The 56,322-nt window shown below is 70.4% G+C and carries 54 protein-coding genes (2 of these 54 running past the window's edge); 27 read left to right on the top strand and 27 right to left on the bottom strand.

Annotated features, from left to right (window positions below; genetic code table 11):
- The 5 genes from AB0H88_RS21775 to AB0H88_RS21755 form a co-directional block, all read right to left on the bottom strand.
- On the bottom strand, positions 1–595 hold the 5' portion of the coding sequence (locus tag AB0H88_RS21775; RefSeq protein WP_357647062.1) for an aminotransferase class IV. 203 nt of this gene lie to the left of the window's left edge; only the first 595 of its 798 coding nucleotides appear in the window; its start codon is at positions 593–595; its stop codon lies off the left edge, out of view.
- 13 nt (positions 596–608) lie between these two features.
- Positions 609–1,052 carry a MarR family transcriptional regulator gene (locus tag AB0H88_RS21770; RefSeq protein ID WP_357647060.1) on the bottom strand — a complete coding sequence of 148 codons (444 nt, stop codon included), beginning with the start codon at positions 1,050–1,052 and terminating at the stop codon, positions 609–611.
- Positions 1,053–1,395: 343 nt separating this feature from the next.
- Entirely contained in the window at positions 1,396–2,934 is a 1,539-nt protein-coding gene (locus tag AB0H88_RS21765) for a hypothetical protein (protein WP_357647058.1), read from the bottom strand.
- Positions 2,935–2,968: 34 nt separating this feature from the next.
- Entirely contained in the window at positions 2,969–3,802 is an 834-nt protein-coding gene (locus AB0H88_RS21760) for a carbohydrate ABC transporter permease (protein ID WP_357647056.1), read from the bottom strand.
- Positions 3,799–4,686, bottom strand: a complete 888-nt coding sequence (locus AB0H88_RS21755; protein WP_357647054.1) for a sugar ABC transporter permease — start codon at positions 4,684–4,686, stop codon at positions 3,799–3,801. The genes AB0H88_RS21760 and AB0H88_RS21755 overlap by 4 nt, the downstream gene beginning before the upstream one ends.
- Before the next feature lie 202 nt (positions 4,687–4,888).
- Here AB0H88_RS21755 and AB0H88_RS21750 point away from each other — a divergent pair, with 202 nt between their 5' ends.
- From AB0H88_RS21750 to AB0H88_RS21725, 6 genes are read left to right on the top strand one after another with little or no spacing between them, the layout of a single operon-like run.
- Entirely contained in the window at positions 4,889–6,178 is a 1,290-nt protein-coding gene (locus AB0H88_RS21750) for a sugar ABC transporter substrate-binding protein (RefSeq protein ID WP_357647052.1), read from the top strand.
- Positions 6,162–7,160, top strand: coding sequence for a Gfo/Idh/MocA family oxidoreductase (locus AB0H88_RS21745; protein WP_357647050.1), 999 nt, complete (start codon positions 6,162–6,164; stop codon positions 7,158–7,160). Before AB0H88_RS21750 ends, AB0H88_RS21745 begins: the two co-directional genes overlap by 17 nt.
- Positions 7,160–8,767 carry a heparinase II/III family protein gene (locus tag AB0H88_RS21740; protein WP_357647048.1) on the top strand — a complete coding sequence of 536 codons (1,608 nt, stop codon included), beginning with the start codon at positions 7,160–7,162 and terminating at the stop codon, positions 8,765–8,767. The genes AB0H88_RS21745 and AB0H88_RS21740 overlap by 1 nt, the downstream gene beginning before the upstream one ends.
- A complete protein-coding gene (locus AB0H88_RS21735) occupies positions 8,751–9,488 on the top strand; it encodes an amidohydrolase family protein (RefSeq protein ID WP_357647046.1) in 738 nt (245 codons plus the stop codon). Before AB0H88_RS21740 ends, AB0H88_RS21735 begins: the two co-directional genes overlap by 17 nt.
- 8 nt (positions 9,489–9,496) lie before the next feature.
- Positions 9,497–10,345: an amidohydrolase family protein gene (locus AB0H88_RS21730; RefSeq protein ID WP_357647044.1), complete on the top strand. Its 849-nt coding sequence runs from the start codon at positions 9,497–9,499 to the stop codon at positions 10,343–10,345.
- Complete coding sequence (locus AB0H88_RS21725; protein WP_357647042.1) at positions 10,324–11,670, top strand: transcriptional regulator; 1,347 nt, start codon at positions 10,324–10,326, stop codon at positions 11,668–11,670. Before AB0H88_RS21730 ends, AB0H88_RS21725 begins: the two co-directional genes overlap by 22 nt.
- 60 nt (positions 11,671–11,730) lie before the next feature.
- Here the strand turns inward: AB0H88_RS21725 and AB0H88_RS21720 are convergent, their stop codons facing one another.
- Positions 11,731–12,444, bottom strand: coding sequence for a GntR family transcriptional regulator (locus AB0H88_RS21720; RefSeq protein ID WP_357647040.1), 714 nt, complete (start codon positions 12,442–12,444; stop codon positions 11,731–11,733).
- Positions 12,445–12,641: 197 nt separating this feature from the next.
- On the opposite strand from AB0H88_RS21720, the gene AB0H88_RS21715 reads away from it, so the two are divergent.
- The 6 genes from AB0H88_RS21715 to AB0H88_RS21690 are packed head-to-tail and all read left to right on the top strand — an operon-like array spanning position 12,642 to position 19,136.
- A complete protein-coding gene (locus AB0H88_RS21715; RefSeq protein WP_357647038.1) occupies positions 12,642–13,670 on the top strand; it encodes an autoinducer 2 ABC transporter substrate-binding protein in 1,029 nt (342 codons plus the stop codon).
- Positions 13,671–13,677: 7 nt separating this feature from the next.
- The gene (locus AB0H88_RS21710) at positions 13,678–15,174 is read left to right on the top strand and encodes a sugar ABC transporter ATP-binding protein (protein ID WP_357647036.1); all 1,497 of its coding nucleotides are present in this window, start codon (positions 13,678–13,680) and stop codon (positions 15,172–15,174) included.
- On the top strand, positions 15,171–16,163 hold the full coding sequence (locus AB0H88_RS21705; protein ID WP_357647034.1) for an ABC transporter permease: 993 nt from the start codon (positions 15,171–15,173) through the stop codon (positions 16,161–16,163). The genes AB0H88_RS21710 and AB0H88_RS21705 overlap by 4 nt, the downstream gene beginning before the upstream one ends.
- Entirely contained in the window at positions 16,160–17,143 is a 984-nt protein-coding gene (locus tag AB0H88_RS21700) for an ABC transporter permease (protein ID WP_357647032.1), read from the top strand. The genes AB0H88_RS21705 and AB0H88_RS21700 overlap by 4 nt, the downstream gene beginning before the upstream one ends.
- Complete coding sequence (locus AB0H88_RS21695) at positions 17,140–18,099, top strand: carbohydrate kinase family protein (RefSeq protein WP_357647031.1); 960 nt, start codon at positions 17,140–17,142, stop codon at positions 18,097–18,099. Before AB0H88_RS21700 ends, AB0H88_RS21695 begins: the two co-directional genes overlap by 4 nt.
- Positions 18,099–19,136 carry an ADP-ribosylglycohydrolase family protein gene (locus tag AB0H88_RS21690; protein WP_357647030.1) on the top strand — a complete coding sequence of 346 codons (1,038 nt, stop codon included), beginning with the start codon at positions 18,099–18,101 and terminating at the stop codon, positions 19,134–19,136. The genes AB0H88_RS21695 and AB0H88_RS21690 overlap by 1 nt, the downstream gene beginning before the upstream one ends.
- A gap of 94 nt (positions 19,137–19,230) precedes the next feature.
- Here AB0H88_RS21690 and AB0H88_RS21685 read toward each other — a convergent pair whose 3' ends face one another.
- From AB0H88_RS21685 to AB0H88_RS21665, 5 genes are read right to left on the bottom strand one after another with little or no spacing between them, the layout of a single operon-like run.
- On the bottom strand, positions 19,231–19,971 hold the full coding sequence (locus AB0H88_RS21685) for an SIS domain-containing protein (protein ID WP_357647028.1): 741 nt from the start codon (positions 19,969–19,971) through the stop codon (positions 19,231–19,233).
- Positions 19,968–21,356, bottom strand: a complete 1,389-nt coding sequence (locus AB0H88_RS21680; protein WP_357647026.1) for a hypothetical protein — start codon at positions 21,354–21,356, stop codon at positions 19,968–19,970. The genes AB0H88_RS21685 and AB0H88_RS21680 overlap by 4 nt, the downstream gene beginning before the upstream one ends.
- Complete coding sequence (locus tag AB0H88_RS21675; protein ID WP_357647025.1) at positions 21,353–22,450, bottom strand: BadF/BadG/BcrA/BcrD ATPase family protein; 1,098 nt, start codon at positions 22,448–22,450, stop codon at positions 21,353–21,355. Before AB0H88_RS21675 ends, AB0H88_RS21680 begins: the two co-directional genes overlap by 4 nt.
- Before the next feature lie 19 nt (positions 22,451–22,469).
- Complete coding sequence (locus AB0H88_RS21670) at positions 22,470–23,546, bottom strand: AraC family transcriptional regulator (protein WP_357647023.1); 1,077 nt, start codon at positions 23,544–23,546, stop codon at positions 22,470–22,472.
- A gap of 9 nt (positions 23,547–23,555) precedes the next feature.
- Complete coding sequence (locus AB0H88_RS21665; protein ID WP_357647021.1) at positions 23,556–24,380, bottom strand: fumarylacetoacetate hydrolase family protein; 825 nt, start codon at positions 24,378–24,380, stop codon at positions 23,556–23,558.
- A 163-nt stretch (positions 24,381–24,543) separates the two neighbouring features.
- Between AB0H88_RS21665 and AB0H88_RS21660 the strand changes: the two genes are divergently transcribed.
- Entirely contained in the window at positions 24,544–25,845 is a 1,302-nt protein-coding gene (locus AB0H88_RS21660) for a glutamate-1-semialdehyde 2,1-aminomutase (RefSeq protein ID WP_357647019.1), read from the top strand.
- 39 nt (positions 25,846–25,884) lie between these two features.
- On the opposite strand, the gene AB0H88_RS21655 is transcribed toward AB0H88_RS21660, so the two are convergent.
- Positions 25,885–27,063 carry an alpha/beta hydrolase gene (locus tag AB0H88_RS21655; protein WP_357647017.1) on the bottom strand — a complete coding sequence of 393 codons (1,179 nt, stop codon included), beginning with the start codon at positions 27,061–27,063 and terminating at the stop codon, positions 25,885–25,887.
- Between the two features lie 133 nt (positions 27,064–27,196).
- Here AB0H88_RS21655 and AB0H88_RS21650 point away from each other — a divergent pair, with 133 nt between their 5' ends.
- Positions 27,197–28,420, top strand: a complete 1,224-nt coding sequence (locus tag AB0H88_RS21650) for a histidine kinase (RefSeq protein WP_357647015.1) — start codon at positions 27,197–27,199, stop codon at positions 28,418–28,420.
- Positions 28,417–29,061 (top strand): response regulator transcription factor, encoded by a 645-nt coding sequence (locus AB0H88_RS21645; protein ID WP_357647013.1) that lies wholly within the window; start codon positions 28,417–28,419, stop codon positions 29,059–29,061. Before AB0H88_RS21650 ends, AB0H88_RS21645 begins: the two co-directional genes overlap by 4 nt.
- Positions 29,062–29,440: 379 nt before the next feature.
- On the opposite strand, the gene AB0H88_RS21640 is transcribed toward AB0H88_RS21645, so the two are convergent.
- Entirely contained in the window at positions 29,441–30,370 is a 930-nt protein-coding gene (locus tag AB0H88_RS21640; protein ID WP_357647012.1) for a zinc-binding dehydrogenase, read from the bottom strand.
- Between the two features lie 171 nt (positions 30,371–30,541).
- Between AB0H88_RS21640 and AB0H88_RS21635 the strand changes: the two genes are divergently transcribed.
- A complete protein-coding gene (locus AB0H88_RS21635; RefSeq protein WP_357647010.1) occupies positions 30,542–30,892 on the top strand; it encodes a metalloregulator ArsR/SmtB family transcription factor in 351 nt (116 codons plus the stop codon).
- On the opposite strand, the gene AB0H88_RS21630 is transcribed toward AB0H88_RS21635, so the two are convergent.
- Positions 30,889–31,452: a helix-turn-helix domain-containing protein gene (locus AB0H88_RS21630; protein WP_357647008.1), complete on the bottom strand. Its 564-nt coding sequence runs from the start codon at positions 31,450–31,452 to the stop codon at positions 30,889–30,891. The genes AB0H88_RS21635 and AB0H88_RS21630 overlap by 4 nt on opposite strands.
- Positions 31,453–31,524: 72 nt before the next feature.
- Between AB0H88_RS21630 and AB0H88_RS21625 the strand changes: the two genes are divergently transcribed.
- Positions 31,525–32,445 (top strand): alpha/beta hydrolase, encoded by a 921-nt coding sequence (locus AB0H88_RS21625; protein ID WP_357647006.1) that lies wholly within the window; start codon positions 31,525–31,527, stop codon positions 32,443–32,445.
- A gap of 11 nt (positions 32,446–32,456) precedes the next feature.
- Positions 32,457–32,825 carry a nucleotide pyrophosphohydrolase gene (locus AB0H88_RS21620; RefSeq protein ID WP_225290173.1) on the top strand — a complete coding sequence of 123 codons (369 nt, stop codon included), beginning with the start codon at positions 32,457–32,459 and terminating at the stop codon, positions 32,823–32,825.
- Between the two features lie 16 nt (positions 32,826–32,841).
- Here the strand turns inward: AB0H88_RS21620 and AB0H88_RS21615 are convergent, their stop codons facing one another.
- A complete protein-coding gene (locus AB0H88_RS21615; protein ID WP_357647004.1) occupies positions 32,842–33,252 on the bottom strand; it encodes an FAD-dependent monooxygenase in 411 nt (136 codons plus the stop codon).
- Here AB0H88_RS21615 and AB0H88_RS21610 point away from each other — a divergent pair, their 5' ends adjacent.
- The gene (locus AB0H88_RS21610; protein ID WP_357647002.1) at positions 33,253–33,396 is read left to right on the top strand and encodes a hypothetical protein; all 144 of its coding nucleotides are present in this window, start codon (positions 33,253–33,255) and stop codon (positions 33,394–33,396) included.
- A gap of 90 nt (positions 33,397–33,486) precedes the next feature.
- On the opposite strand, the gene AB0H88_RS21605 is transcribed toward AB0H88_RS21610, so the two are convergent.
- Positions 33,487–35,010 carry an MFS transporter gene (locus tag AB0H88_RS21605; protein ID WP_357647001.1) on the bottom strand — a complete coding sequence of 508 codons (1,524 nt, stop codon included), beginning with the start codon at positions 35,008–35,010 and terminating at the stop codon, positions 33,487–33,489.
- A 59-nt stretch (positions 35,011–35,069) separates the two neighbouring features.
- On the opposite strand from AB0H88_RS21605, the gene AB0H88_RS21600 reads away from it, so the two are divergent.
- Positions 35,070–38,321 carry a BTAD domain-containing putative transcriptional regulator gene (locus tag AB0H88_RS21600; RefSeq protein ID WP_357647000.1) on the top strand — a complete coding sequence of 1,084 codons (3,252 nt, stop codon included), beginning with the start codon at positions 35,070–35,072 and terminating at the stop codon, positions 38,319–38,321.
- 123 nt (positions 38,322–38,444) lie between these two features.
- On the opposite strand, the gene AB0H88_RS21595 is transcribed toward AB0H88_RS21600, so the two are convergent.
- The gene (locus AB0H88_RS21595) at positions 38,445–39,644 is read right to left on the bottom strand and encodes a histidine kinase (protein ID WP_357646999.1); all 1,200 of its coding nucleotides are present in this window, start codon (positions 39,642–39,644) and stop codon (positions 38,445–38,447) included.
- Between the two features lie 154 nt (positions 39,645–39,798).
- Positions 39,799–40,833 (bottom strand): alpha/beta hydrolase-fold protein, encoded by a 1,035-nt coding sequence (locus AB0H88_RS21590; protein ID WP_357646998.1) that lies wholly within the window; start codon positions 40,831–40,833, stop codon positions 39,799–39,801.
- 133 nt (positions 40,834–40,966) lie between these two features.
- Between AB0H88_RS21590 and AB0H88_RS21585 the strand changes: the two genes are divergently transcribed.
- The gene (locus tag AB0H88_RS21585) at positions 40,967–41,659 is read left to right on the top strand and encodes a helix-turn-helix domain-containing protein (protein ID WP_357646997.1); all 693 of its coding nucleotides are present in this window, start codon (positions 40,967–40,969) and stop codon (positions 41,657–41,659) included.
- A gap of 270 nt (positions 41,660–41,929) precedes the next feature.
- Here AB0H88_RS21585 and AB0H88_RS21580 read toward each other — a convergent pair whose 3' ends face one another.
- Positions 41,930–43,726, bottom strand: coding sequence for an RICIN domain-containing protein (locus AB0H88_RS21580; RefSeq protein WP_357646995.1), 1,797 nt, complete (start codon positions 43,724–43,726; stop codon positions 41,930–41,932).
- A gap of 150 nt (positions 43,727–43,876) precedes the next feature.
- Positions 43,877–45,214: a PHB depolymerase family esterase gene (locus AB0H88_RS21575; protein WP_357646992.1), complete on the bottom strand. Its 1,338-nt coding sequence runs from the start codon at positions 45,212–45,214 to the stop codon at positions 43,877–43,879.
- Between the two features lie 1,396 nt (positions 45,215–46,610).
- Here AB0H88_RS21575 and AB0H88_RS21570 point away from each other — a divergent pair.
- Positions 46,611–47,597: an aldo/keto reductase gene (locus AB0H88_RS21570; protein ID WP_357646991.1), complete on the top strand. Its 987-nt coding sequence runs from the start codon at positions 46,611–46,613 to the stop codon at positions 47,595–47,597.
- 229 nt (positions 47,598–47,826) lie between these two features.
- Here AB0H88_RS21570 and AB0H88_RS21565 read toward each other — a convergent pair whose 3' ends face one another.
- From AB0H88_RS21565 to AB0H88_RS21550, 4 genes are read right to left on the bottom strand one after another with little or no spacing between them, the layout of a single operon-like run.
- On the bottom strand, positions 47,827–48,450 hold the full coding sequence (locus AB0H88_RS21565) for an alpha-ketoglutarate-dependent dioxygenase AlkB (protein ID WP_357646989.1): 624 nt from the start codon (positions 48,448–48,450) through the stop codon (positions 47,827–47,829).
- 11 nt (positions 48,451–48,461) lie between these two features.
- A complete protein-coding gene (locus tag AB0H88_RS21560; protein WP_357646987.1) occupies positions 48,462–49,262 on the bottom strand; it encodes a hypothetical protein in 801 nt (266 codons plus the stop codon).
- Complete coding sequence (locus AB0H88_RS21555; RefSeq protein WP_357646986.1) at positions 49,259–49,945, bottom strand: 2OG-Fe(II) oxygenase; 687 nt, start codon at positions 49,943–49,945, stop codon at positions 49,259–49,261. The genes AB0H88_RS21560 and AB0H88_RS21555 overlap by 4 nt, the downstream gene beginning before the upstream one ends.
- Positions 49,946–49,974: 29 nt before the next feature.
- Positions 49,975–50,454, bottom strand: coding sequence for a methylated-DNA--[protein]-cysteine S-methyltransferase (locus tag AB0H88_RS21550; RefSeq protein ID WP_357646984.1), 480 nt, complete (start codon positions 50,452–50,454; stop codon positions 49,975–49,977).
- A 110-nt stretch (positions 50,455–50,564) separates the two neighbouring features.
- Here AB0H88_RS21550 and AB0H88_RS21545 point away from each other — a divergent pair, with 110 nt between their 5' ends.
- Complete coding sequence (locus AB0H88_RS21545; RefSeq protein ID WP_357646982.1) at positions 50,565–50,930, top strand: hypothetical protein; 366 nt, start codon at positions 50,565–50,567, stop codon at positions 50,928–50,930.
- Here AB0H88_RS21545 and AB0H88_RS21540 read toward each other — a convergent pair.
- Positions 50,919–51,524 (bottom strand): TetR/AcrR family transcriptional regulator, encoded by a 606-nt coding sequence (locus AB0H88_RS21540; protein ID WP_357646980.1) that lies wholly within the window; start codon positions 51,522–51,524, stop codon positions 50,919–50,921. The genes AB0H88_RS21545 and AB0H88_RS21540 overlap by 12 nt on opposite strands.
- A 69-nt stretch (positions 51,525–51,593) precedes the next feature.
- On the opposite strand from AB0H88_RS21540, the gene AB0H88_RS21535 reads away from it, so the two are divergent.
- Positions 51,594–52,763: an FAD-dependent monooxygenase gene (locus AB0H88_RS21535; RefSeq protein ID WP_357646978.1), complete on the top strand. Its 1,170-nt coding sequence runs from the start codon at positions 51,594–51,596 to the stop codon at positions 52,761–52,763.
- A 65-nt stretch (positions 52,764–52,828) separates the two neighbouring features.
- Here AB0H88_RS21535 and AB0H88_RS21530 read toward each other — a convergent pair whose 3' ends face one another.
- Both AB0H88_RS21530 and AB0H88_RS21525 read right to left on the bottom strand, forming a co-directional pair.
- The gene (locus tag AB0H88_RS21530; protein ID WP_357646976.1) at positions 52,829–53,041 is read right to left on the bottom strand and encodes a DUF397 domain-containing protein; all 213 of its coding nucleotides are present in this window, start codon (positions 53,039–53,041) and stop codon (positions 52,829–52,831) included.
- A 12-nt stretch (positions 53,042–53,053) separates the two neighbouring features.
- The gene (locus tag AB0H88_RS21525; protein ID WP_357646974.1) at positions 53,054–53,905 is read right to left on the bottom strand and encodes a helix-turn-helix transcriptional regulator; all 852 of its coding nucleotides are present in this window, start codon (positions 53,903–53,905) and stop codon (positions 53,054–53,056) included.
- A gap of 156 nt (positions 53,906–54,061) precedes the next feature.
- Here AB0H88_RS21525 and AB0H88_RS21520 point away from each other — a divergent pair, with 156 nt between their 5' ends.
- The 3 genes from AB0H88_RS21520 to AB0H88_RS21510 all read left to right on the top strand — a co-directional run.
- Complete coding sequence (locus AB0H88_RS21520; protein WP_357646972.1) at positions 54,062–54,523, top strand: ATP-binding protein; 462 nt, start codon at positions 54,062–54,064, stop codon at positions 54,521–54,523.
- A gap of 174 nt (positions 54,524–54,697) precedes the next feature.
- The gene (locus AB0H88_RS21515) at positions 54,698–55,651 is read left to right on the top strand and encodes a thiamine pyrophosphate-dependent dehydrogenase E1 component subunit alpha (RefSeq protein ID WP_357646970.1); all 954 of its coding nucleotides are present in this window, start codon (positions 54,698–54,700) and stop codon (positions 55,649–55,651) included.
- Positions 55,648–56,322, top strand: the 5' portion of a protein-coding gene (locus tag AB0H88_RS21510) for a transketolase C-terminal domain-containing protein (protein ID WP_357646968.1). 306 nt of this gene lie beyond the right edge of the window; the window shows 675 of its 981 coding nt (coding positions 1–675); its start codon is at positions 55,648–55,650; its stop codon lies beyond the right edge, outside the window. Before AB0H88_RS21515 ends, AB0H88_RS21510 begins: the two co-directional genes overlap by 4 nt.

Below are 56,322 nucleotides of genomic sequence, written 5' to 3'. Positions count from 1 at the left end.
TCAGCCCCGCCTCCATGAGCTGCATCGTGATGCCGTGCAGCATGGGCGCGTCCGGCCAGATCACCCGGGTGCCGTCGAAACAGCCCAGATTGGTGATCGAACCCTCGGAGATCACCCCGTCGTCCGCGGTGAGCAGGGCCTCGTCGAAGCCCTCGGCCTGCACCCGCCGCCCCAGGTAGCCCTGGGGGAAGCCGCCCGTGTGCTTGACGTGCGGCAGAAAGCGCTGGTAGCGGACCGATCTGAGGCTCCGCGGGGTGGTGGCGACGTCGGTGGGAGGGTTTGCGGTCACCAGCACGTGCAGGCGGGCGACCTCGCACACATAGACCCGTACGGACGCGTCGGGCGCGGCCGCCTGCCGCCGGTCCAAACCCAGGGCCGACCTGATGGAGTCGACCACGAGCCCGCGGTCGAGCGGGCGGCCGAACAGCTCCTCGGTGGCCCGGTCGAGCCGGTCGAGGTGGCGGTCGAGGCCGCGTACCCGGCCCTGCCTGACCTGCATCGCGGTGAAGTGCCCGTATCTCGCCGAGACGGCCAGCGTCACCTCCGGCGCCTCGACGGGCCTGCCGTCGATCACGGTGCGTTCGATGTCGATCAACTCCCTCGTACGGCTAACGGCTGAGCGTCCCGGGGATGAGGCGCCGGGCCAGCTCCTCCAGCATCTCGACCGTCTCGGCGATGTCCTGCCGGTCGTCGGTGTCGAGGGCCGCGGCCACGGCGTCGTCCACCGGCGCGGCACGTACCTCCGACACCCGATCCGAAACCTGCGGCGACTCCCTGATCAGGGAGCGCCGCCGGTCGCGGGGGTCGGTCATGGTCTCCAGGGCGCCCACGGACTTCAGCCGCGCGACGGCGGCGGAGACGGCGCTCTGCGGCAGGCCGGTGCGGGCCGCCACCTCGCCCACGGAGGTGCCGGGATGCTCCCGGACGTCGCTCACCACGATGAGGACGGTCCGGACGCTGGTGGAGTGCTCGCCGATGCCCTCGGTGGGCATGGCCTCCTCGCCGATCTTCATCAGCGTCCGCCCGAGCAGGAACAACTCGACCCCGTTCACCTCAGGCACGATACAGCTGAACGGAGGCGGGCTCGATCAAGGGCCGGAGACCCTGGTTTCGTCACGCGACCGTATCGGTCTCTGTGACGGTTCGTGGTGGCTGGTGTCCCTTGGGAGGGACCCCTCCGGGGGAGAAGAAGGCAGCGGTCTGTCGTGGTGGGTGTCCTTTAGGGGGGATGCCCGCTTCGGGGGAGAAGAAGACAGCGGTCTGTCGTGGTGGGTGTCCTTTAGGAGGGATGCCCGCTTCGGGGGCGAGGGGAAAGGCGGGCTGTCGGGGGAGAGGTCCCTTGGAAGGACCCCCGTTCGGGGAGAGGGGGAACGGAGGTCCCGTGGGTGTTCGTGGTCAGCGGCCGCCGCGGGCGTACCAGTTGAGGTAGGCGACGCAGAGCAGCGTCGAGCCCTGCGGTGTCTCGACGGCGTGGTCGACGTACACCGCCCGCGCGTGCGGGAAGAGGGCGCTGTCCCCGCGGGCCACCGGCATGTAGCGCGGCGCCTGGAGGTACTGGCCGGCCGGTGCCAGGCCGCCGCCGCCGTCCACCGAGACGAAGGTGGTGGCGACGCCGTTGTCGGTGGTCGCCATGTTCTTGGTGTACGTGCGGGCGAAGCGGGCCAGGTCCCGGTCGTGGAAGCCGAAGCCCCAGCGGTGGGCGACGGCGGCGAACTCGACGTCGATCCCGCCGTGGCTCAGGTCCTCCATCTGCTGCGCGCCCTTGGGCGGCGTGCCGTACGACGGGGTCCACTCGGAGACGTTGTCGGCCTTGGTGTAGCCGCTGTAGAGCTTGCCGAAGGTCGGCCAGTACGGCCAGACGTAGGCGTCGTCGGCGTCGGTACGCAGGTCACCGGCGAAGCCGCGGGCGAGGCGGCGGGTGCGGTCACGGAAGGTGGGGTCCCCGGTCGCGGCGGCCAGTTCGGCGTAGGTCTGGCCCAGGCCGAGGCTCTGGTTGGTGGGCTGCTCGACGCCGTCGTACGGGACGGGCATGCCCTTGAGCCAGATGAAGTAGCCGAGCCCGGCGTCGGTCTGCACCCACTCGGGCTCGTGCACCGCCGCCGCGGCCTTGACCGCGGTGAGGTACTCGGCCGCCTTGCTCCGGTAGCGGGGGTTCGCGCGCAGGCGCGGGTTCTGGAGGACGAGCCGCACGAACGAGGCGAGCGGATAGGTGATCATGCCGGTGTGCACGGTGAAGATCGCCGGCGCGGCGGCCAGCTTGGCCGTGCCCGGCACGGGCATCGCGTTCCCGGACGGGGACGGGCGCAGGTCCTTGGCCGTGACCATGTTCGGCGACGGGTAGGCGTCGAAGATCCGGCGCACCGCGTAGTCGGGGCTGGTCGGGTCCATCGACAGCTCGGCGAAGGTGGACACCCGGTTCTTCTTGGGGTTGGCCACCTCAAGGGTGAAGCGGCCCTCGCCGGTGCCCGCCCGTACGGTGGCCACCGCGTCGTTCACGTTCGTCAGGGCGCTGCGCACCTCGAGCAGCGGTTGCCCGGCCGCGTCCAGGAGGCTCACGCCGCCCGCGGTGTAGCTGAGGTTGCGCCAGGCGGGCAGCGACAGACCTCGGTAGTCGGTCACGCCGCGCTCGGAGTCGCGCTGGGCGAGCACCAGATCGGCGTTGTGGATGAGCCGGTCCAGGTAGTAGGGGTCGCGGTAGGCCTCGTACATCCTGATGTAGGCGGCGAGCACGTAGGACGCGCCCCAGCCCAGGCCGCCGAGCTCGTTGGTGTCGGTCGGCTGGCCGGCGGCGCCGCTCTCGTGGAAGGTCTTGTCGAACAGGTCGAACGTCGCGCGGGACGTGTAGTCGTGGCCCGCCGCGCGTGCCGTGCCCGGCATCGCGCTCAGGGCTCCTGCGGCCAGCGCGCCGAGCGTCAACTGCCTGCGTGTCAACATCGGTCGAACACCTCCGGGGGGGTGGTACGCGGTGTCAGCCCTTTACCGCACCGCTCATGCCTTCGAGTACGTGACGTTGCATGATCATGAAGAAGACGACGACCGGCACGATCGAGATCACGGTGCCGGCCGCGAGGCTGCGGACGTCGGTGCCGGTGATGCCGGCTAGGTAGGCGATCCCCAGCGCGATGGGGTAGAGCGCGGAGTCCTTCAGCACGACCATCGGCCAGATGAAGCTGTTCCAGACCGAGATGAAGCCGAAGACGCCGAGGATGGCCAGGGTGGGACGGGCGGCGGGGAGCATGACGTGCCAGAAGATGCGCAGCTCGTGGCAGCCGTCCGTCCTGGCGGCGTCCACCACCTCGCGGGGCACGCCGGCGAACGTCTGGCGCAACAGGAAGATCCCGAAGGCCGACAGCAGCCCCGGCAGGATCACCCCCAGGTAGCTGTCGGCCATCCCGATCTGGGAGACCACCAGGAACCTGGGCAGCAGCATGACCTCGCCGGGCATGAACATGGTGGCCAGGATCGCGAAGAAGATCACGCTCCGGCCGCGGAAGTTCATCAGCGCCAGCGGGTAGGCGCACAGCGCCGACACGAGGATGTAGGCCGGCACCATCACGACGACCAGGAGCGTCGAGTTGAGCAGGTAGCGCGGGAACGGGATGGCCGTCCACGCCTCCTTGGCCCAGGTGAGGACCGGAGGGCGGGGGATGATGTCGGGCGGGAAGGAGAAGACGGCCTGGCCGGACGGCTTCAGCGCCGCCGACAGCAGGATCAGGAAGGGGCCGACGAACACCAGGGCGATCGCGGTGAGCAGGACGTACATGCCTGCCCGGCGCAGCCACCAGCCGAGTCTGGGGGTCAATGCCCGACCTGCTTTCCCCTGGTGAGCCGGTAGTTGAGCAGAGCCATGACGATCAGCAGGGCCCACAGGACGAGCCCGACGGCGCTGGCGTAGCCCATGTCGTACTTCTCGAACGCCTCGGACCAGATGTAGTAGCCGAGCATGAGCGTGGCGTCCTGCGGGCCGCCCTTGGTCATGACGAAGACGGTGGTGAAGGCCTGCATCGCGTCCAGCATGGTCATCGTGATCGTGACCGCGATGTAGGGCATCATGAGCGGCACGGTGATGTCCCGCATCCGGCGCCAGGCGCTCGCGCCGTCCACCCTGGCGGCCTCGTACAGATTCGCCGGGATCGTCTGGAGGCCCGCGAGGTAGATCATCATGTAGACGCCCATGCTCTTCCAGCCCTCCACGAGGATCAGCGCCGGCAGCGCCCAGGCGGGATCGAGCAGATACTGGATCGGCTCGTCGAGGACGCCGAAGCCGGTGAGCAGCCAGTTGAGCACGCCCTGCTGGTGGAAGACGTAGTTCCAGGCCACCGCCACCGCGACCATCGAGGTCACGACCGGCAGGTAGTAGAGCATCCGGAACGTCCTGATGCCGGGCAGCTTCTGGTTGACCAGTACGGCCAGCGGCAGCGGCAGCACCACGAGCAGCGGGAACAGCCCCGCCAGGAACACCAGCGAGTTGCGCAGGGCCGTCCAGAACCGGGCATCGTCGATGATCTTGACGAAGTTGTCCACCCCGGCGAAGACGGGCGGGGTCACCCCGTCGTAGTCGGTGAACGAGAGCTGCAGCGCGGTGATCGCCGGCCATGCGAAGAAGACACCGAACAGCACCAGGGCCGGGATCGGGAAGAGGTACGGCGTGTACCAGCGCTGCCCTGGGATCCGGCTGGTGGTCATCGGCGTCACATCCCTTGGATTGCCAATAGTGCCGACCTAAGCACCGATAAGGGCTGGCCAGAATTTGGCCGCAGCTTATAGACGGTCCCTTGAGACCGTCAAGGTGCACATAATCCCGAGTCTTGACGGTCCGCGCCCCGGACTGGCATGGTGCCGAAAGAAGGTATTAAGGACGGCCATATTCTGGCGGAGGTACGCGGTGATGAAGAGAAGTGCCTTAACGGCAGGCGCGCTCGCGCTGGCCCTCGTGACGTCCGGCTGCGTCGCCGGCACGTCGGACGGCTCCGCCGCGGTGGCCGACGACCAGCCCTTCGAGGGAGAGGTCGAGTTCTGGACCATCAACCTCAAGAAGAACTACAGCGCCTACATCGACGGGCTGATCGCCCAGTACCAGAAGGACCACCCCAAGGTCCGGATCAACTGGGTCGACGTGCCGGGCCAGGACATCGCGACCAAGATGCTCGCGGCGGTCGCCAGCGGTGACGTCCCGGACGCGGTCAACCTCGCCTCCAGCGACATCGGCAGGTTCGTCCCGTCGCTGAGCCCGCTCGACGACGCGTTCAAGGCCGCCGACCTCGCCGACTTCCAGCCCAACCTGGTCGAGCCGCTGCGCGTGTCGGGCAAGCTGTACGCCGTGCCCTGGTACAACGGCGGCACGCCGGTGGGCATCTACCGCAAGTCCGTCGTCGCCAAGGCCGGCTTCGACGGGACGACCCCGCCGAAGACCTACGACGAGGCGCTCGCCCTGGCCGACAAGGTCTACGAGAAGACCAAGGTCTACGGCACCAACGACATCCCCGGCATCAACACCCCCCTCGTGCTGCGCTACTACGGCGTCGAGCTGCTGTCGGCCGACAAGAAGAAGGCCGCGTTCAACACCCCGGAGGTCGCCGCCCTCCTCGACCGGTTCAAGCAGAGCTACGACAAGCACGGCATCGCGCCGGGAGCAGTCTCCAAGGACGTACGCAACTTCCCGCAGAGCCTGGACAACGGCCAGCTCGCCCTGTCCGCGGGCACGTTCGCGGCGACGCTGCTCAACATCCAGAAGAACGCCCCGGACATCTACAAGGACCTGCTCATCACCGAGCCCGTCCAGACGAAGACCGGCGGTTACCTGCTCCTGGCCCAGCAGACCTTCGCCATCCCCAAGGCGTCCAAGCACCAGCGGGCCGCGGCCGAGTTCATCAAGTTCTTCACCAACGGGGCCAACCAGCTCGCCTTCTGCAAGCTCGTCCCCATCTATCCCTCGACGATCTCCTCGACGAAGGACGCCTTCTTCGCCGGCGGTGGCGGTGACGACCCCATGGACCTGGCCCGCCAGGTGATCGTCAAGGGGCTGCCGAAGCTCGAGTACACCCCGCTCGGCACACCCAAGGACACCGAGCTGGGGGAGTCGCTGGCCGAAGAGGTCAGGGCCTTCCTCCAGGGCTCCAAGAGCGCCAAGGAGGCGCTCGACGCCGCCGAGAAGGAATGGAATGACGCGCTTGCCTAGGCTCAGAATCGGGATCGTCGGAGCGGGGATCATGGGCCGGGGCCATGCCGAGGTCCTGTCCGCCCATCCCGAGGTCAAGATCACGGCGGTCGCCCGGCGCGCCCTGGAACACGCCCAGGACGCGACCGTCTACCCCGGCTACCGGGAGCTGCTCGCCTCGGGCACGGTGGACGCCGTGTCGATCACCACGCCCGACCACCTGCACGCGGACGTGATGGTGGCCGCCGCGGAGGCGGGCGTGCACATCCTGGTGGAGAAGCCGTTCACGACGACCGTCGAGGACGCCGACCGCTCCGTCGCCGCGATCCGGCGGGCGGGCGTGATCGCGATGTGCCTGTTCAACCATCGCTGGGTGCCCGCGTACGCGCAGGCCAAGCAGCAGATGGAGCTGATCGGCGAGCCGGTCGTGGGCTACGCCCGCAAGGACGACACGATCCACGTGCCCACCGAGATGATCGGCTGGGCGGACCAGACGACCTGCGCCTGGTTCCTGTCCAGCCACGACATCGACCTGCTCACCTGGCTCTACGACGACCAGGTGGCCGAGGTGTACGCCACCGCCCGCCATGGCAGGTTGCGCGGACTGGGCATCGACACCCCCGACGCGATGCAGATCCAGGCCCGCTTCTCCCGTGGCGCGGTCGCCACCTTCGAGTCGGCCTGGATCTACCCCAACACCTTCCCGACCATGGTGGACAGCTACGTCACCGTGGTCGGCGAGTCGGGCGTCATCCAGCTCGACCGGCAGAAGGAGAACATCCAGCTCGCCACCGAGAAGTCCTACACCTACCCGCGCAACATGCTCCAGCGGGTGGTCCACGGCGTACCGGCCGGCGCCTACCGCGACGCGATCCACCACTTCGTCGACTGCGCCCGCACCGGCGCGGAGCCGCTGATCAGCGTGGAGAGCTCGCGGCACGTGACCGCCGTGCTCGCCGCCGCGCACGAGTCCGCCCGCACGGGATCGCCGGTGAAGCTCTGATGCCCGTCGAGAATGCGCCGGTGGAGAAGGCGCGGCACGTCGATCCCGTGCGGATGCTGCACATCACCGACGAGGCCCTGCTCGAAGCGCTCGGGGCGTCGAGCGTCGCCGCGGCCAGGCCCTGGCGCCGGCCGCGGCCGGTACCGGCGGCCCTCGGCTCGGCGGGCGCGGGCGATCTGCACGGGATCGAGGTCGACTTCCTGGACAAGGGGCACGGCCGTTCCCAGCTGTACGGCTTCCACTACCTGAGGTGGATGACCCCGCTGATCACGGCCTACGCCGAGACCGGCGACCCGCGCCACGCCGCCGAGTGGGACCGGTTGTTCCGCCAGTGGTACGCCGCCCGCGACCTGGTCCAGGGCGACTGGCCGGGCCTCGACGTGGTCTGGTACTCCCTCGGCGTCCGCGCCCGCGCCATGTACGTCACCGAGGCGCTGGCCGTCTTCGCCGACGAGCCCGCGCTGAGCGACGACTGCTGGCTGGAGATGATGAAGACGGTGCTCGGCGGGGCCCGATGGTCGGCCGAGGAACACGACGCGTTCCGGCACGGCAACTGGCAGTTCGTGACCGCCTGCGAGCTGCTCCACACCTCCAGGGTGTTCGCCGACCTGCCCGAGGCGGCGCGATGGGCCGAGGTCGCCATGGCGCGGGTCCTGGAGCACCTGGAGCACGACGTACGCGCCGACGGCGGGCACCATGAGCGATCTCCCGGTTACCACGACATGTGCCTGGGGAGCGTCGACAGGGCCGCGGCGGTCGAGCCTGAGCTGTCCCGGCATCCCCGCTACCTGGCCATGCGGCACTGGCTGGCGGTCCTGGCGACGCCGGGCGGCTGGGTGCCGCACCTACAGGACAGCGGCGTGGTCTGGCCCGAGATCGGCCGGCCGGTCGAGGAGTCGCACAACCTGGAAGCCAGCGGGTACGCGACCTTCCGCGCGGGCGGCTTCCACACCGTGGTCAACTACGGCCCGTACGTGGGGCACGAACTGGAGCCGCACAGCCACCACGCGGCGCTCGACTTCGTGCTGTCCGGCTGGGGCGTGCCGCTGGCATGGGAGGCCGGCGGCCCGCCGTCCTACGACGACCCCCTTTACTACGACTGGTACCAGGCGACCAGGGCGCACAACACGCTGCTGGTCCCCGGCGAGGAGTACACCGAGGACCGCCGCGCGGCCTGCGACGTGTTCTCCGTCTCGCCCGAGGCGGACGTCTTCGCCGGGCACCACCACGGCTACGGCAGGCGGCATGACCGCCGGATCGTCTTCGTCAAGGGCGAGTCGCCGTACTGGGTGATCACCGACCGGATCGACACGGAGGCGATCTGGCAGCTGCACGGCCTGTCACCGTGGGTGGAGCAGGGCGGCGGGTACGCCGGCACGCGCGGGCCGGGCATCCTCGTGGTGCCGCTGGAACCACCGGACGAGGTCCTGTACGGCAGCGGCCCCGCCCGGATCCCGGACCCCGCCACCAGGACCGCGGCCTACGGCGAGATCCACTCGCTCGGCCTGCGCCGCCAGGACGGCAGGTTCACCGTCGGGATCTTCCCCTACCGCGACCAACTCCCCACTGTCCCCGAGGATTGGATGGTTCATGCTGATCGACGCTGACGCGATGCTCGGCCGCTACCCGCGCAGGGATGTCGGCACGGGCTCGATCACGGAGGCGATGGCCAGGATGGACCGGTTCGGCATCGCCGAGGCCATGGTCAGCCACACCCTGTCGTGGCTGCACGATCCGGCGACGGGCAACCGGGAGCTGCTCGAGCTGGTCGCGGGCGAGCCCCGGCTGCATCCGTGCTGGGTGATGCTCCCCGACACCTGCGGCGAGACGGGCACGGCCGCCGAGTTCGTGACCGCCGCGCTGGACGGCGGCGTACGCGCCGTCCGCGCCTATCCCGCCGACCACGGCTACGACCTCGCGGGCCGGGACGCCGCCGCGATGCTCGGCGCGATCGCCGAGGCCGGGCTGCCGCTGTTCGTGGACGCGCCGCAACTCGGCTGGGCCGCCCTGGAGTCGATCGCCGCCCGGCATCCCGGCCTGCCCGTCGTCGTCGGCGGGCTCGGCTACCGCCTGCTCAGGCAGGCCGCCGGGGTGCTCGCTCGGACGGACAACGTCTACATCGGGCTGGCCAACCTCTCCTCGCACTGCGGGCTCGAATGGCTCGTCGAGCGGTACGGGGCGGGCCGCGTGGTGTTCGGCACCGGGGCGCCGCTGAGGGACCCGGCGGAGGCGGTCACCCGGCTGATGTGGGCCGAACTGGACAACGACGCCGTGGCCACCATCGGCTCCGGCACCCTGCTCGGCCTGCTGCCGCTGGCCGCCCGGTGAACGCGCCCATGTCCGCTGCCGACGGCTCGGCGTCCGCTGCCGATGGCTCGGTGAACGCGCTCACGTCCGCATTGTGGGAGCGGCGCCCACAGACCAGCGTGCGGATCGTCGACGCGCACGCCCACGTCGGCCCGTACAGCCTCTTCTTCATCCCCGACGCGGGATCCGACGGCATGGTGCGGGTGATGGACAGGTGCGGGGTGTCGCACGCGGTCATCTCCAGCCACCTGGCGATCCAGCTGGACGCCGCGGCGGGGAACGCGGCGACCGCCGAGGTGGTCGGCCGCGCGCCAGACCGCTTCACCGGGTACCTCACCGTGAACCCCTGGCAGGACCCCGCCCGAGAGCTTGGGATGTGGGGCTCCGACCACCGGTTCGGCGGCATCAAGCTCCACCCCGACCTGCACGATTATCCGCTCACCGGCGGCCGTTACGCTCCGGTGTGGGAGTTCGCGCAGCGCACGGGCTGCCCGGTGCTCACGCACACCTACGACGGCTCGCCGTACAACGACCTGCCCATGGTGGACGAGGTCGCGGCCCGCTACCCCGATGTGGCGATCCTCGCCGGGCACGCCGGCGCCACGCCGAACGGGTTCGACGCGGCGATCGAGGTGGCACGGCGACGTCCCGGCGTGGTGCTCGAGGTGTGCGGGTCCTTCAACAGCGGCTCCGACATAGCCAGAATGGTGAGAGAGGTGGGAGCGGACCGGGTGGTCTACGGGTCCGACTTCCCGTTCATCGATCTACGGATGTCGCTGGGACGGGTAATCTTCAGTGGCCTCACTGAGGAGGACCGAGCCGCCGTGCTCGGCGGCACGATGACCCGCCTGCTTCAGTGGAGATCCGGACGGGAGTGATCAAGATCATGGATCGGCTGCGTTCCGAGACGCGGTCCAGGGTGGCGATCGGGATCGTGGGGCCGAACGATCTCGTCCAGCAGATCATGATGATCGGGGCCGAGCTCCCCGCCGCCGCCGACTGGCGACTGGTCGGCGCGTCACACGCGGAGGAGCACGAGACCTACGAGAAGTTCGCCAAGATCTCCGACAGCATCGACGTGGTGCTCTTCACCGGGCCGCTTCAGCACGATCTGGCCAGGCAGGCGGGTGAGCTGCCCGTTCCGGCGACGTTCGTGCCGATGAGCGGGGCCAGCCTGTACGCGAGCCTGCTGCGCGGGGTGCTCACCCATGGCCTCGACCCGGCTCGGGTCAGCATCGACTCGCTGCTCGCGGCCGACGTCGAGGAGGCCTACGGTGAGATCGGGGTCAGCACGGCGGAGGTCCATCTGTCGGAGTACGACCAGCCGGAGTCGGCCCGCGGCTTCATCGAGTTCCACGAACGGCTCTACCGGCAGGGCGCCACCACCGCGGCGCTGACCACGATCAGGAGCGTGGCCACGAAGCTGACCGCCGCCGGGGTGCCGGTGCTGCGCATGCTGCCCACGTCCCACACGCTGCGCCTGGCGCTCAACACCGCCGCCCTGCTCGGCACGGGCAGCCGGCTGGAGGACGCGCAGATCGCCATCGTGGTGGTCGAACTGGCCGCCTCGGCCCGGCCCAGCTACTCGGGGCCGGGCAACTACTGGCAGCAGGAGCTCAAGCTGTCGCTGCACCAGTCATTGCTGGCCGACGCCCGGCTGATGGGCGCGACCGTGGTGCCGCGCGACGAGAACAGCTACGTGGTGACCACCACGCTCGGCGCGCTGCGCCAGGCGACCGAGGGGTTCAGGGTGGCGCCGTTCATGGACCGGATCCTCGCCGACATCGGCGTCGCGGCCGAGGTCGGCATCGGCCTGGGCGGCACGGCCCGGGACGCCGACGCCAACGCGCTGGTCGCCGTGGAGAAGGCACGCAACGCCGGCGCCGCGGCGGCCTACCTGGTCGGCGGGGACGGCACCGCGCTCTCGCTGCCGGTACGCCGGCGCCGCCAGCCCGAGAGCGGGCCGGTGGCCACCACCAAGGCGGCCAAGCTGCTGGACCGGCTGGTCGAAGGGCTCGGCGACGGTCCCGACGCGATGGTGGTCGACGCCGAGATCGTGGCCGACGTGCTGGCCATCGCGCCGCGCAGTGCCCGCCGGGTGCTGCAGAGTTTGGCGGAGGAGGGGCTGGCCTGGCCGATGCCACCCGTCAAGGGCACACAGGCGGGGCGGCCGCGCCAGCCGTACCGGCTCGTCAAGGCTTAGCGGTCGGACGCGCCAGCCGTACCGGCCCGTCAAGGCTTAGCGGTCGGACGCGTCATTTAGTCACGCGCGCAGTTTGACCACGTAGCGGTAGCGGTCGCCGCGGGCCGCCGAGCGGGTGTACTCCACCGGCCGCCCTGCCCGGTCGTAGGTCCACCGTCTGATGACGATGAGCGGGCTGCCGACCGGGACGCCGAGCACGCCCGCCTCCCGCTCGTCGGCGGCCTCGGCGTGGATGCTCTCGGTGGCCTCGGCGACCCTGGTGTCGAGGTCCTCGGCGAGCGAGGCGTACAGCGACTGACGCCGCGACAGGACCTCGGGGTCGATGCGGGAGCCGATCCGGTCGGGGAGCCACGAGTCCAGCAGCGCGAAGGGGGAGCCAGAACCCGTCCGCACCCTGCGGACCAGCCACACGGCCTCGGAAGGGAGGAAACCGAGTATCTCCAGCGGGGGGTTCGGGTCGCGGCGGATCTCGACCCCGCTGATGCCCGGCTCCAACCCCAGGTCGCGCAGCAGCGTGGTGAAGCTGCGCAGGCTGCCGAGCGAGTGGCTGATGCCGATCTCCACGTTGACGTAGCTGCCCGAGCCGCGGCGCCGGGTGATGAGGTTGGCCGCGGCCAGGCGGTCGAGCGCCACCCTGACGGTGTTCCTGCTGACGCCGTACTCGTCGGTGAGCGCTTCCTCGGACGGCAGACGCTCGCCGGGTTTGTAGCGGCCATCCAGGATCTGCGTACGCAAAGAATCGGCGACGATCTCGTGCGCGTGGCGCTTGGTCATGCGGGCATCTCCCTCGCTCACAAAGCCTGGCGCAGACCGAAATATCAGCAACAGTCGACCAACACAACCTATACCAACAGAAACAAGATTAGTACCTACAACTCTTGACATTATTAGGTACTGATTCCTAGCCTGAGCCACACAGACGGCACGGGGCGCGCCTTCGTGACCAGTCAGTCGTCTCGTGAGGATGCGATATGCGAAACATCAGAGCCGGGATCGTGGCCACCCTGACAGCGGTCGCGCTGACGGCCTGCTCGACGGTGGGCGGATCGGCAAGCCCGAGCGCCGTTCCGGACGGCAGCGGCGGCGGCGGAGGCCAGAAAGTGGCCTTCGTCTCCCAGGTGGAAGGGGTCCCGTACTTCTCCGCCTTCAAGCAGGGCGCCGCGGAGACGGCACGCTCACTCGGCATGTCCTACACCCAGGCAGGGCCGGCCACCGCCGACGCGACCGAGCAGGTCCGCATCTTCAACAGCCTGGTCCAGCAGGGCTACGCCGCGATCGCGGTGTCCCCGCTCGACCCTCGCTCCATGAACCCCGCCATCGCGGCGGCGCGGCAGAAGGGCATCGTCGTGATCACCTCCGACGCCGACGCGCCCGACAGCCAGCGCCAGCTCTTCGCGCAGCAGGCCACCGACGACGCGCTCGGCGCGACGGTCATGGACCAGATCGCCAAGACGATGGGCGGCAAGGGCAAGTACGGCATCGTGTCCGGCGCGGCCGACACGCAGACCTTCAACAGCTGGGTAGCGCAGGCGCGCAAGCGGCAGGAGTCCGCGTACCCGGGGATGCAGCTCGTGGGCGGGGTGCGCTACACCACCGATACCGCGCAGGCGCTGAAGGAGGCACAGGACCTCATGACCGCGAACCCCGACCTCAAGGGGCTCATCGCGGTGCCGTCGACGGCCGTGCCCGGCGTGGCCCAGGCCGTCCAGAACGCCGGCAAGGCCGGCCAGATCGCCGTCTCCGGCTTCGGCTCGCCCAAGACCGCGCGGACGTACGTCGAGTCCGGCGCGATGACCTCCACGGTCCTGTGGGACGTGCCGCAGCTCGGCATCCTGACGGTCTGGGCGATGAAGCAGCTCCTGGACGGCAAGCAGATCGCCGCGGAGTCCACTGTGCCAGGGCTCAAGCAGCCGGTGAAGTACGACGCCGGCCACAAGACTTTGGTGCTGGGACCCCCGATGGTCTTCACCAAGTCGAACATCGCGCAGTTCGACTACTAGGAGCGACGTGCGGACCATCCTCTCGGTGACCGGGCTCTCCAAGAGCTTCGGAGCCACCGCCGCGCTCACCGACGTCGGTTTCACGCTGGCGGCCGGCGAGCGGCTGGCCTTGCTCGGCGAGAACGGCGCCGGCAAGTCCACCCTGATCAAGCTCATCGCCGGGGTGCACCGGCCGGACGCCGGCGAGATGACGCTCGACGGTGAGCCGCACAGGCCCGCCTCCCCAGGTGACGCGCTGGCCGACGGCATCAGCGTCGTCTACCAGGAGCCGTCGTTCTTCCCGCGGATGTCGGTGCTGGAGAACCTCTTCGTCGGCCGGGAACCGCGCGACCGCCTGGCCCAGGTCGACTGGGGCGAGATGCGCAGGCGCGGCGCGGAGCTGTTCCGCCGGCTCGACCTGCCCGTGGAGCTGCTGAACCGGCGGATGGACGCGCTCAGCCTGGCCGAGCAGCAGCTCGCGCTGATCGCCAGGGCGGTCGACGTCGACGCCAAGGTGCTGATCCTGGACGAGCCCACCTCGATCCTCACCGACGCCGAGGCCCGCCGGCTCTTCCGCATCGTCCAGCGGCTCTCGGAAGCCGACGTGGCCATCCTTTACATCACGCACCGCTTCGAGGAATTGGCGCACGTCGCGGACCGGTTCATCGTGCTGAAGGACGGGCGGCTCGCGGGCGACCTGCCCGCCTCGGCAGCCGACCACGACAGGATCCTGGAGATGATGTCCGGCCGGCCGGTCAACGCCACGATCAGCCGGTCGGTCCCCGACCCTGGCCCCGTGGTGCTGGAGGCCGAGGGGATCACGGTGCCCGGGTCGCTGTCCGGCGTCGGCCTGACCGTGCGCGCGGGCGAGGTCGTCGGTCTGTACGGCCTGGTCGGCGCCGGGCGTACGGAGCTGGCGCTGACCGTCTTCGGCATGCTGCGCCCCAGCGCCGGGTCGATGCGTGTGCGGGGCGAGCCGTACACGCCGAAGAGCCCGCGCGACGCCATGGCGCGCGGGATCGCCTACCTGCCCGAGGACCGCAAGACGCAGGGGCTCTTCCCCGGCATGGACACGATGAGCAACCTCACGGCCGTCCGGCTGCCCGCGCTGCTGGGGCGGCTCGGCGTCATCCGGCGGGCTCAGGAGCGCGAGCTCGCCTCCACATGGATCCGCTCGCTGCGGATCAAGGCCCCGACGCTGGACTTCCTCGTCACCGGCCTGTCCGGCGGGCACCAGCAGAAGGTGCTCTTCGCCCGGCAGCTCGTCACCGAGCCGGCGATCCTCATCCTGGACGAGCCCACCCGCGGCATCGACGTGGCCACCAAGACCGACATCCAGCAGCGGCTGGTGGAGGTCGCCCGTGAGGGCACAGCGGTGCTGGTCATCTCCAGCGACCTGCCGGAGCTGCTGGCCGTCTCCGACCGCGTCTACGTCATGCGCGAGGGCCGGATGGCCGCCGAGTTGCACGGCGACGAGCTGACCGAGGACGGCGTGCTGCGCGCCACGATGGGGGTGAACCGGTGAGCACGACCGCTCTCTCCCCCGTGACGGCGCGCTCGACCCGCACGCTGACCTTGCTGCGCGACGCCCTGCTGCCGATCCTCCTCGTCGCCGAGGTGATCCTTTTCGGCCTCGCCGCCCCCGATTTCCTGTCCGCGTCGAACCTCGCCAACGTCGTGATCAACTCGGCCGACCTGGCCCTGCTGGCGGCCGGCATGACACTGGTCGTCCTCCTGGCGGGGATCGATGTGTCGGTCGGCCCGATGCTGGGCGTGGTCGCCTGGGTCGGCGCCTCGCTGTTCGTCGCCGGCCTGCCGCCGGTACTCGTGGTGCTGGCCTCGGTGCTGCTCGGTGGACTGCTCGGCGCGGTCAACGCCGGGCTGATCGTCGGCGGGCGGATCTCCCCCATCATCGCCACCCTCGGTACGGCCGCCATCTTCAAGACGGTGCTGTTCGTCCTGTGGAACAGCACCGACGTCTTCGCGGGCCCCGTGGTGCCGATGCTCGGGCCGGCGCGCGCAGGCGGCATCCCCCTGGTCGGCCTGGTCGTCCTGCTGGCGTTCGGGATCTTCGCGTACGTCCTGCGCCACCGGGTGTTCGGCCGGCGGCTGTTCGCCATCGGCAACGACGCGGAGGGCGCCAGGCTCCTCGGCGTGCCCGTCGGGCGCACCTCGTTCGTGGCGTACGTGCTCGTGGGCGCCCTCGTCGGCCTCGCGGCCCTGATCTACGTGGGAAGGGTGGGCGTCGTGCAGGCCACGGCCGGCCAGGAGCTGACCCTGCCCGCCATCGCCGCCGTGGTCGTCGGCGGCACCAGCATCCTGGGCGGCGAGGGCGGCGTGCTGCGCACCCTCGGCGGCCTGGTCTTCATCGCGCTGTTGCAGAACGGAGTCGTCCTGATGGGTGTGCCTCCGCTGTGGAACGGGGTGCTGGTCGGGCTGGCCGTCGCCCTCGCAGTGGCCTTCGACGTCCTGACCAGGCGCATCCTCGACAAGCGGATCGGAGCGCAGAAATGACAACGACAGCCGTGGCCAGGCGATCGCTCCGCGACCGGGTGAGCGACCGCAGGGTGTTCCTCGCCGTGCTCGTCGTCGCGCTCGGCGCTGTGATGAGCCTGCTGTCGCCGTACTTCCTGCAGGTGGGCAACCTGCTGGCGATGACGCAGTACGGCGCGGTCATCGGCCTGCTGGCCCTCGGGCAGGCGTTCGTCATCCTGGGCGGCAGGGGCGGCATCGACCTGTCCGTGGGATCGATGCTGAGCCTGTCGGGGATCTTCATGGGCCTGCTCGCCCAGAATCTCGGGCTCAGCCCGTGGCTGGCCGCGCTGGCCGCCGTCGCCTTCGGCGGCCTGCTCGGCTCGGTCAACGGCCTCATGATCGCCCGGCTCGGTCTGCCCCCGCTCATCGTCACGCTGAGCACGCTCTTTCTGTACGGCGCTCTCGCCCAGGTGCTGACCGGCGGAGGTCAGCTCGGCGGGTTCGACGGGGAGGGCTTCGCGGCACTCGGGCAGAGCGCGATCCTCGGCGTCCCCACCCAGGTCCTCCTGGTCCTGGCGCCGATGTTCGCCCTGGCCATCTGGGCCCAGAACCGCACGGCGTTCGGCCGCCGCCTGTACCAGACCGGCGCCAGCGACCGGGCCGCCGGCCTGGCCGGGATCGACGTGAACCGGCTGCGGTTCCGGCTCTACGTCCTGTCGGGCGCCCTGGCCGCGCTCGGCGCCGTGGTGACCAACGCGTGGCTGCTCACCGCCAGGCCCAGCGCGGGCACCGGCATGGAGCTCCAGGCGATCACCATCGCGGTGCTCGGCGGCATCGACATCTTCGGCGGGCGGGGACATCTCAGCGGGGTCCTGCTGGCGCTCGCCGTCGTGGTGGTCCTGTCCTGGGGGCTGCAGCTGGCGCAGGTCGGCAACTCCGTGCAGACCGGCATCCTCGGTCTGGTCCTCGTCGGCGCTGCCCTGTTGAACAATCTGATCGGCAGGAAGGCCGCCGGATGACGACCTCGAACGCCCAGCGCGTCGATGTCCTGGCGGTGGGAGACGCCAGCGTCGACTACTTCGTACGGGTGCCCCACATCGCGGTGGCCGACGACAAGGCGATCGGCCGGCTGGTCGGCGTGCACGGCGGCGGCATGAGCGCCAACCTGGCCGCCGCCGCGAGATTCGCCGGGGCCCGGGCCGCGCTGGCCACGGCGGTGGGCTCGGACGAGCCCGGCCGCCAGGCGCTGGAGCGGCTGGCGGCCCAGGGTGTGGACGTCTCCGCCAGCATCGCCGTACCCGGCGGGCACACCTGGTTCTGCGTGATCCAGCTCGACGCCACCGGGGAGAAGTCCCTCGTCGGCGCCGTGACCGAGGTGAAGATCCCCGCCGTCGGCCAGATCTCAGACGACCTGCTCCGCATGGCGCGGGTCGTCGCGCCCCTGGCGGACGACCTCGACTGGGCCATCGGCCTGGCCGGGCGAGCTCGGGCGAGCGGCGCGAAGGTGGCCGTCGACCTGGAGCCCGACGCGGTCGCCGGCCGGTGGGACCAGGTGCGGACGCTCGCCCACCTCAGCGACCTCGTCTTCTGCAACCAGGCGACGGTCGGGGTGCTCGCCGACGGCGACCCCGCGCGCTGCGCCGAACTCCTGATCTCGGCCGGCGCCGGCGCCGTCGTGGTGACCAGGGGGCGCGACGGCGCGCTCTGCTTCGGCCCCGGGGAGAGCTGGTCCGCGCGCGGGCCGGAAATCGAGGTCGTGGACACCACCGGCGCGGGCGACGCGCTGGCCGGGGCGTTCACCGGGTCCTGGATCCGCGGGCGGACCCTCGCCGACAGCCTGCGCGCCGGTGTCGCCGCGGCCTCGCTCTGCGTCAGCCATCTCGGCTCACGTGCCTACCTCGATGCCGGGACCGGCATCGAGACCCTCGCGCGGGACGTCACCCTCGACGCCGCGCCTCGTCTCCAAGGACTCTGATGACCGCACTTCTGGACCGCATCCACGGCAGCCTCGCCGCCGCCTGCATCGCCGACGCGCTCGGCGCCCCCACCGAGGAACGCTCCATTCCGGAGATCCGGCGGCTGTTCGGCCGGCGGGTGGAGAGTTTCCACGCACCGCTGCCCGACGCGCCGTACGCGGTCGGGCGCGGGCCGGCCCAGATCACCGACGACTCCAGCCAGATGCTGCTGCTGGCCGAGGCATTCATCGCGCACGGCGGGGAGGTCACCCCCGAGGTCATGGCCGACCTGCTCATCGGCTGGTCCGGCAACCCCGACTACTTCCCCCACTTCGCCGGCCCCACCACGCGCCGGGCGATCGAGCGGCTCAAGGCCGGCGACAACCCCTGGGACGTGGGCAAGGCGGGACGCATCATGAGCGAGGGCGCCAGCAACGGTGGCGCCATGCGGGTCGCCCCCGCCGGCCTGGTGCACCCCGGCGACATCGAGGGCGCCGTCCACGCCGCGCACCTGACGTGTGTGCCCAGCCACCACACGAACATCGGTGTCGCCGGGGCCGCGGCCATCGCCGCCGCCACTGCCGCGGCCTGCGTGGACGGCGCCGACCTGTTCCAGGTCGTCCGGGCGGCGCGGCACGGCGCGGAGCTCGGCGAGCAGCTGGGCTCCGACCAGGGCCGGCACGTCCCCGGGCCGTCGGTCGCCGAGCGGATCGACCTCGCGGTCACCCTCGCCGTCCAGTCCCGCGACCTGGACGACGCCATCGAGCGGATCGCCGCCGTCATCGGCACCGGGCTGGCGGCGGCAGAGGCCTGCCCGGCGGCCATCGGCCTGCTGGTGGCGGCCGATGGCGACCCATTCCGGACGGCGGTCGCGGCGGCCACCGCCGGCGGGGACTCCGACACGGTGGGTTGCATGGCGGCGGCCATCGCCGGCGCACTCAACGGCATCGCCGCGGTGCCCGCCGAGACCGTCGCCCGGGTCGAGCAGGCCAACAAGCTGGACCTGGCCGACGTGGCGGCCCGCCTGGCGGCGGTCGCCCGCCCGATGCCCGCGTAGGGCGTCGCGGGCCGGCGGTGCGCCCCGCGTGTGGGGCCGGCTCGTCGGCCGGCCTCACGGGCGTCCGCCCAGGCGTGCGTGGGCCGGTCGTTGTTCAGGCGTCGCCGAGGCGTACGCGGGAGCCGTACTCCTCCAGCAGCCTGTCGTTGTACGCGTCCCCGCCGGGCGTGTTGGCGGACCTGAAGACGGGCGGGGCCTGCCCGGCGGCCAGGAAACGGCCGGCCACCTCGGCGACCAGGAGCTGGGCGATCAGCACGCCGGTGAGGTTCGAGACCGGGCAGATGGCGCCGCCGCCGGGCAGGGGCAGGGCCGCGTCCCCGTACGGGGCGCCGTTGTCGATGACCACGTCGGCCAGGTCGGCCAGCCGCTCGTCCACGGACAGCTCGGCGGTGTGGGCGCGCGAGGTGATGGCGATGACGCGATGCCCACGCGTCGCGGCCAGGCGGGCCATCTCCACGATGGACGCGTTGCCGCCGGAGTTCGAGATGATCACGAAGATGTCCTCCGGCCTGATGTCGGCCAGCTCCCAGATGCGCAGCGCGAGACCCGGCTCGCGCTCGATCTTCGGGTCGAGGATGTCCTGCGGCGAGGCGTCGCCGTAGTAGGCGACGTCGCGGATGCCGAGCTGGTTGGCCGGCACCAGGCCGCCGGCCCGGCCCACGAGCTCCAGCGCCACCGACCTCGAATGACCGGTGCCGAAGGCCTGCAGCACTCCGCCCGCCCGCAGCGCCGCGAAGATCAGGCCGCCGGCCTCTTCGATCGCGGACCGCTCCGCGTCGAGCAACCGGTTCACGGCGGTCCGTGCGGTCTCGGCGTACGCGTTCTGGTCGATCAAGATCCCTCCAGGAGGTGTCGTGCGGTCTCGGCGAGCAGCTCGGCGCTGCCCGGGGCCACCGGGCTGGCCAGCACCTCGTACTCGGTGCGCCGGTAGGCGTCGATCGTGGGCAGGTAACCGGGATAGCCGTTGACGTAGCCCAGGACCACGACCGGCTCCCGGTGATCCGGGGCGCGCAGGCTCTCGGCGACGGCGAGGAACGGCTCACCGGGCAGCCCGACCATGGCGAGCCCGCCCAGGCGGGTGGTGTGCACGGTCACACCGATGGGAGCCGGGGGAGCGTTGGGCGCAGTCATGCCGTCCGGCCCGTTGCGCGCACGCCCGCTTTCCGTCCAGCGCTCGTCTTCCTGGCCGCTGTGCGCACGGCCGCCCGCCAGCCCGCTGCGGGCGCGTACGCCTTCCAGCCTGCTGCGGGCCAGGCGCGTGGCGACGGGATCGCCTGCGGCCAGTGCCGCCTCGTAGTCGGCGGTGAGCGCTGCCGGGTCGGCCGCCACGGAGGCGGGGCGGAGCGTCAGGCGCCGCTCGGCCGAGGAGATCCGCGAGCCCGCCGACCAGCCCCGGGTCGCGGGCTCGGTGAGCAGTTCGGCGCAGCGATCCGCGACGACCCCGCCGAGCCGGTCCAGCTCGGCCGTGTCCTGGCCCCGCCGGGTGTGCCGGGTGCTGATGTCGCCGGCCGCGCCGGTGGCGACCACGACCCACACGTCCCCGCCGAGCCGTTCCCGCAGGCTCCGGCGTACGGCCCCCACCAGGTCGGCGCTGGTCTGGCGGTTCGCCGCGGGCAGGACGGTGGGATGGACGGGCAGCACCACCAGGACTCCGGCGAGCCCATCGGTTCGGACGGCGGGCTCGCCGGCACGGACGCCGGGCTCACCGGCACGGGCGGCGAGTCCAGTTGGTCGGACGGCGGGCCCATCGGTTCGGACGGCGACCAGGTCGAGCGGCACCACCGCCTCCGCCGACGGTCTGCTCCGGTCGGCGCCGACCCCGCGCAGCTCCCCGTGGTGGACCATGCCCGCGCACGGTTGCTCATTGTCGATCGCCTGCCGTACGGCGGCCCGGGTAGCCTCGGCGATCCGGTCGAGCCACGGCTCCGGCGTCGGCCCGCCACCGGGCACGCAGCCGGTCTCGGGTCCGGCGTGCGTATGGCTGGCGGCCAGCCACAGCTCACACTTCGTCAACTGCCTGGCTCGCCGGCCCAGGTCCTCGTTGACGCAGACGACGTCGGCGGTGGCCAGCGCGAAGCGGCGCTCTCCATCGAACCAGGTGATCGCGCCGACCTGCAGCGGGTCGAGCCGGCCGGTGGACGGCCCGGAGCGGTCGAGGTAGCCGCCCATCGGCGTGCCGTCCGGCACGGCGAACTCGACTCTGCCGTATCCCACTCTCATCGCCGTACCGTCCTGATCATCGTGTCGTAGCGGCCGAGGTCGTCGGCGGCGGCCAGCAGGGCGGCGCCCGCGAGGCTGTCACCCGTGGGGGGCCGCAGGCGGGCCTGGGGCAGCCGCCGCGCCAGCTCGGCCTCGAACCCGGCACGCAGGACGGGGTCGCGTAACAGACGGCCGGTCCACGCGACGGGCACCGTGGCGCCCGCCGGGAAACAGCGGGCGGCCGCGGTCACCGTGCTCGCCAGCTCGCGGCCCGCCTCCTCGACGATGGCGCGGGCCGTAGGGTCTTCTGTCAGCTCCAGGACATGTACGGCGAAGCGTGCGACCTGCGCCACCGCGTCAGGAGCCAGGTAGAGCTTGGCGGGGAGCTCGGCGAGGTCGCCGAAGACGGCGCGGGCTCGGTCGGTGAGCGGTCCCGGCGCGGATCGGCCGTCGAAACCTCGGTAGGCCGCGTCGAGACCGCGCCGTCCGATCCAGAACCCGCTGCCCGCGTCGCCGAAGAGGTAGCCCCAGCCATCCGCCTGCCGAATCTCGCCGCCGTCGCCCGCGCCCACGCCCACGCCCACGCCCGCGCCCGCGCCCGCGCCCGCGCCCACGCCCGCGCCCGCGCCCGCGCCCATGCCCGCGCCCACGCCCACGCCCAGGGCTATGGCGCCGGTGCCCGCGGCCAGCACCACGCCCGGTCCGCCGGAGAACGCGCCGGCGTGCGAGGTGACCACGTCGGTGGTGATCAGCACGCGCCGGGCCATCGTGAGGAGGCGGACGGCCAGCTTGTCCGGGTCGTCCAGGATCGTGGTCAACCCCAGGCAGATCGTGTCGACCTCTCCTAATCCCACTGCGATCCGATCGGCCTCACTCAATCCCGCCCCGATCTGGTCGGCCTCACTCAATCCCGCCCCGATCTGGTCGGCCTCGCTCGAAGCCGTTCCGATCTGGTCAGTCTCGCCCCAAGCCGTCTCGATCCGGGCGAGCACGGCCTCGACCGGCGAGCCTTCCGCGTAGGACAGGCCGGGGACCTCCCGAACCTCCCGGATCCGCCCGGCCACGGCCAGACCCAGCCGCAGCCCCGTCTGGCCGCCGTCGATCGCCACATCCATGTTGGGCCTCACTCCCCGCTCACGGTCCGGACTGGAATCTGTTCCGGCGGTACTCCGTCGGAGAGCAGCCGACGTGTCGCCGGAAGGCGGCGCGCAGCGCCTTCGTACTCGGATAGCCGGTGTGCGCGGCGATCACGTCGATGGGCAGGACGGAGGTGGACAGCAGTCTGCGCGCGTGCCGCAGCCGCAGCCCGGTCAGGTGGCGCAGGAACGTCGTCCGCCGCTCCCCGGCGAACAGGTGCGAGATGTAGAACGGGCTCGCGCTCACGGCCCCGGCCACCGTCGCCAGGCGCAGGGCCGGGTCGGTGTAGTGCTCGGCCATGTACGCCTCGGCCAGCGCGAGCACGTCCCGGCGGGACGGCGGCGGCATCAGCCGTTCCAGCGTCTCCCGCAGCCAGATGTGCAGGTACGAGCGCTCGTGGATGTCGCCGACCATGAGGATGTCCTCGATCGGCAGCCGGGCGCAGGCCTCCACCCAGTCCGTCGACCCGTCGGCCAGCCTGGCCCGGTTGGCCACGTCCGCCACGAAGAGCAGCTCACCGATGAGCCAGTTGCGCAGCGTGCGCGGGTCGACGTCACGCTCGCTCGCGCATCTGTCCACCCACCTGACCAATAACCCGGCCGCGCCGTTGCGATCGCCGGCCCGTACCGTCCTGGCCAGTTCCTGCTCGATCCGTACCGGAGGCGTCAGGGCGGCCGTACCGTGCGGCGGAGGGGGGATCACCCGGTCGCCGCCCAGGACGAGCTTGTAGTCGTTGACCCGCCTGGCATCCTGTTCCGCCGCTCCGGATGCCAGGCTCGGCGCGCCCAGACTGACCGTGGCGGTCCACACCGTCTCGCGGACCATCCGGGCGCGTACCTCCTCGGCCAGTTCGGCCGCGTCGGACATCAGCGCGTCCGGATCGTCGCCGGTCAGCAGGACCAGCCACTCCTCCGGAGGTTGCGGCCGGCACATCGCTCCCGGGCGCCCGTTCGCGGCGGCCCGTACCACCTGGTCGGCATGCCCGAGCTGGCGGCGTGCCCACAGCCGCCCTCGGGTCTGCTCGGCGGCCATGAAGTCATCGAGGTCCACGAGCGCGGCCACGGCATAGGTCATGGCTCTACTTTAGGCGGACCGAAATTGGACCGTATTCACGAGTGTGCCGACTCCGGCCACCGTCGCCCGCATGGTGTCACCGTCCTTGAGCGGGGCGATGCCGGCTATGGTGCCGGTCGCGATCAGATCGCCCGGCATCAGCGTCATGCCGTCGGACAGGTCGGCGATCAGCCGGGGCAGGCCGAACACCATCTGCCCGGTGTTGGCCCGCTGCCTGATCTCGCCCCCCACCTCCAGCGTCAGCTCCAGCTTGTGCGGATCGGGTACCTCGTCCACCGTGGCCAGGTACGGACCCACCGGCGCGAACGTGTCGAACCCCTTCGACTGATCCCATGGCACGTTGCGGGAGATGTTGGCCAGCTGCAGGTCGCGGGCCGTCATGTCGTTGATCACGGTGTAACCGGCGACCGCCTCCAGCCACCGCTCCTCCGGTAGGTCCCGGGTCACCTTGCCGATGACGACCGCCAGCTCCACCTCGTGTTCCAGGTGACGGGTACGTGCCGGGGCGACCACCGGCTGGTTGTGGCCGGTGAGCGCCGACGGCGGCTTGAAGAACAGCACCGGCTCCGGCGGCACCTCCATGCCGCTCTCCTGCGCGTGCGCGAGGTAGTTCAGCGCCAGGCAGCAGATCTTCGTGCAGGTGGCCACCGGTGGCTCGAAGAGGACCGCCGACTCGTCGAGTGTCGGGCCAGAGGACCAGCGCCGGTCCACTTCTTCGGTGAGCCGCTCGAGCCCGAGGGAGTCCAGCAGGGCCACGGGATCGGCGCCCAGGCCGGAGAGATCGGGGTCCAGGCCGGAGAGGCTGAGCAGTTCGCCGCCGGCGCGCCGGGCCACCAGCTCGACCGGACTGGCTGGAGCCCGTCGAATACGTCCGAGAAACATGCCTGCAAGCCCACCAAGCGCCCGCGACCTCCACAAGCACCGAAATTTGCACTCTCGACCCTCTTCTTGTCCTCTTTCTTGTCGCCGGGCGATATGTCGCCGTTTGATGATTCCCATGACCCGGAATCTGGACGTCAGCCGCGATCTGTACGCCACCGCCCAGCGCTTCATCGCGGGCGGCGTCTCCAGCGATGCCCGCCGTACGGCCGGTGTCCCCCTCTACGTCGACCGAGCGGCCGGCGCGCGGATCTGGGACGTGGACGGCAACGTCTACCTCGACTACGTACTCGGCCAGGGCCCCGCCCTGCTCGGCCACTGCCCCGCCCCGGTGGCGGAGGCGGTCGCCGCGCAGGTCGCCCGCGGCATCGTCTACTCGGCCCAGCACGCGGCCGAGGTACGGGTGGCCGAGCGGGTGTGCGCCATGGTGCCCTCGGCCGAGCGGGTCCGCTTCAACACCGTCGGCTCGGAGGCGGTGCACGCCGCCCTCAGACTGGCCCGCGGTTACACCGAGAGGTCCAAGATCCTCAAATTCGAGGGCCACTACCACGGTTGGCTGGACCCCGTCCTGTACAGCGTGCACCCCGCCGTCGACTTGGCGGGTCCCGCCGCCGCGCCGGTCGCCGTGCCGGGTACGGCGGGTCAGCAGCACGGCCACTCCGACGACCTGATCATCTGCCCGTGGAACGACCTCGAAGCCCTCACCCGCCTGATGGACCAGTACGCCGGCCAGATCGCCGCCGTCATCACCGAGCCGGTGCTCTGCAACACCGGAGCCATCGAACCCGACCCCGGTTACCTGGGGGCGGTACGCGACCTCTGCGACCGCCACGGCACCCTGCTGATCTTCGACGAGATCATCACCGGCTTCCGGCTCGCCCCCGGCGGCGCGCAGGAGTATCTCGGCATCACCCCCGATCTCTCGATCTTCGGCAAGGCCATGGCCGGGGGCATGCCGGTGTCCGCGCTGGCCGGCAAGGCGGCCGTCATGGACCACATCTCCGCGGGGAAGGTCGCGCACGCGGGTACCTTCAACAGCCAGCCCGTCGGCATCGCGGCCGCCGAGGCGACGCTGCGCATCCTGGACGAGCGGCGCGAGGAGGTCTACGGGACCCTGTTCGCACGCGGTGAAGCGCTGATGGAGGGCCTCAGGGCGGCCGCGGACAAGGCGGGGGTGCCGATGCTCGTGGCCGGGCCGGGGCCGGTCTTCCAGACGTACTTCACCGACGCCCGTGCCGTACGCGACTACCGGGACTTCGCCGCCACCGACCGGGCCATGATGACCCGGCTGCACGCGGCGCTGCTCGAACGCGGAGTCAACATGGTGCCGCGTGGCCTGTGGTTCATGTCCACGGAACACACGGAGGCGGACATCGCCGCCACCGTCGACGCCTTCACCGACGCCCTCGGGGCTCTCTGAGCCCCCGCCCTCGGCGACGATCTCGGGACTCTGTGACCCTCAGCGCCGCGAGGCGGTCTCAGGCCAGAACGTCACTTCGGGGAAGTCCTTCGACGGCTTGTCCAGCAGCGGCTCCCGCTCCTGGCGCAGGTGCCGGTCGAGGAAGGCGCCGACGTACGCCCGGGTGATCGACACGGCGCGCTCACCGCCCAGCGCGGGTGCGGGCAGGCCCACCTGCGGCCTGATCACCGCGTAGTCGGTGAACGAGGCGTGGTCCGTGTCCGCGACCGACACCCAGCGCTTCCATCCGTTCACCTTCGGCCACCAGTTGACCCACGACACGTCACCGGCCGGCGTGTGGGTCTGCTTGGTGCCCATCATGAGGAGCGGCCCGCGTACCGTCCCCGTGGGCTGCTTCGGGTTGTAGCTCCCGTCGAGGTTCACCCCGGCGCGCACCCGCTTGTCGGCGGCCATGAGCTGCGGGGTCGTGTTGCCGCCGGCCGAGAAACCGACCATCCCGATGCGCGATCTGTCGACCAGCCGTCCCCACCCGCTCTTCGCGGTGAGCCGGTCGAGCACGAACGACAGGTCGATCACCCGGCTCTTCGCGATCGTGGCCCCATACTCCTCGGTGTTCTCCCCGGCGCACGCCGCGCAGGTCGTGGTCCGCCCGTCGGGGAACGTGGTGGCCACCGACTCATAGGTGTGCTCGACGGCCGCGACGAGGTACCCCTTGCTGGCCAGGTCCTCCGCCAGCGAGGTCATCGTCGCGCGGGAGAAGGAGAAGCCGGGCGATATGAGCACCAGCGGCAGGCCGCGGGCGAGGGGCTTCGCGTCCACCGTGGCGTACGTCCGGGTCTTGGTCAGCGTGTCGGCGGGGACGCTCGGGTAGGGCTTGAGGATGAGCGCCGACTCCTGCGGCGTCACGTAGGGAGCCGCCCGCGTGCCCGCCTTCGCCGCCGGGTACCACAGGGAGACCATGAGCTGCCGCGGCCCGTCCTGCGGCACCCACGGATCGGGACGATCGGAGTCGACCAGATGCAGGGAGGCCAGCCCGACGGGGTACTTCCCGGTGGGCGCGGGCAACGAGGTGCCCGAGGTCGTCCGTAGGGGCCCGGTCTTGGCCGGTGTCTGTTGGGGCCCGGTGCGTGCGGTCTCGGCCTGTGCCTGTGCCTGTGCCTGTACGGTCGGCGTCGCCAGCAGGGCCACGCCCAGGGCCACGATCAGGTGTCGTTTCATGCGGCCCAGCCTGGGCCCGGACCCACCGGCCCGGCTTGCCCGGTAAGTCGACCGGCACCCCCTCCTTTCGTAGCGGTCCGGATCGACGATCGGCTCGGGCGGCGGCCCCGCGTCGCACCGTAGGCTGACGAACATGCAGGTGAGCAGACGGATCGAGGGCGGCTTGCCGGTGTTGCTCGGGCTGGCCGTGTTCGTGGTGTCCGCGGTGCCGTTCGATCAGACCGACGGCCTGACGTCGCCGGTGTTCGTCACGACGGCGGCCGCCGCGGGCGTGGCGGCGTGGTGGGCGCGGCGGTCGTGGTGGCCGCTCGCCGTGCTCGGTGCCGTCTTCTACGTATGGCTGGTGATGTGGCCGCCGCTGATGGTCGCCTCTTACTACGCCGGTACGACCCTGCGCGGGGCTCGCGGCATCGCGAGCTACCTGGGTGGCACCGCCGTGGCGCTCGGCGCGGCCGTCGTCGTAGGCGACCTGATCGGCGGACGCCGGGAGATGGTCACGGCGACCCCCGCCAACGTGGCGCTGATGGCCATGGCCCTGGTGGGGCTGCCGTTCGTGTTCGGGCTCTGGACCCGGGCCCGGCGCGACGTGCTGGCTGCCGCCAGGGAGCGGGCCGACCGGCTCGAACGCGAGCAGGTGATGCGGGCCGAGCAGGCCAGGGCCCAGGAACGGGCCCGCATCGCCAGGGAGATGCACGACGTGGTCGCGCACCGGGTCTCGCTGATGGTGCTGCACGCGGGGGCCCTGGAGGTGCGGGCCGCCGACGAGCCCACGGCCCGTACGGCGTCCATGATCGGCGACATCGGCCGGGAGGCGCTCGCCAACCTGCGCGAGCTGCTCGGCGTACTGCGCTCGAACCAGCAACCCGCCGAGCTCAGCCCGCAGCCCACGCTGGCCGACCTCGACCGGCTCCTCGACCAGTCGCGCGCGCTGGGCATCTCGGTGCGCAGGCACGACCATGGCCGGCCGCGCGCACTCGGCTCTACGGTGGAGCGGACCGCCTACCGGGTGGTTCAGGAGGCACTCACCAACGTGCACAAACACGCCCGCGACGCCCACACTGACGTACACGTGCGCTTCCTGAACGACACACTCCAAGTGGAGATCCTGAACCGTGGCACCGCCGACGGGCCGGGCGCGGAGCGGTCGCTGCCGGACGGGCGGGACCCGACGCGGTCGGACGGGCCGGGCGCGGAGCAAGCGCTGTCCGGGACGGAGCGGGCGCTGCCCGGGGCGGGGTGGGGGCTGGCGGGGTTGCGTGAGCGTGTCGAGCTCCTCGGGGGATCGCTGGCGGCGGGCCCCAGACAAGACGGCGGCTACCGCGTCACCGCCGACATCCCCGTGAGGGCCGCGGCATGATCCGGGTGCTGGTCGTGGACGACGAGGCCCTGGTCAGGTCCGGGTTGCGGATGATCCTGGAGACGGCCGACGACATCGTGGTGGTGGGCGAGGCCAAGGACGGTGAGGAGGCCATCGGGGCGGCGGCCCGGCTCAGGCCGCACGTGGTGCTCATGGACGTACGGATGCCCGGCACCGACGGTCTGACCGCCGCCGCCCGCGTGCTGGCCGCTCCGGACCCGCCCAAGCTGGTCATGCTGACCACGTTCGACCTGGACGAGTACGTCCACGAGGCACTACGGCTCGGCGCGGTCGGCTTCCTGCTCAAGGACACCCCGCCCAGAGACCTGACCGCCGCCGTCCGTACGGTGGCCGCCGGCCAGGCCATGCTCTCCCCGTCGGTCACCAGGCGACTGATCGACGCGTACGTGGACCGGGCGCCCTCGCGGTCGGACGCGGCCCGCAGGCAACTCGCCGCGCTCACCGGCCGCGAGGAGGACGTGATCAGAGCTCTCGCCCGCGGCCTGTCGAACGCCGAGATCGGCCGCGCCCTGCGCCTGTCGGAGGCGACGGTCAAGGCGCACGTGAGCCGGGTGCTGGCCAAACTCGGCCTGACCAACCGCGTCCAGGCCGCCATCCTCGTCCACGATGCCGACCTTTGAGCTTGTCTTCTTAAGTGCGCCACGAGCACGGAAGGCGAGGTTGGTGTGCAGGCGTCCTTGCTGGATGCGGTGCTGTACACGTACCGGCGAGCAACCAGGGCGGATTGACGCTTCCTCGCACCTGTACCTCGGCTGTCGGCTGGTTCAACGGAACTCGGCGTGGTCGATGTGTGGCAGGCGCTGGGCGGTGCGCTTGGCTTCGCTCCACGGCACGAAGGTCCGTCGACCTGTGACCAGCCTAAGCGCATGGGCACGGACCTCGACGAGTTGGTCGGGGGTCAGTTGCTCGACGAGGTGATGTACGTCCTCGTGTCATGGGTGGCGGTCATGTCCTCGAGTGTGCGCTCGATGGTTATCTCAGCAGGTGGAAGTGCTTGAGCTAGCTAGGGATCCGTTCAACGGATTTCGTGCTCGTGGAGAGCACTCGTGCCACGTACTTGCCACGGCCGTGGCCATCGGCCAGCAGTTGGTGCACTGCGGGCACATCGGAGAGGGAATCCACCTCGGTAACGTCGACATCGAGCCGACCGGCGGCGATCAGGTCCAGGACGCGGCGCAGGGCCGCGGCGACGCGCTCGGGAGCGGAGGCGCTCAGGCTGCTGATGCTGAAACCGCCGACCGAGACGTTGCCGCCGATCAGCCTCCCCGCGGGCGGGAGAGGAGCGGGCTGCCCGCCGCCGGCATTGCCGAACAGCACGATCCGCCCGCTGGGCGCCGTGACCGTCAGATCGACGTCGAGCATGCTGGTGCCCAGCGGGTCCAGTACGACGTCAACGCCGCTCCCGCCGGTGGCGGCCCGTACCGCCTCGCTCAGATCGTCACCACGAGCGAACGCGACGTCGTAGCCGCTCTTCTTGGCCGAGGCGATCTTGTCGGTACGGCCGACGGTCCCGATGCGCAATCCGCCACCCAACGTGGGCACCAACTGTGCCAGCGCGCTGCCCACGCCACCACTGGCCGAATGCACCAGCACACTCTCACCCGGGCCAAGCCGGGCCGCGTCGGTCAGCAGTAGCAGGGCGGTCGAGAACACCATCGGAGCGCCTGCCGCGGTCGTGAGCGAGATTCCGTCCGGTATCGCTACGGTGAGCGACGCTCGCGCGAGTGCGACTTCGGCCAGGCCACCTCCTCGCGTGAACGCGGCCACCCGCTGTCCGATCTCGAGATCGACGCCCGCGCCGACCTCTCGGACGAGGCCGGACACCTCCAGGCCGGGTACGTACGGCCAGGCGGACGCGTATCCAGGGTCCCCGCGGCGGGCCATCACGTCCATGAAGTTGACCCCGGCGTATGCGACATCGATCGTCACTTCGCCTGGCCCCGGACGGGGTTCGTCGATCGTCTGGACATGCGTACGGTCCGATCCCTGTGACGGTGCGGTCATCACCAAAGCACGCATCTGAAGCCCCTTTTTCGACGTTCGTCGTACAACGAAAGTCGTACCATAGTTGTACGATGTTTGTCGAAAGAGAGGAACGGGATGCCCAGATCTCACGGCCGCCGCGCGGCACTGGTTCACCCGGACGCCGACGCCATTGACGTGCTGGACGTTCTGCACGCCCTCGCCGATCCCACCCGCATGACCATCGTGCGAACCCTGCGCGCCGATCCCGAACGAGCCTGCGGCACCTTCCCCGTCGATGTCGCGCCTTCCACGCTCACCCACCACTTCCGGGTGCTACGCGATGCCGGCGTCATCCGCCAGCGCGAGGACGGCAACCGCCGTTGGACCACACTCCGCCTCGAAGATCTCGACGCCCGTTTCCCTGCCCTCCTCGACACCATCGTCACGGCATATGACCGCCAGGCGAACTCCTCAGCGGCGGGCTAGCGCGGAAGCCGGTGACCGGGGTCGTCCGGCTGCGGGTCCTCGGTCGGAAAGAAGATCGTGCTCAGCAGGTGGGAGCTGCGGTCCGGTGCGGGTTCGTTCCGTAGCCGGGGCATGATGACGTCGACCATCTCGCTGATCATTTCGGTGCGTTCGTCCTGGTTGAGCCAGAGCGGGAACTGCCGGTAGGACACCGAGTCCGCGCTCGGGTCGGCGTTCTCCCGGTCGAGATAGGCGTTGAACTCCGCGAGCAGGGCCGCCATGGCCGCCGCGAAGCCGTGCCGGTGGTCTTCCAAGGACATCGACGCGGCGGCGTCCTGGTCGATCACCGCCCGCGTCCGGCGTAGCCGGTAGTGGCGTTCGACGGCGCCGTGCACCCGCTGCTCGCCCTCCACCTCCAGCACGCCCGCCTCGGCCAGCAGGCCCACGTGCCGGTACACGGTGGTCTTGGGGACGTCGGGCAGGCGAGCGCACAGGTCGGACGTGGTGCGGGTCCGCCCCCCGGACATGGCGTGCACGATGCGCAGCCGGACCGGGTGCAGGAGCAAGTCAAGCGTGTCCATCTGGCTACGATCCCATATCTGGTACTGTTCCCAAACTTGGGAAAGCAGCTCATTGGCAGGAGGGGATCAGCGATGAAGGACCAACCGACGCTTCCATTGGGGCGGTTCTACGAGGTGGGAGGGCGGCGGTTGCCGCTGCACCGGTCGGGCGGCGGGAGCCCGGCGGTGGTGTTCCTGCCCGGGGCCGGATCGTCCGGCATGGACTTCCTGAACGTCCAGGAGCGAGCCGCCGAACTCACCACGAGCGTGTTCTATGACCGTGCTGGGACGGGGTGGAGCGACCGGGTTGAGCTGCCGCGCACCTCCACCGAGGTCACCGACGAGCTGCGCGAGCTGCTGCGGGTCGCCGGGGTGCCCGCGCCGTACCTGCTGGTCGGCCATTCGCTCGGCGGCCTGTACGCCCGCCACTACGCGCAGCGCTTCCCCGGCGACGTGTCAGGTCTGGTCCTGGTCGAACCCGAACATGAGGACTACGACGCCCACATGCCCCCGAAGCTGGTCGAGACCTGGGCCGAGTGGGACTCCGACCAGGCGGTTCCCGACGAGCTTCCCGACGAGGTCATCCAGTTCTACCGCGGCCTGTTCGCGCAGGTACTGGCCGACTGGCCGGCGGCCACCCGCGAGCTGCTCATCGAACGCCATGTCAGCCCGGAATGGATAAGGATCGGCGCCCAGGAGGCGGCGAACCGCTACCAGCTCCACGACGAGGTACGCGGGGCGGGGCGGCTGCCCGACGTGCCGCTGATCGTGCTCACCGCCACGGGTATCGACGCCTTCAAGGAAGCGGTGTCCCAGGGAACCCCCGAATCACTGCTGCACGAGGAGATCGACGGCAAGCGGCGACTCTATGACACGCTGGCCGCGTCGGTTTCGCGCGGCGAGAACCGCCTGGTCGACGACGTCGGGCACGCCTCCATCATCTTCCGCCGCCCTGACGCCGTCTTCCAGGCGATCCACGACCTCCTCGGCCACGGTTCCACAGGCGAGCGCTAAGGTCGTCAGGCGTGACGAACGAGTTGGAGCCACTCGCCGAACGGCAGCGGGAGTTCGCGCGTGCGCGGGACTGGGAGCAGTTCCACACGCCGAAGAACCTCGCCATGGCACTGGCGGGGGAGGCAGGGGAGTTGCTGGCGGAGTTCCAATGGCTCACCCCCGACGAGTCGGCCGACCTCGACCCCGAGGCGCTCGCCCGGGTCCGCTCGGAGCTCGCCGACGTGACGCTCTATCTGGTACGGCTGGCGGACGTGCTCGGCGTTGACCTGGTGGCGGCCGCCAACGCCAAGCTCGACGAGGGCGAACAACGCTATGACGCCGACCTCTACCGCGGCTCCGCCAGAAAGGCCCCACCCCTCAACCGGCCACCCAGCGCCTGACCCCAGGAGCGGCCGCTCAGTGCCTGTCGGCCGTCGCCAGCTCCGACAGGTTCATCGCCATCGTGTGGTGGACCGCCGGGATCCAGTCCAGGGCGCGCAGGGCCGTGTTGCGCAGGACCCGCAGCGGCGAGTTGCCCACTGTCGCGATCTTCGTCATCTTGTGGGTGAAGGCGACCACTTCCTCGGCGACCGGGCGGCGCTCCGCTTCGTACTCGTCCAGGACCGTCTCCGGAGCGCCGTCGCGCAGCACCGCGGTGAGCTTCCCGGCCAGGTTCAGCGCGTCCTGGATGCCGGTGTTCATGCCCTGACCGCCGGCCGGGCTGTGGACGTGGGCGGCGTCTCCGGCCAGGAAGAGCCGGCCCGCCCGGTAGTGGTCGGCCAGCCGGTGGCCGAGCTGATCGCCTCGGACCGGCTCCCCGGCTCGCATTTGGTCCCGACCGTACGCGGCGAGCTGCTGGCCCGGCTCGGACGGCAACCGGAAGCACGCGCCGAACTGGAGCTGGCGGCCCGGCTGTGCGCCAACCAGCGCGAACGCTCAGTGCTGCTGCGCAAGGCGGCCGAGCTGGGCTGACTTCTCCAGCTCGGCCGGCGGCTCGCTCCTGTCGCTTGGTTGGTGGCGACGGACCGCCGAGTCGATCCGGTGTCTCATGGGGTGAGGGCGTCATGCGGCGACCGGCACCTCCGACGGCGCTTCGGACGCCTGCGCGCCACCGTCGTGGTGGCGGAGCACGGCGATCGTGACGGCGGCGAGGACGAGGAAGACCACCACGCCGACCGCCGCGACCGCGTTGAGCCCGGTGGTGAAGGCGTTCCTGGCGGCCTCCAGTACGCCGGGCAGATCCTTGGCGACCGTCACCGCCGCGGTGATGCTGTCACGGGCACCCTCCACCGGCAGCGTGTCCGGCAGCCGGCCCCGATAGACGGCGGTACCAAGGCTGCCCAGCACGGCCACGCCCACGGCCACCCCGAATTCGCCGGAGGTCTCACCGAGCGCCGCCGCCGATCCGGCCTTCTCCACCGGGGCGGCCGTCATGATCAGGCCGTTGCCCGCGCCCATCGGCACCGCGATCCCGGCGGAGGCGAGGATCAGGCCGGTCACGACCAGCCACGTACCGCCGACGCTGGGCACCTGGGTGTGCACGAACAGCCCCACGGCGCCGACCACCAGCCCGGCCGCCATCGCGTACGCCGTCCCGAACCGGCGGGCGAGGACCGGGGCGAGCGTCAGCGCGGCGATCATCACGATGTTCTGCGGCACCAGCCACAGCCCGGCGCTCAGGGGCGACAACCCGGCGACCGTCTGCAGGTACGTCGTGGACATCAGCGTGGTGCCCGCCATGACCACGCCGCCGAGGAGCATGATCCCGAGGGTGGCGGCGAACGCGCGGTTGCCGAACAGGCGCAGGTCGAGCAGCGGGCTGGCCAGGCGGCGCTGGCGGCGGACGAACACCACGCCGACGGCCGAACCGATCACGACCGCGGCGACGGCCACCGGGTTGACGCCGTTCCTGGCGACGTCCTTGAGCCCGTAGATGAACGGCAGGATGGCGGTCAGCGACAGCGCGACGCTGGCCGGGTCGAGCCGCCCGGCGCCCGGGTCGCGATACTCGGGCAGCAGCGCCCGCCCGGTGGCCAGCAGCAGCACCATGAACGGCACACCGAGCAGGAACGCCGAGCCCCACCAGAAGTGCTCCAGCAGCAGGCCGCCCACCAGAGGGCCGAGCGCCATGCCGACCATGAAGCAGCTGAACCAGATCCCGATCGCGGCGCCCATCTGCTTCGGATCCCGGAACATGTTGCGCAGCAGCGCCATCGACGACGGCATCAAGGTGGCCCCCGCGACGCCCAGCAGGGCCCGGGTGGCGACGAGCATCTCGGCGCTGACCGAGAAGGCGGCCAGGACGGACGCGGCGCCGAAGCAGGCGGCGCCGATCATCAGAAGCCGGCGGCGGCCGATCCTGTCGCCCAGCGTTCCCATCGTGACCAGGAACCCGGCCAGCATGAACGAATAGATGTCCAGGATCCACAGCTGCTGCGGCGCGCTCGCGCCCAGGTCGGCGCTCAGCCGCGGCAGCGCCAGATAGAGGACGCTCCCGTCAAGGGAGAGAAGCAGGGCCACCGAGGCCAGGACGCCCAGCCCGAGCCATTCCCGTCGTCCGGCGAGGTTGTTCATCGTGTTTCCCATGCCTCCACGGTGCTGGAGCGGCCTTCAGATCCACTTCTCGTCCGCTTAAGGTGGCCCTTATGCGCTTTGGGGTGCTCGGGCCGCTGGCCGTATGGACCGACCAGGGGGAGCCCGTCACGATCCCCGGGTTGAAGGTCCGCGCGCTACTCGCCGACCTGCTGGTGGACGAGGGCCGGCCGGTCTCGACCGACCGGCTCGTGGACGACCTGTGGGCCGGCGAGCCGCCGGCCAAGTCCGCGGGCGCGCTCCAGGTACGGGTCTCGCAGCTGCGGCGCGCGCTGGAGGAGGCCGAGCCGGGCGGCAAGAACCTGATCGTCTCGCGCGCGCCCGGCTACCTGCTCCAGGCCGCCGAGGGTACGGTCGACGCCGCGCGGTTCGCCGGCCTGCTGGCCCGCGCCGAGACGGCCGAGAGCCCGCGGACCAGGGCGGAGCTGCTGTCCGACGCGCTGGCGCTGTGGCGCGGCCCGGCGTACGCCGACTTCGCCGACGAGGAGTACACCAGGTCCGCGATCCTCCGGCTGGAGGAGCAGCGGCTGTCCGCCCTGGAACAGCAGGCCGAGGCGCGGCTGGAACTGGGCGAGCACGGCCTGCTCGTGGGCGAGCTCGGCGACCTGGTGGCCCGCAACCCGCTGCGGGAGCGGCTGCGGGCCGTACACATGCGGGCCCTGTACCGCGCGGGACGGCAGAGCGAGGCGCTGGCCAGCTACGCCGACCTGCGCGAACGGCTGGCCGAGGAGCTCGGCCTCGACCCCGGGCCCGAGCTGGCCGCGCTGCACCAGGCCATACTCGGCCAGGACCCGGCGCTGAGCAGCCCGGCCGACCGGCCCGCCACGAACCTGCCCGCCTCGCTCAGCGACCTGATCGGCCGGGACGGCGCGCTGGCCGAGGTCCGTACTCTGCTGGAGAGCAATCGGCTCGTCACCCTGACCGGCAGCGGCGGCGTCGGCAAGACCCGGCTGGCGCTGGAGACCGCCACCCGGCTCGCCGGCGCCTACGCGGACGGCGCGTGGCTGGTCGAGCTGGCCCCCCTCGACCGGGGGACGCGCTCGCCGGACGCCGACGAGCGAGCGCCAGACCTCGACGGACGGGCACCGACCGACGGGCGGGCGGTCGCGGAAGATGTGGCGGCGGCGCTCGACATCCGGGCGGTGGTGGAGACCGTCGCGGCGGCGCTCGACATTCGGGAGGAGTCCGACGGGACGCCCCTGGTCGACCGGCTGGCCGACGCGCTGCGCTCCCGGCAGCTCCTGCTCGTCCTCGACAACTGCGAGCACGTGATCGAGCGGGTCGCCGAGCTGACCGGCCGGTTGCTGCGGGCCGCTCCCGGGCTGCGCGTGCTGGCCACCAGCCGGGAACCGCTGGCGGTGGCCGGTGAGGTGCTGTGGAGCGTGCCGCCGCTGGACGTACCGGCCGGCGCCGACCCCGGTGAGGTGGCGCGGTCCGAGGCGGCTCAGCTGTTCGTGGCGCGGGCCGCCGCCTCGGCCCGCGGCTTCACCCTCGACGAGGGCAACGCCGGGGCGGTCGCGCAGCTCTGCCGGCGGCTCGACGGGATCCCGCTGGCCCTGGAGCTGGCCGCGACGCGGGTACGCGCGCTCGGCGTGCACGGGGTGGTGGCCAGGCTCGACGACCGGTTCCGGCTGCTCGCCTCCGGGCAGCGCGGCGCGCCACCGCGTCAGCGGACGTTGATGGCGGTGATCGACTGGAGCTGGCAGCTGCTGACCGAGCCCGAACGCGCCGTCCTGCGCCGCCTGGCCGTCCACGCCGACGGCTGCACACTGGAGGCCGCGGAGGAGACCTGCGCGGAGGACGGGCTCGACGTGCTCGACCTGCTCGCCCGGCTGGTCGACCGCTCGCTGGTGGTCGTGGCCGACGGTACGGGGGGCATGCGGTACCGGCTGCTGGAGTCGGTGGCCGAATACTGCCTGGAGCGGCTGTCGGAGGCGGGTGAGCTGGATCGGGTACGGCAGGCCCACTCCGCCTACTACACGGCGCTGGCCGTACAGGCTGAGCCGTTTCTCTACGGGCACGCCCAGCGGGAGTGGCTGCTGCGGCTGGACGCGGAGTCCGCGAACACGCGGGCGGCGCTCGACGCGGCTGCGGCGGCGGGCGACGCGGCCGGTGCGCTGGCGCTGGTGAACGCGCTGGCCTGGTACTGGGTGCTGCGCGGCCGGTTGGCCGAGGGACGCCGGTCCCTGGAGTCGGCCCTGGCCATCGCGGACGGCGGTCCTGTTTCGGAGGCTCAGGTCAAGGCGGGGGCGTGGCGGGCCGGGTTCGCCGTCATGCTGGGGGAGGACGTCGACTGGCGGTCCGCCGTGGAGCGGGTCGAGGATCCGGGCGTACGGGCCAGGGCCGAGTGGTTCCTCGGCTCGGCGCTGCCCGACATGGTGACCGGGCAGGAGCTGGTGACGAGCGCGCTGGCGACGTTCCGGGCCGTGGGCGATGAGTGGGGGATCGCCGCGGCCCTGAGCCGCCGGGCGCGGGACGCCTTCACGCGCCGGGATTTCATGGCCCTCGAACGCGACGGTGAGGAGAGCGCGCGGCTGTTCCGGCAGCTCGGCGACCGGTGGGGAGTGCTCCAGGCCACGGAGTGGCTCGGCGGGCTGGCCGAGATGGGGGGCGACGGGGAGCGGGCCAGGCGGCTGTTCGCCGACGGGCTGCGGATGGCGGAGGACCTCGGGCTCTGGCCGGAGGTGGCCGGACGCACCGCGTGGCTGGGCTGGATGGCGCTGGGGGCGGGCGAGTTCGAGCGGGCCATGGAGCTGTGCGGGCGGGCCCTGCACATCGCCTCCGGGCAGGGCCATCGCGAGACCTCGATCATGGCCGAGATGGGGCTCGCCTACGCCGAGCGCCGGGGCGGCCACCTCGACCTGGCGGAGCAGCACCTGAACCACCTGCTCGAAGGGATCGCCAGGGGCCCCGGCGTCGAGCCCGCCCTGCACCTGCCGGACACGCTCGTCGAGCTCGGCTACCTCATCGAGCGGCGCGGCGACGCCGCGACCGCCAGGGATCTGCACCTGGAGGCGCTCACGGCGGCGCAGCGCATCGGCGACCCCCGCTCGGCGACGTGGGCCGTGGAGGGCCTGGCCTCCGCCGTGGCCGCCGGGGGCGCCCACGAACGGGCCGCCCGGTTGCTGGGGCTGGCGGCGGCCGTCCGCGAGCACAACCAGACGCCCGCCGCTCCGTCGGAGGCGGCCGAGATCACGCGGGTCACCGAGGCGGTCGTGCAGGCGCTGGGCGAGGCGGAGTTCGGCACCGCGTACGAGCAGGGCGGCAGGCTGAAACTCGAGGACGCGGCCGACCTGAGCCCGTAACCATCAGGACCATCAGCCGGAGCCTCATAAAGCCGTCGAGACCATCGCCCGGAGCTTTGTAGAGCCGTCGAGACCATCGCCCGGAGCTTTGTAGAGCCGTCGAGACCATCGCCCGGATCGCGCTCAGCGCAGGCCCATCGGGATCCGGGCCCGAACCGTGAACCCGCCGCCGGACCGTACCCCGGCGCTCAGCTCACCACCGACCACACTGACGCGCTCCCGCAACCCGACCAGCCCCCGCCCGCCGCCACGGCCCAGTCCGGGGCGGCTGGGTCCGGAGCGGCTGGGTCCGTCAGTGGTGACCTCCACGTCCATCCACTCCTCGCCGTGGCGCACGTAGACGAGCGTGCGCTCGCCGGCGGCGTGCTTCACCGCATTGGTGAGCGCCTCCTGGACGACCCGGTACGCGGCCACCTCCGCGGCCTTCTCCATGGCGCGCGGCTGCCCGTCCTCGATCAGCTCCACCGGCTGCCCCGCGCCACGGGTCCGCGCCACCAGATCGGGCAGCTTGCTCACCGACGGCTCGCGGCCTTCTCCGTCCGCGTCCGGCGTCCCGTCCAGCGCGCCGAGCAGGTAGCGCAGGTCGGTCAGCGCATGGCGACCGGTCTCGCTGATCGCCACCAGACCGGTCGCGACCCGCTCGGGCTGCCCGGCCAGGAACTGCGCGGCGTCGGCCTGGACCACCATCGCCGTCACATGGTGGGTGACCACGTCGTGCAGCTCCCGGGCGATCCGCGCCCGCTCCGCCGCGACGACCGCCGCCTCGGCCAGCCGTGCCCGCTCCGCCTCAGCGGTGGTCCGCTCCCGTACGACGACACCGGCGGCCCAGCACGCAACCAGGAACAGCAGGAAGGTCGTGTAGTCCAGCGGGCGTGCCGGCGACCCCAGCTCGTGCAAGGCGACGGCGAGCGCCACGTACGCCACCACCGCGACCACGGCCACCGCCACCGCGAGCGATCGGCGCCGCCGGTGGGCGCCCGCGCTGTACAACGCGACGACCAGCCCGAGCCCGGCGAACGCCGTGGGGTAGCGCAGCAGTTGAAACGCCATGAACGCCCCGCCGACCACCGCCAGACACCCGGCGGGCCACCGCCGCCGCATGACCAACGGCAGACTCTGCGCCAGGATCAGCAGCACTCCTACCGGGTCCAGCGGCAGATCCGGCAGGTCCGCCAGATCGACGCCCTGATGAGCGATCCCGGGCACGAACGACAACCCGGCCAGCGTCCCCGCCAGTACGGCATCCGCCGGCACGATATCCGTCCGTCGACTCCACGGCGCCGTCATCGCCATCAGCCGGAAAGAGGCCGTCACTCGAGACACGCCCGCCAGCCTAACGGGACTCCGTTCGGCCTGGCGCTGTGCCGACCCTCGTGGGCGAGAGGCGGCGGGCACAAGGCGAGAGGCGGCGGTCTCAGGGCAGAAGACAGGGACCTCAGGGCGAGAGGCGGCGGTCTCAGGGCAAGAGACAGGGACCTCAGGGCGAGAGGCGGCGGCTCAGCCAGGCCAGGGCGAGCGGGTAGCGATACTCGATGGCGCCATGCCCGGCGTCGAAGAGCTCGAAGTAGATCCGCTCGTCCGGCACCCCCGCCGCCTCCAGCGCCCGCCGGAAGGCCGTGGCGCCGAAGTCCAGGTAGTACTCATCCTTGGTGCCCGCGTCGACCCAGATCGCCCGCATCGACCGCAGCGCCTCGGCGTACTCGGGCCGAGCCGCCATCACCACCGGGTCGCGGGCCAGCCAGCGCTCCCACACCTCGGGTATGACGGCGCCCGTGTCGTCGAACGGCAGGCGGACCGTGCCGTCCTCGTCGGCCGAGTACGCCGCCGCGTAGGCGTACATCTCCAGCAGTTCGAGGTCGCCGTCCCTGGTCCCGGCGATCCTGCTCCGGAAGTCGGACAGGAACTTGTCGTACGAACCGCCGTACATGTCGCGTAGCCGGCGCGCGACGACCGGCAGCCCGGACCGGAAACTGACCTCGAACAGCGAGTCGCCCGCATGAGTGGCCAGCGCCCCGAACACGTCCGGCCGCAGCATGGCGGTGACCATCGCCCCGCCGCCCCCGCTGGACTTGCCGGTGACCGCGCGGTGGTCACGGCCGGCCAGCGTACGGTAGCGGGCGTCAACCCACGGCACGACCTCGTCGCACAGGTAGGAGTGGTAGCGGCCGGTCGCGGGCGAGTCGAGATACTGGCTGCCGCCCAGCGAGGTCCACGCGTCGACGTAGACGACGATCGCGGGCGGCACGTCACCGGCCGAGAACACGCCGTCAGCCAGCTCCGGGTACGTCCGGCGGAACGGTGTCCGGTTGAACCACATGGCGACATGTCCGGTGTAGCCCTGCAGCACATAGATGGTCGGGTAGCGCCGGTCGGGGCGGTCGTCGTACCCCGGGGGGACGTACACGTACAGGGGGCGCTCGTGCGGATCCCCGAGGGGGTTGCCGCGCAGCAGCGCGCTGTCGATGACGTTGTGGTCGAGGCGGCCGGCCAACTCGTCGGACCAGGGCAGCATGAGCTTCCTCTCGTTTGGCCGGTGTCAGCCGACCGAGATGTCGATCCCCGATGAGCACTTGAAGATCAGCCTGCCACCTCCGCTTTGCCGTTGCGCGGCCATCCGGGGCGTCGGGGGTCGCTAGGCTTCCTCCGTGGACAGCGCAGAACTGAAGGACCGGGTACGCGAGCTGCGAGCCGAAGGCCGCTCTCCCAAGGAGATCGCCCGCACGCTGGGCGTGTCGCCGTCGGTGGTGGCTCCGCTCGTCCGGGCCGTGGCGGCCGAGGGCAGCGCGGCGGCGGCAGGGGAGCCCGAGGTGGCCGGCTGCTGGATCAACGTCGGCTGGAGCAAGGGCCTCACCGTCGACCCCGCCCGAGGCTGGATCGACGAGAAGCCGGATGCCGACGGGCTGGAGGGCAAGGTGTCCGTGCTGGTGGCCCGGCGGCACAAGTGGGACCGGATGACGGTCTCCGGCTACCTCGCCGACGTCTACTGCACGGGCGTCAAGGACCTGATCGAGCCGGACGTCATTGACGACCGGCAGCTCAGCAGGTTCCGCGAGTTCTTCTTCAGCGACTACGCGGGCTGGCAGGAGGCGCCGATCGAGTTGGCTCAGCATCTCGTCTTCGGCTCGGTCGACTATGCGCGCACGCTGGGCCTGGAGCCGTTCGTGACCTTCGACTCGGCCTCCCACGTCCTGGGCACCTGGGACGGCGGCCCGTCCGCGATCACTTTCGGCCGCGACGGAAAGCCGTTCTACGTCCCGGGCGAGAACGACGAATCCGGCAAGATCATCAGAATCTTGGAGCGCAAAGTAGGCCCGTCAGGCTTCGACTCCTCCCTTTAGATGCACAAGCCTGAGCAGGGCCGTACTCAGGCGCATTCTGTGTCGCCTTCACCAAGGGTGGAGCACAGGAAGCCGGACATCTCCCTCCAGGACATCAGCACTCCGCGTTGCAGATAACGCATCGTTTCACGATGAGGTTTCCTGGGCTGACTCCGCGCGGACGCACGGCCGCAGGCGGATGTTGCGCCTGCGGCCGCGCCACCACGGATCAGTTGCGCAGGCTCCATCGCTGGTTGGCGGTGCTGTGGCAGGTCCAGATGTTCGCCTCGGTCAGAGGCTGGTCCACTTCTGGTTGTTCTGGCCTGTGCACGACCAGATCTGGGCCTTGGTGCCGTTGGCGGTGCCCGAGGCGCTGACGTCCAGGCACTTGTTGGCTCCGATCGCGGTGATGGTGCCGTCGGGGTTGATGCGCCATTTCTGGTTGTTCTGGCCGTTGCAGTCCCAGATGATCACGGTGGTGCCGTCGGCGGTGCCGGCGCCGTTGACGTCCAGGCACTTGCCGCCGTACACGCGGAGCTCGCCGGCGCTGGTGGCGGTCCACTGCTGGTTGGACTGGCCGTTGCAGTCCCAGATCTGCGCCTGCGCGCCGTTGGCCTGTGAGGCGCCGTTGACGTCCAGGCACCGCCCCGACCCCACGCCCTTGAGCGCGCTGGTGCTACCCGTGGGCGTGGGCGTGGGGGTCGGTGACGGACCCGTGGTGCTGGGGGGCAGCAGCGTGATGGTGAAGGTCTCATCGGCGTTGGTGTGCGGCAGGTTCACCGTCGTGCCGTTGTTCGACAATGTCACCACCGTGTTCTGCACGGTGACCGGACCGGCGACGGCGCCCCCGCCGTTGTACGGGATGCGCTCACTCACCACCCGGACCTGGTTGTCCTGCACGATGCCGCTGGTGGTGTCGAGCCGCTGCAGGTTGACCGCGACGTTACCGGTCGCGCTGCCGCCGCCGACAAGGACCTTCGCCTCCCCGCCGGTCTTGGTCGCGAAGGCGTCGTAGGAGGTGCTGGGCGTGACTGAGGCGATCTGCCCGGTCTGGGAGCCGTAGAAGCGGTAGGCCCACCATTCGCCCTTGGGCTGGTACTGCCCGGCGGAGTTGCGGATGAGGAGGTTGGCCAGGTCGTTGTGCAGGTTGCCGCCGCCCGCCCAGTTGGCGCGCAGGCCGTCGGCGCCGGCCCGCTCCAGGCGCGCGATGTACCAGGCTCCGTCTCCCGGGTTCTGCTCGTTGCTCGCGCCGTACTCGTTGATCTGGTACGGCCGCGTGTGGGGGATCCCGCGCGAGTCGAGCGTGGTGTTCGCGGTGGCGACGTTCGCCACCGGGTCACCGGGCAGGGAGTGCCAGCTGACGATGTCGGGGACGGCGTTGTTGGCCTTGACGTAGTCGAGGTACTGGGTCCAGAAGCCGCCGGTGGACGGCACGCAGGCGCAACTGGGGCCGACGATCAGGTGGGACGGGAACGCGGCGCGGATGCGCTGGTAGGCGCGCTTCCACATCTCCAGGTACTGGGAGATGGGGCGGTTCCAGAACAGGGTGATGTTGGGCTCGTTCCACAGGTCCCACTGGACCGGGGCGCCGGTGGCCCGGACGTCGTTGATCAGGCGGGTGAGGAAGGCGTCGTAGTCGGTCCAGTTGCCGTTGTCGCCGGGGAAGCGGGAGATCGGGTAGCCGTCGGCCCCCCACAGGTCGTGCACCAGCAGGACGAACTCACCGCCCAGTGACCGGGTGCGCAGCACCTGCGCGCGGGTGGCGTTCCACCGGCGGTCGTACTTGCCCGACACCCAGCCGCCGGGGCTGTCGAGCTGGGCGCCGCCGGCCCGCATGTACCGGAACTTCACGTCGGTGAAGAAATGGTCCGGCGGGTTGGCGGCGTCCTCTGTCATGCCGTAGATCCAGCCGGAGGCCCGGTAGGTCGGGGAGCCGCCGGCGACGGAGAAGTTCACGGTGATCGACTCGTCCGCGGCCTGGGCCGGCGCTCCTGTGGTGAAGACGGAAGCGGCGACGAGCGCACCGAGGGCGAACAGAGCGGCGATCCTACGACGGCCTGTGCGGCGCCTCTTATCTTTTGTGTCCACTCATATCTCCTTGGACGGAGGGGGATGGGAAATGACGCCGGTCACCGGCGGCCGTCTCCTGGAAGACCGCCCGACTGCCGTCTCCGGCAAACGAGACGCTGCCACGCGACACCTCGGCACGGCCGCGATGTCACAGGCTGTCCCGCGCTGTCAGACGCTGGTCCACTTCTGGTTGCTTTGGCCGGTGCACGACCAGATCTGGGCCTTGGTGCCGTTGGCGGTGCCGGACACGTCCAGGCACTTGTTGGCGCCGATCGCGGTGATGGTGCCGTCGGGGTTGAGGCGCCATTTCTGGTTGTTCTGGCCGTTGCAGTCCCAGATGATCACGGTGGTGCCGTCGGCGGTGCCGGCGCCGTTGACGTCCAGGCACTTGCCGCCGTAGACGCGAAGCTCACCGGCGCTGGTGGCGGTCCACTGCTGGTTGGACTGGCCGTTGCAGTCCCAGATCTGCGCCTGCGCGCCGTTGGCCTGTGAGGCGCCGTTGACGTCCAGGCACCGCCCCGACCCCACACCCTTGAGCGCGCTGGCGTTCCCTGAGGGGGGTGGCGAGGTCGTATCACCGTTGTCGAGACCGAGGAAGGAGATGGCGTAGGCGAGTTGACCGCTCATCGGCAGTTGGTGGCCGACCCCGCTGATGCTGATCCCCTCCACTGTGGACTGGGTCGAGATGGCGCCGTACCGGGTCCGGGTCCAGCTCGACTGCGGGTGGTCGGTGAACGCCGGGGTCTGACTCAGCCCGTGGAGGTTCGTCCACTGCTTCATCTCTTCACCGAAGTTGTTGTAGTGCAGCGTCGTGTCGGTGGTGCCGTGCCACAGCTGCATCCTGGGGTAGGGCCCGGTGTACCCGGGATACATCGCCCGCGCCAGGTCACCCCACTGCTGCGCCGTCTTGATCATTTGCCCGCCCGAGCACATGCTGTTCCACAGCGACCCGTTCGTGGTCGCGAAACACCCCGCGGGGACCCCGGAGAACGCCGAACCGGCGGCGAACACATCCGGATACTGCGCGGCCAGCACGTTGGTCATCATCGCCCCGGAGGAGAACCCGCTGACCACGATCCGCCCCGGGTCCACGTTGTAGCGCTGCCGTGCCCAGGCGACCATCGCCATGATGCCGGTGGAGTCGCCGCCGCCGTCGCGCCGCAGCGCGGCCGGGGTGGACACGTCGAAGCATTTCTCGCTGCGGGTTGCCTCCGGCACCACGATGACGTACCCGTATCGGTCGGCCGCGGTCACGTAGTCGTGCCCGTTGCCGTTGAAGATCGCACCGGCTGATCCGCCGCAGTAATGAACCAGCACCAGCAGCGCCGGCCGTGCCACGACCCTGTCCGGTACGTAGAGGTACATGTTCAGATTCGTCGGGTTTGTCCCGAAATTCGTCACCTGGGTCAGTGTCGCGGCGGATGCCGGTCGTACCCCGAGGAGGACACCGGCGGCGACCAGGGGTAAGACGGCGGCCACCAACACCGCGCTGATGATTCGTTTCACACGGTTTCCCTTCATTTCGCCCGCTCATTCCGCTTGACCCCGCTGCTCGCGCCGCCTGCCGGTTGGGCGTGTCGTTCGCGTCCAACCGGCAGGCGGGACCGTGAGCGATGCTTGTCGCAGGATCAGGTCCGGGTCCATTTCTGGTTGTTGCCGTTCTTGCTCACCCGGTCGATCGGCGCGTGGAGCAGCGCGGCGGAGCCGTAGTACGGCATCCCGCTGGTGTAGGACCAGGACGGGTTGCTGACGGCGTCGTCGGTCAGCCATTAGGGGGACCGGATGTCGGCCGGGCCGCCGCGCAGGGACGGTGAGGAGGGCTCCGGCGAGCAAAGCTGTACCGGTCAGCGTGATCCGTCTACGAAGCCGCGACAGCTTGACGGGGGGCATGCTGGCTCCTGTTGATGACGCAATCGTATCGATTCGATTGCCTCAGACATCACAGGATCGGCTTTCTCCTGTCAAGGGTGTCCGATTCCCGCGTCGGCCGTCGGACATGCGGTTAGTGGAGCCCTGGGTAATCGACCACGTCGGTGGCTTCGGCCTTTGCCGGGCTGGCAGGTGGAGAGGGCTTCCCTGCGGATAGGTGAGAGGGAGGCGCGGCCCGCCGCAGATCGCGAAAGTTTCATGCTCATCACGGTCCTGCCCCTTCGAGGCGTATCACCAATCTTCGCGGGCCGAGAGAGCGGCGAGACAGATATGGCGCCGTCAACACAGGCATCAACAGCCATCAACGCCAGCCTGACATGCGGATTCCTGGCCGACGCGGCGAGACGCTCGTCCAGTAGGACGGCAAAGGTCATCTCTGATCCGCTGGATAAGGATGCTTCCCGAATCGATTCGACCATGCGTATCGTCGCGTGGACGTGCGAGGTGCTGTCCGTCAGCCAGTCGGGCGCGCGTACGGCCCGGGAGCGATCTCTCGTGCTGGGAGCGGGATCACGCTGGGTCCGGTGGATCAGGTTGCGGCTGATTCGCCAGGTGGTGCCGTCGTCTGCTCCGCGCATGCCCTCCAGCATTCCCGCAGTCGATGATGGGCCGGATGACCGCGGTGCAGTTCAGATCATGTGGAACCACGATATGTAGTGAGTCGTTAGGGCGCCCGCACATTGGCGCCGGACTCGGCATCGCCGAGTGTGCGGAGGCTGCGGGCCGCACCCACTCGATGGCCGGTGCCGCGGTGGATCTCCAGAGCGAGCCGCGCCTGCCGTACCGCCTCGGTGGATTCTCCGGCTGCCGGCGGGATGTCGGCGAGTGCGGAGTGGGCCAGCCCTTCGAGGATGCGGAAGGATCGCTCGCGGGCGATCTGAAGAGGCTGCTCGGCGAGCGAACGGGGGTTGACCTGGAGCGTACTCCAGGATGCAGGCTCTCGCTGAACACGAGAGCGGAAGGAGTCGCGCGCATGAGATATCGGATGATCGGAACGGATCCGACGACGCGTCGTGAAGTGAGCGTGCTGAGTCTGGGGGCGATGCGGTTCGGTACGGACACCGACGAGGCGACGTCGCTGGCGATCCTGGATCGTTATGTCGAGGCCGGTGGCACCTTCATCGACACATCCAACAATTACGCGTTCTGGGCCAACGGCGGTCAGGGCGGGGAGAGTGAGGCGCTGCTCGGGCGGTGGCGGCGCAGCCGCGGTGTCGGGGACGAGATCGTCGTCGCCACCAAGCTGGGTGCCCGGCCGCTGGCCCCCGGCACCAGCTTCACCGACAATCCCGAAGGGCTGTCGGCCAAGGTGATCCGTGAATCGTCGGAACGCAGTCGTGAGCGGCTCGGCATGGACAAGCTGGACGTGCTGTACGCACACATCGAGGACCCGCGGGTGCCGTTGCGGGAGACCGTGGAGGGCTTCGCCGACCGGGTCGCCGAGGGCACCGTCGGGCTCCTGGGGGTCAGCAACCACTGGGCGTGGCGGGTGGAACGCGCCCGCGCCCTGGCCACATCGGCCGGTCTGCCCGGTTATGAGGTCCTGCAGTACCGCCACAGCTACCTGCGGCCGCGCACCGACGTGCCCAGCATGCTCTCCCCGGACGGAATGCCGGGTGATGCCGGAGGCGACCTGCTCGGCTACTTGCGGGAGGAACCCGGCCTCACGCTGGTGGCGTACTCCCCGCTGCTGGTCGGCGCATACACCCGCCAGGACAAACCATTGGACGCCGAATTCGACCACCCAGGCACGCCCGCGCGGCTGGCTGCCCTGCGAGGGGTGGCCGAGGAGACGGGAGCCTCCGTCAACCAGGTGGTGCTGGCCTGGCTGATCAGCGGGGACGTCCCGGTGATCCCGCTGGTGGGCGCGTCCTCGGTGGCCCAGCTGGACGAGAGTCTGGCCGCGGTCGACCTCGAACTGACCCCCGAACAGCGTGCCAGGCTGGACACGGCGAGGTAGGGACGGGCCACCCATTGTTCCGCGCGCCCGCAGTCGGCGGGTGGTTCGATGGGGACGCCGGTTCGCGGGGATCGCTGCGCGAACGCGCCACGCGAACCGGCCGCCACCGAGGTCGAGCTCAGCGCCACCGACGAGCACGCGGCCCGCGCTGTAGTGTCGCTACGCCTTTGTCATCGGGGGCATAGCGCACCTGGGCGTCGGAATCATCTGACCGCCCGCACCACGTACGTCATAGACCGGTCACTCGCATGGTGATGTTGAGGCGGCCCGAGGCCAGACCGGTGGCGGGATCTGCGGTGCCTGGATAGACCTTGGGGACGCCGTGGTAGGCGAAGCGTGAAGGGCCGCCGAAGACGAACAGGTCGCCGCTGCCGAGACGCACGTCGGTGTACGGCTTGCCGCGCGTCTCCGTGTTGCCGAAACGGAACAGGCACTCGTCGCCGATGCTCAGCGACACCACCGGGGCGGAAGAACGTTCGTCTTTGTCCTGGTGCATGCCCATTTTCGCCTGGCCGTCGTAGAAGTTGATCAGCGCTGTGTCGGGGGTGTAGTCGTCTGCTGGTTGGCCGTACGCCGCTGTCAGGGCGCGGCGGCCCAGAGCGACCATCCAGTCGGGGAAGTCGGCGACCTGGAGGCCGTTCACGTCGCTCGCGACGCGTGTGTACTTGTACGGCTGCCAGTGCCAGCCGACACATACGGTCTGCACCGACATGACGCCGCCTCGGGGGAGTACGGTGTGCCGGATCGGGACCGGGCCCGCCGCCCACTCGCGGCACGCGCGTACCAGGTGCTGTTGCTCGTCGAGCGTCAGCCAGCCGGGCGCGTGGACGGCGCCTGGGGCGATCTCTCGCATCGGGAGCGGGATCATGTCGGGTCCCGGTGGATCAGGTTGCGGGTGATTCGCCAGGTAGTGCCGTCGGTATCCGCTCCGCGCATGCCCTTCAGTGTTCCAGGGGCGGCGAGGGCGACGGCTTGTGCGGTGGCGGCGAAGCCGAACGTACGTGCCGGGTCCCAGTCCGTGCTCTGCCGGAGCCGTTCGCTCATCCGGGCCCAGCCCAGCGGCGCCCCCGCCACCACCCACGCGTCCGGCGGACCTGCCGCGAACCGCCTGGCCTGGCGGAGCCATGACGCGGCCTCCTCCGGCCAGTCGATGACCGTCAGCACGGTGCCTTGCCATGTGCCGCCGTCCCAGGCGTTCGCGAACGCCACAGCGGAGGGGCCGGCGTCGCGGCCGTGACCGATCACGACGGTCTCCACGCGCGGCCGGGCCGCGGCCAGCAGGCCGAGCAGTCCGGCCAACTCGGCCGCCGTGTGCCCAGCCATCGCCTGTACGGTCGCGGTGTGCCCAGCCATCGCCTGTACGGTCGCGGTGTGCCCAGCCCCCGCCTGTACGGTCGCGATGTGCCCGGTTGCCGTCTGCTCGGTCTTCCAGAGCTGGTACGCCTGCGGCAAACAGACCGCGCACGGCCGGTACCCCGCCGCGATGGCCGTCACCTCGTCCGCGAAGAACACCCGCTCCCGCACGTACCCTCCGCGCGAGATCGCCCGCAGGGCCGACGGGCAGTCCAGTCGCCCGTACAGCCGCGCCCGCCGATGCCCGCCCAGTGTCCCGGGCAGCACGCTGACGTACGGCCAGCCGTCGGCCCCGATCAGCGTGTACGTCACGAGGCGTCGTGGAAGACGAGGCCCAGCGTGTGCCGCAACCCCGAGCGGACAGTGCTGACCCCATGCCGGACCGGCGACGCCGACCACCCGCGCGACGACCGCACCGGCCGGTCCCGGGTGGTGAAGATCAGCCCGTGTCCCTGCGGCAGCAGGGTCACCGTCCCGCGCGACTGCGCCCGGGGGCGCTGCTCCACCAGCAGGAACTCGCCCCCGGTGTAGTCCTCGCCCGGCTTGTCGAGCCCGATGACCACCTGCAGCGGGAACACCAGGTCCCCGTACAAGTCGCGATGCAGGGCGTTCCAGTCGCCCTCCTGGTAACGCAGCAGGATGGGCGTCGGCTTGGTCTGCCCGGCTTCGTGGCACATGTCCAGCCACTCGGCGAAGTCGTCCGGCCAGGGCGCGGGCTGTCCCAGCCGGGCGGCCCAGTCGCGGGCGATGGGCAGCAGGTGCGGGTAGAACGCCGCCCGCAGCTCCGTCACCAGCGAAGGGAAGGGCTCGCGGAAGTAGCGGTACTGCCCGCGGCCGAACCGGTAGCGCTCCATGTCGACCGTGGAACGGAACCGGCCGACCTCGCCGTACAGGTTCGCGATCTCCTTGCAGTCGGCCGGCGAGAGGACCGGCGGCGTCAGCGCGCAGCCGTACGCGTTGACCTCCTCGGTCAGTGCCGTCCAGTCAGCCTTCATGATGTCCTTCCTCCATACGACAGAGCAGGTCAGATGAGCTGCGGCTGCAGCGCGCCTTCGAGCGTGAGCAGTGCATGCTTGCGCTCGACGCCGGCCGCGTAGCCGGTCAGTGAGCCGTTCGCGCCGACGACGCGGTGGCAGGGGCGGATGACGAGCAGCGGGTTCGCGCCGATGGCCGCGCCGACCGCGCGGATCCGGTCGCGGGCCACGCCGATGCTCGCGGCGAGCTCGCCGTACGTCGTGGTGGTCCCGTACGGGACGGCGTCCACGGCGGCCCAGACCCGCTCCTGGAAGGCGGTGCCGCCGGAGACGCGATCCAGGTCGAAGGCGGTCCGCTCGCCCGCGAAGTACTCGCGGAACTGACGCTCGGCCTCGGCGAACGCGCCAGGGTCGCGCCGCCACTCGGGCCGCACGGCACCGCCGAACGCCACGCGGGTCAGCGCGCTGCGGTCGTCGCCTACGAGCAGGATCTCGCCCAGTGGGCTGTCGATCGTGGTGTAGATGCTCATACTCTCTACAACACCGTCGCCAGCCAGAAAGTCAGCGGTTTTCGGACCTCTGGGCATACCGACCGATGCCCGCACGCTGGACGCGTGGACGGGAACGGTATGTTACGCGCGTGCCCTCCACACCGCGTCCTGACGACCGCGTCGCCTCCGCCTTCCGATTCGCCACCGAGCTGATCGCCTGGGTCGCGACTCCGTGGGCTCTGGCCGCCTATTCCGTGCCGCTGGCCGTGCTGTCGGTGGTGGTGCTGATCGGGTTGCCGACGCTGTTCTCGACGCCGGGTGACAAGCGGAATGTGATCGTCGCGGTGCCGGGGCCGGTGACGATCGCGCTGGTCGTTCTGCAGGTCGTGGCCGCCGTGGTGGCGGCATGGGTCGCCTGGTACGCGTTTGCCGCCGTGCTCGTGTCCGTGCTGGCCGTGGTCACCGTAGTGCTGGAGCTGCCGCGCTGGCGGTGGCTGGTCGCTTCATCGCTCTGACGGCGGCAGATCTCTGACAGCGGCAGATAGCGCGGGGCGGAGTCCGTCCAGCAGGACGGTTAGGTAAGCATCGGCGAGTTCCTGGGACGGCGGCTGAGCACGAGCGACCGCTAGGGCGGTCTGGCCGATCAGAGTCGTGATGATGGCGGGGTCGATGTCGGTGCGGACCACGCCGTCGCGGCGTGCCCCGTCGATCATCTCCTCGACGGCGCCGACGAGGTCAGTGCGCAGGGCCGTGGTGGCAGGTAGGTCCAGGCCGCCCAGCTGGTCGTTGATGGCGTGGTGCGCGGCCTGGAAGGCGATCAGCTCGCGGAGGAAGATCCGCAGGGCCCGCGTGGGCGTGGTCTCGGCGAGCAGGTCGCGGGCGTGCTGCACCACCGGTTCAAGAAGCCGGGACACAGCGGCGTCCAGAAGTGCGTCCTTGCCGCCGAAGGCGCGCACGACAGTCGCCGCCCCCAGGCCCGCCTTCTTGGCGATGACCTCGACCGTAAGGGACGCGCCCGGCTCGGTCAGTAGCGCGGTGGCCGCGTCCAGGGCGAGCCGCCGGTTGCGAACGGCATCGGCCCGGCGCCGGGGTTCAGTGGGTGTTGACAACTGGAATGCTCATTTCACATAATCAACTGGAACGTGCATTTCAGTTATCGTAGCGCGAAGGAGCCCCCCATGAACGAGCGGATCCTGATCTCCGGCGCGAGCATCGCCGGCCTGACCCTGGCCCACTGGCTGGCCCGGCACGGCTTCAAGCCCACCGTGGTCGAGCGCACCCCGGCGCTGCGCTCCGGCGGCAACGGGGTGGACGTGCGCGACAACGCCGTCGAGGTGATCGAGCGGATGGGACTCCTGTCACGGGTCCGCGAGCTCGCCACCGACGTCCACGGCATGAAGTTCGTCGACGCCGCAGACCGGGCCGTCGCCCGGATCGACACCCGGGACCCGGCCTCCGTCGAGATCATGCGTGGCGACCTGGTGGCCCTGCTGCACGAGGTGACCGACGCCGAGTACTTGTTCGGCGACTCCATCCTCGGCCTGCAGCAGGACGACGACGGCGTGACGGTCACCTTCGAGCACGCGCCTGCCCGCCGCTTCGACCTGGTCGTCGGCGCCGACGGCATGCACTCCAACGTCCGCCGTCTCGCCTTCGGCGCCGAAGAGCAGTTCGTCCAGTTCAAGGACCACTACTTCGCCTTCGCCGACACCGACGCCTCGCTCGGTGAGGACCGCTGGGTGACGATGTTCAACACGCCGGGCAAGATGGCCGGCATCTACCGATCCGGCAACCACGCTCAGGCCAAGGCGTACTTCATCTTCCGCTCCGCGCCGCTGGAGTTCGACCACCGGGACCTCGCCGAGCACAAGCGACTGATCGGCGAGGCGTTCGGGGGCGACCCGTCCTGGCGGGCCGGGGAACTGCTCGACGCGGCCCTGGCCGACCCCGACTTCTACTTCGACGCCCTGGGCCAGGTGCGGATGCACTCCTGGTCCAACGGCCGCATCACGCTCGTCGGCGACGCCGCCTGGTGTGCGTCCCCCGCCTCGGGCGCGGGCGCGGAACTGGCTCTGGTCGGTGCCTACCGCCTCGCCGGAGAACTCGCCACCGCAGGCGGCGACCACCGCATCGCCTTCGCCCGTTACGACCTCGCCCACCGTCCGCTGGTCGACAAGAAGCAGCAGATCGGTCCTAACGTCCGCCTCATGGTGCCCAAGACCGAAGGCGGCCGGTGCGTCCGCGACGTCGTCGCCCGCCTGCCGTTGATGAAGGCGATCGGCGCGGTGGAGCGCCGGGTGCGGGCCGGGAACGCCCGGCCTCTGCCGGAGTACGCTCCAGCCCGCTAGGCCGGTGGTGCGGCTGTGGTTGGGCGGGCCCGGCGGCCCAGGGCGCACCGGCCGCCGTCGTCGTCTTACGCCTGGCTGAACTCGCCGTCCCTGGCTCCTGCCAGGAAGGCTGTCCACTCGTCGGGGGTGAAGATCAGCGTTGGCCCGTGAGGGTCCTTGCTGTCGCGAACGGCCACATGGTTAGCAACGAAGGCAACCTGCACACAATCACCGTTCGAGCCGCTGAAGCTGCTGGTGCGCCATTGGGCACGGGAGAGATCGACTTTCTCTTTGGCCATCCCGCACTCCTCTCACTTCGTGCTGGCAAGCACACGAGCGACCAGATCGCGTGTTGCTTCCGGGCTGACCGCCATGGCTTGAAGTCGCTCCAGTATGTTCCTATATCGTCGCAAATCCTGGTCACTCTCCAGAAACAGGTCGGCGGCGTTCGTCTCGATGTAGACCACATCGTGGGCATCGTGATCGAACTGGAGAAGGACGAAGGAGCCGTGCATCCCTGGGTGGACACCGGCTACGAAGGGGATCACTTGCAGCGTCATATGAGGATGCTCGCTGCCATCAAGGAGTCCCTGTAGCTGCTCCCGCATGACCTTGGGTCCGCCAACGACTCGATGTAGTACCGCCTCGTCGATGATCGCCGTGAGGGCGGATGCAGGGTCGCGTTGCGCTTGGCGAGCCATGCGGGCTGCCACGCGATTTTCAACCACCTCTGCGGACAACTCCGGGTCGCCACCTGGGATCGCGGCCCGTGCGTAGCCTTCGGTCTGAAGCAAACCCGGGATGAACGACGACTGGTAATTGAAGATCGCTATCGCTTCCTGCTCAAATCCGATGTAGGTGGCGTACTGATCAGGCAAGCCCTCTGAGGCGACCTGAAGCCAGCTCTCTTCCTTCGCCAGCTTGAGGAGTGAGATCAACTCGCTCTGACGTGCAGCCGGCACATCGTACGCGTCGAGCAGTGCCCGCAGGGTGCGCACTTGCGGCTTCGCCTGCGCCATTTCGATCCGGTAGAGAGTGGCGCGGTTGATCTCGGTCGAGTCCGCCACCTGCTCACGTGACAGGTCTGCGCGCTCTCTGAGCTGCCGCAATTCCATCGCAAGCCGCCGCAACCGGGCGGTCGGTGCGTGTCTACGTTGAGCCATACGGCAAAGGGTAGCGGAGCTATCACGATCAGTAATCAAACAACCATTGCGTTCTCACTGGATCGTATGCATCATGTGCGTACCAGGTTGATGACGGATCGTATGCGAATGACCACGGATTGCATCTGGCGAGGGTGCGGCCTGGGAGGAGACGCAGTGGCGGAGCGGTTTCTGGGGGAGATGGTGTTCCCTGGCGAGACTTGGGTGGTGCCGGTGGTTCGCCGCTGCGTCGCGGCGATCCTGCTGGGTGCGGGTCATCGGGACGTGGACAACGCGCGGTTGATCGTCAGCGAGTTGGTCTCAAACGCGCTTCAGCACACGGCCTCGGGTCGTGGTGGCGGTCTCGTCGCGGTGGATGTCGTCGGATTCGGTGCCGACGTGGCGCGGATCGAGGTGACCGATGACGGGGCCCGCACCATTCCGTGTCCGCGCGCGTCCGATGACCTGGACTCTCGCGGACGGGGCCTGAAGCTGGTGGAGCAGATCTCGACCACCTGGGGCATGCGTCGGCCGGGCTCTGGCCACCTCACGGTCTGGGCGGAGTTCGCCACGGTGATGCACACCGCGTACCTGTGCGAGGCGACCGGCCATGCTCTGACGCCAGAAATCGGGGCGTGAGCCGGATGATTCGATGGGATTTTCCGCCACGCTGCAAGTCGCTGCACGTTCGCCACGCCGCGTCCATACGACCCGGGTCGCGTCCGCCTTTCGGTTTGCCACTGAGCAGCCGTAGACGTGATATGTCGGTGTTGTATAGCCTTTCTGGAGGTTTTCCCGGGACTCAAGGGGCCTATGAACAGGCTGGCTGACGAGGACTTGGCGCTGCTGCTGCTGATCCGGTCCTTCGAACGGAAGCTGCTCGCGCTCTTCGAGCGGGGCGAGCTCAACGGCACCACCCACACCTGCCTCGGGCAGGAGTACGTCCCCGTCTCCCTGCGCCCGCTGCTGCGTGACAGTGACTGGGTCTTCAGCAACCATCGCGGTCACGGTCACTACCTGGCCCGGTTCGAGGATCCCGAAGGGCTGCTTGCCGAGATCCTGGGCCGCAAGGGCGCCGTGTGCGACGGGGTGGGGGGTAGTCAGCATCTGCGCCGCGACCGCTACCTGTCGACCGGGGTGCAGGGTCAGAGCCTGCCGGTGGCCACCGGGGTCGCCCTGCACCTGAAGCGGCGCGAGCCCGGTGCGCTCGCCTGTGTCTACATCGGTGACGGGACGTGGGGCGAGGGGGCGGTGTACGAGGCGTTGAACATGGCGCAGCTGTGGCGGCTGCCACTGCTCGTGGTGGTCGAGCACAACGGCATTGCCCAGTCCACGCCGACGGAGCTCCAGATGGCGGGCACGATCGCGGGGCGGGCGGCCGCTTTCGGGATCGAGCACACTCGGGTGACTAGCTTGGATATTTATGACATTAGGCGATATCTCGCTCCTTTGGTGGAGAGAGCCAGGGGTGGCGCGCCGTTAGTGGTGGAGTTCGCCACGCACCGCCTCGGCCCGCACAGCAAGGGCGACGACACCCGCCCGCCGGACGTCGTACGTCCCGATTGGTACGCCGCCTACCAGGCCGAACATCCCGAGCAGCCGGCCCGCCTCGAAGCGGCGGCCCGCGCCCGTGTCGACGTGATCGCCGAAGAAGTGGCTGCCCGGCCCCCGGCCGTCTGGAATCCCGCCGCTCAATCCTTGGCAGTCGGGACCCCCGCCGTCGGGACCCCGGCCGTCGGGACCCCGGCCGGACGGACGCCCGCGTGAGGGTCGGCGAGAACCTCAACCAAGCCCTGCACGGCCTGCTCGGCGACGACCCCGGCGTCTACGTGCTCGGCGAGGACCTGCTGGACCCCTACGGCGGCGCCTTCAAGATCACCCGTGGCCTGTCCACCCGCTTCCCCGACCGCGTCCTGACGACGCCGCTGAGCGAGGGCGCGATCGTCGGCGCCGCCTCCGGCCTCGCGCTGGCGGGGGAGAAGGCCGTCGTCGAGATGATGTTCGGCGACTTCGCCGCGCTCGCCTTCGACCAGATCGTGAACTTCGCCGCCAAATCAGTGTCCATGTACGGCCGGCGCGTCCCGATGCCGCTGGTCATCCGCTGCCCCTCGGGCGGCAACCGCGGCTACGGCCCCACCCACAGCCAGAACCTCCAGAAGCACTTCATCGGCGTGCCCGGTCTCTCGCTGTTCGAGATGTCGCCGTTCCACGACAACCGCGCCGTCCTCGACCGCATGCTCGCGCTGGAAGAGCCCTGCCTGCTCTTCGAGGACAAGGTCCTCTACACCCGCCGGATGTACGAGGTGGACGAGCTGTTCTCCTGGGACCTCGTCGAGGACGTGGCCGTGGTGCGGTTCGACGGCGACCTCGACTACGCGGTGATCGCCCCCGGCGGCGTGGCGCACCGGGCCATCGCCGCCATGCGCACGCTGCTGCTC

The organism is Nonomuraea sp. NPDC050680 (assembly GCF_040654555.1).
Lineage (GTDB): Bacteria > Actinomycetota > Actinomycetes > Streptosporangiales > Streptosporangiaceae > Nonomuraea.
The sequence above is the reverse complement of the archived record's forward strand: the minus strand, read 5'-3'. Positions and strand labels throughout refer to the sequence as shown.

Coding starts and splice junctions, on each gene's coding strand:
- AB0H88_RS21600 (WP_357647000.1), top strand. CDS start 35,070: ATGCGCTTTGGGGTGCTCGGGCCGCTGGCCGTATGGACCGACCAGGGG.
- AB0H88_RS21660 (WP_357647019.1), top strand. CDS start 24,544: ATGACCCGGAATCTGGACGTCAGCCGCGATCTGTACGCCACCGCCCAG.
- AB0H88_RS21750 (WP_357647052.1), top strand. CDS start 4,889: ATGAAGAGAAGTGCCTTAACGGCAGGCGCGCTCGCGCTGGCCCTCGTG.
- AB0H88_RS21555 (WP_357646986.1), bottom strand. CDS start 49,945: ATGAAGGCTGACTGGACGGCACTGACCGAGGAGGTCAACGCGTACGGC.
- AB0H88_RS21570 (WP_357646991.1), top strand. CDS start 46,611: ATGAGATATCGGATGATCGGAACGGATCCGACGACGCGTCGTGAAGTG.
- AB0H88_RS21605 (WP_357647001.1), bottom strand. CDS start 35,010: ATGGGAAACACGATGAACAACCTCGCCGGACGACGGGAATGGCTCGGG.
- AB0H88_RS21755 (WP_357647054.1), bottom strand. CDS start 4,686: ATGACCACCAGCCGGATCCCAGGGCAGCGCTGGTACACGCCGTACCTC.
- AB0H88_RS21630 (WP_357647008.1), bottom strand. CDS start 31,452: ATGGACACGCTTGACTTGCTCCTGCACCCGGTCCGGCTGCGCATCGTG.
- AB0H88_RS21635 (WP_357647010.1), top strand. CDS start 30,542: ATGCCCAGATCTCACGGCCGCCGCGCGGCACTGGTTCACCCGGACGCC.
- AB0H88_RS21565 (WP_357646989.1), bottom strand. CDS start 48,450: ATGCGAGAGATCGCCCCAGGCGCCGTCCACGCGCCCGGCTGGCTGACG.
- AB0H88_RS21715 (WP_357647038.1), top strand. CDS start 12,642: ATGCGAAACATCAGAGCCGGGATCGTGGCCACCCTGACAGCGGTCGCG.
- AB0H88_RS21730 (WP_357647044.1), top strand. CDS start 9,497: ATGTCCGCTGCCGACGGCTCGGCGTCCGCTGCCGATGGCTCGGTGAAC.
- AB0H88_RS21745 (WP_357647050.1), top strand. CDS start 6,162: ATGACGCGCTTGCCTAGGCTCAGAATCGGGATCGTCGGAGCGGGGATC.
- AB0H88_RS21525 (WP_357646974.1), bottom strand. CDS start 53,905: ATGGCTCAACGTAGACACGCACCGACCGCCCGGTTGCGGCGGCTTGCG.
- AB0H88_RS21530 (WP_357646976.1), bottom strand. CDS start 53,041: ATGGCCAAAGAGAAAGTCGATCTCTCCCGTGCCCAATGGCGCACCAGC.
- AB0H88_RS21615 (WP_357647004.1), bottom strand. CDS start 33,252: ATGCGAGCCGGGGAGCCGGTCCGAGGCGATCAGCTCGGCCACCGGCTG.
- AB0H88_RS21590 (WP_357646998.1), bottom strand. CDS start 40,833: ATGCTGCCCTGGTCCGACGAGTTGGCCGGCCGCCTCGACCACAACGTC.
- AB0H88_RS21550 (WP_357646984.1), bottom strand. CDS start 50,454: ATGAGCATCTACACCACGATCGACAGCCCACTGGGCGAGATCCTGCTC.
- AB0H88_RS21650 (WP_357647015.1), top strand. CDS start 27,197: ATGCAGGTGAGCAGACGGATCGAGGGCGGCTTGCCGGTGTTGCTCGGG.
- AB0H88_RS21735 (WP_357647046.1), top strand. CDS start 8,751: ATGCTGATCGACGCTGACGCGATGCTCGGCCGCTACCCGCGCAGGGAT.
- AB0H88_RS21675 (WP_357647025.1), bottom strand. CDS start 22,450: ATGGATGTGGCGATCGACGGCGGCCAGACGGGGCTGCGGCTGGGTCTG.
- AB0H88_RS21695 (WP_357647031.1), top strand. CDS start 17,140: ATGACGACCTCGAACGCCCAGCGCGTCGATGTCCTGGCGGTGGGAGAC.
- AB0H88_RS21740 (WP_357647048.1), top strand. CDS start 7,160: ATGCCCGTCGAGAATGCGCCGGTGGAGAAGGCGCGGCACGTCGATCCC.
- AB0H88_RS21515 (WP_357646970.1), top strand. CDS start 54,698: ATGAACAGGCTGGCTGACGAGGACTTGGCGCTGCTGCTGCTGATCCGG.
- AB0H88_RS21680 (WP_357647026.1), bottom strand. CDS start 21,356: ATGAGAGTGGGATACGGCAGAGTCGAGTTCGCCGTGCCGGACGGCACG.
- AB0H88_RS21535 (WP_357646978.1), top strand. CDS start 51,594: ATGAACGAGCGGATCCTGATCTCCGGCGCGAGCATCGCCGGCCTGACC.
- AB0H88_RS21625 (WP_357647006.1), top strand. CDS start 31,525: ATGAAGGACCAACCGACGCTTCCATTGGGGCGGTTCTACGAGGTGGGA.
- AB0H88_RS21720 (WP_357647040.1), bottom strand. CDS start 12,444: ATGACCAAGCGCCACGCGCACGAGATCGTCGCCGATTCTTTGCGTACG.
- AB0H88_RS21765 (WP_357647058.1), bottom strand. CDS start 2,934: ATGTTGACACGCAGGCAGTTGACGCTCGGCGCGCTGGCCGCAGGAGCC.
- AB0H88_RS21645 (WP_357647013.1), top strand. CDS start 28,417: ATGATCCGGGTGCTGGTCGTGGACGACGAGGCCCTGGTCAGGTCCGGG.
- AB0H88_RS21670 (WP_357647023.1), bottom strand. CDS start 23,546: ATGACCTATGCCGTGGCCGCGCTCGTGGACCTCGATGACTTCATGGCC.
- AB0H88_RS21655 (WP_357647017.1), bottom strand. CDS start 27,063: ATGAAACGACACCTGATCGTGGCCCTGGGCGTGGCCCTGCTGGCGACG.
- AB0H88_RS21700 (WP_357647032.1), top strand. CDS start 16,160: ATGACAACGACAGCCGTGGCCAGGCGATCGCTCCGCGACCGGGTGAGC.
- AB0H88_RS21690 (WP_357647030.1), top strand. CDS start 18,099: ATGACCGCACTTCTGGACCGCATCCACGGCAGCCTCGCCGCCGCCTGC.